Genomic DNA, 53522 nt, shown 5'->3' on the forward strand with positions numbered 1-53522 from the left:
GCTCGCTCGGAGTTGGATCGACCGCACTCGACAGCGAGTGCTGAAAGCCCTCGGCCCGCTCGCTCGGAGTTGGATCGACCGCACTCGACAGCGAGTGCTGAAAGCCCTCGGCCCGCTCGCTCGGAGTTGGATCGACCGCACTCGACAGCGAGTGCTGAAAGCCCTCGGCCCGCTCGCGGTCGCTGAGCGACATATCCGCGCTCTCCGCACCGCCCGCGCGGATAAGGGTCGCTCAGACGACTGAACTGCGCGCGAGCGCGCCTCGCCCTTTCAGTCCGCCAGGACCGCTACCGCGCCGCACCCGCCCCGGACAGCAACCGTAGACAGCCACGAGCCTCCCCAACCGATTCGCGACACGCGAGTCGCGAATCCCTCGCGCGACTGTTTCGAGCGGCCCGCCAGAGGGCGGGCACGCTCGACAGCGCACGCCAACCGCACCGCAACCGCTCACCGCAACCGCTCACCGCAACCGCTCACCGCAACCGCTCACCGCAACCGCTCACCGCAACCGCTCACCGCAACCGCTCACCGCAACCGCTCACCGCAACCGCTCACCGCAACCACTCGCCGCAACCGTCTCCCCTGCACGCCAGCGGTGACGCTGGTCGAGACTCCTTCGCTCGCCGGCTACTCGACCACGAGTTCCGTCTTCTCGGCCACCGCGTCGGCCTCTGCGAAGTCGCCGCCGCCGAGCAGGCCGCGGGCGGCCTTCTTGCCCCACTCGACCGCGGGCTGGGTGAACGTCTCGACGCCGTACAGTTCGCCGGCCAGCACGCAGGCGGCCTCCATGTCGAAGAGGAGGCGTCCGACGCTCGCGGCGTCCATCGCGTCGATCTCGACTCGCACCGAGGGGCGCTCGGCGGCGGCGAGGCTCGCCTCGGTCGCCTCGAACTCCGCGTCCAGCAGCGTGCCAAGGTCCTGCCCACCGAGGTACGCCAGGTCTTCTACGTCCGTCTCGGGGATCGGGCAGTCGGGTCGCTCGCGCGGGCGGACGACGGTGACGAGCTTGTCGCGTGGCCCCGCCCGGTAGAGCTGCAACTGGGAGTGCTGGTCGGTCGCGCCGAGCGCGCGGGCTGGGGTCTGGCCCCCACCCTCTTTCCCGAGACTCTCGGCCCACAGCTGGGCGAACCACTCCGCGAACGACTCCAGCCCCTCGACGTAGGGCATCATCGCGTTGACGCTCGCGCCGCGCTCGTCCAGCGCGTAGGCGACCGCGCCGTAGGCGTAGGCCGGGCACTCGAAGAGGGACTCCGCGAGCGCGTCGGCGCCCGCGCGGCCGCCGGCGAGCAGTCCCTCCAGGTCGACACCCATGATCGCGGCGGGCACCAGTCCGACCGTCGAGAGCGCGGAGAACCGGCCGGGGACGCCCTCGGGCACGTCCAGCGCGGGGAGGTCCTCGCGCTCGGCCAGCTCGCGGAGCGGGCCGGACTCGCCGGTCGTCACGACCGTCCGTTCGGTCCAGTCGACGCCCGCCGATTCCATCGCCTCGCGGACCACCAGGAAGTTCGCCAGTGTCTCGGCGGTGGTGCCCGACCGCGAGACCACGTGGACGACCGTCTCAGCGAGGGGCAGGTCGTCGAGGAGTCGGTCCACGTGGGCCGGGTCAACGTTGTCCAGCGCGTAGTGGTCGACCGGCGAGTCGCCGGCCAGCGCCTCGGTGATCGTGACTGCGCCCAGCGCCGACCCGCCGATGCCGACGGTGAGGACGGCCTCGGGGTCGAAGCCGTCGACGGCGGCCTCGATCTCGGCCGCGTCGGCGCGTTCGGGGAGGTTGAGGGCGGCGTAGCCGAACTCGTCGTCGGCCATCCCGCGGGCGATCCGGTCGTGGGCGTCGGCGACGCGCTCGTCGAGGTCGTCGAGGGCCGCCCGGTCGATCCCGGGGTCGGCCTCGCTCGCCAGCGCGTTCCCGATGTCGACTCGCATACGCGGGTGGTCGCCCGGAGATGGGATAGTCCTTTTCGGGTCGGGCCGGCCGTCACGACGCGAGCCCGGACCGCTCCCGGACGGCCCTGACCGTCGAACGGGTGGTTTATTCCCGGCCGAACCGAACGCCCCGTAGATGAGCGACGCCACGGACGAGGTCGGTGCGGACGGGGAGGTCGCGTCGGCGTCGAGCGACGAGGGCGCCGCGGAGACGTACAAGGGGATCCTCACGGCCTACCCCTACGCCATCCGTGCGAGCGACTCGCTGGCGTTCCGGATCTACGCAGGCACCAGCGCGCTGTTCGGCGCCGGGATCGTCCTGCTGTTCACGTTCGCGGTCGTGACGCTGCTGGGCGCGACCGCCGAGGCGCCCGGCGGATCCTTCACCTTCTCCCGGGCCTTCTTCCTGTTTCTCATGCTGCTGGTCGTCGCGCCGCTGGTGGCCCCGGTGCTGTTCGTCGCCCGCCGCCACCGCCGGACCGGGTCGGACACCCGCTACGACCGGGGGATGGCCGCGACGGGCTACGGGTTCCTCCTGGCGATGTACGTCGCCCTCGTGATCACGACGCCGGCAGACCTGCAGGAGGACCCCGGCGGCGCCCTCGGCGCGGTCGCCGAGTTCCTCTACGGGCTACCGAACGAGGCGGCGGTCGTCCCGCCGGTCGCCGCGGCGCTACTGATCTACCTCACACATCGACAGCTCGGGTGACCGGCGCGGCCCGAACGGACGAGGGGCCGTCGGCGCGAGTCGCCGTCGAAACGGGGAAAAGCCCGGACCGGCTACGCACGCCCATGAAGACCGGGACGTTCGTCGTCACGGAGGCCGACCCCGAGTCGGCGGTGTTGCGCGACGTGAGCGACGGGCAGATCCACACGCTCGGGAGCAATCCCGACCTGGAGGTCGGCGTCGCCGTCGAGGGGACGCTCGCGCCCGAGCCACCGATGGACGTGGTCTGGACCGTCGAGGAGATCGAGCGGCAGTTCACCGTCTCCGTCGAGGAACACGACGAACCGCCCACCCAGCGCGCCCGCGAGACCGCCGCCGACCAGCCCGTCGGCGAGGTGACCACCCACGAGCGCGCGGGGACGGGGGAAGTCCACGTCCTCACGGTCCCCGAGGAGTCGACCGAGGGCGCCGTCGCGGACGTGCGCGACGACGAGGCGACCGTCGAACGCGCCGCCCGCCTCGGCGTCGAACGCGTCGAGATCCGCTCGGAACCCGGCGTCGTGAGCGTCCGCTACCTGCCCTGAGTCCGGATTTCTACAGCGCTCCCTCTCACGGCCAGTCGCCGCTCGCGACAAACGAGCAAACATTCAAACGGCAGTCAGACAAACAGACAGACGTGCCGATCGACATCGAGCGGTTCGAGCGCGAGGGGGAGTTCGGGAGCGAGGAGACCCACGCGACTCGAATCCTGGGGTTTCTCGCCGCGAACGACGACAAGGCGTTCCGGCGTGGCGAGATCGCCGCCGAGACCGGCATCGACGCGGACACCGTGAGTTCCGTGCTGCATCGGCTGAAGTCGCGTGACCTCGTGCGACACAAGCGACCCTACTGGGCGGTCGGCGACCCGGAACGGCTCCGCGAGGCGAGCGCGACGAGCGACTCGCTGGCCGCACTCAACGACCGGCTCGGGACCGAGGACATGGACGAGTGGCGCGAGGCGGCCGAACGGAGCGACGACGGGGAATGACGCTCGAACGCGGCGACGTAGTCGCGGTCAGCGACCCGTTCGACGACAACGAGACACGCCCGTTCGTGGTGGTCAACACCGACGACCATCCCTTTCACGGCCAGCAGTACGTCGCGCTGATGCTCACTACCCGCACCTGGTTCGACGGGACGATCCCGCTCTCCGATGGTGATTTCGTCGAGGGCGGGGTTCCGGACGACAGTTCCGTCGTCCCGTGGGGAGTCGCGTCCCCCGGCGAGAGCGATGTCGGCGAGCGGTTCGGCCGACTCCGGTCGCCGACCGTCGACGACGCCGTCGAGGCGCTGACGACGTATCTCCGCTGAGGGCTACTCCGTCGGGCCGCTCGCGCTCTGGACGCGCCAGCCGCCCTCTACCTCGCAGGAATCACGGACTTCGTACTCGATGGTCGTCGAGTCGTCGACGGTATCGCCCCCCTCGACCGACTCGACTCGTAACGGCACGTCTAACGTGTCGCCGCAACAGCCGACGCCGGCGAACTGCTCGGTCGTCCCCCCTTCCTCGACGCGCCCGAGCGTCTTCCGCAGGTACGCGCGGAACGGCGACCCGTCGAGCTTGTCCCGGCCCCACGTACTGAGGTCCGAGGGGTAGGAGAGCACCACCTTCGTCGCTGCGTTTTCGGTCGGTTGCTGGTCCTGTCGACTCATCGATCCCAGTTGGGTCGTGACGCGGAAAGTGGTTCCGTCGGTCGCCGCGTTCGAGTCGAGACGGGGGCGTCGAGAGTCGGAGCGAACTGTTGCGGCGACGGCTGCGAACCTCAGATCAGGTCCTCGAACTCGTCCAGGAACTCGTCGTAGGTGTCGATGGCCGACTGGATCGGGTCGGAACTCGTCATGTCGACGCCGGCCGAGTCCAGCAGTTCGAGCGGGTACTCCCGTGAGCCGCTGGCGAGGAACTCCCGGTAGCGCTCGGCGGCCGGCTCGCCCTCCTCCAGGATGCCCTGTGCGAGCGCGACGGCGGCGGAGATGCCGGTCGCGTACTGGTAGACGTAGAACGCCCGGTAGAAGTGCGGGATCCGCATCCACTCGCGGGCGATGCGGTCGTCCACATCGGCGTCAGCGTAGTACTTCCCCTTGAGGTCGCCGTACAGTTCGTCCAGCCGGTCGGCGGTCAGCGCCTCGCCCTCCTCTTCGAGCCGGTGGGTCTCGTGTTCGAACTCCGCGAACATCGTCTGGCGGAACAGCGTCGATCTAAATCGTTCGAGGTACTGGTTGAGGACGTGCCGGCGCAGCCGCTCGTCGTCGACCACGTCGAGCAGGTGGTGCGTGAGGAGCGTCTCGTTGACCGTGCTCGCCACCTCGGCGACGAAGATCTCGTAGGAGCTGTAGACGTACGGCTGGTGTTCGCTGGTGTACTCGGAGTGCAGCGAGTGGCCGAGTTCGTGGGCGAGCGTGTACATCGAGGCCACGTCGTCCTGGTAGTTCATCAGGATGAACGGCTGGGAGTCGTAGGTCCCACCGGAGTAGGCGCCCGACTGCTTGTTCTCGGTCTCGTACACATCGACCCACCGGGAGTCGAGTCCCTCGGCGAGCCACTCCTGGTACTCCTCGCCGAGCGGTTCCACCGCCCCCGTCACCCACTCGCGGGCCTGGTCGTACTCCACGTCGGGGCTCTCGCCCTCGACCATCGGGACGTACAGGTCCCACATCTTGAGTTCGTCCGCACCGATGGAGCGGCGCTTGAGGTCGGCGTGGCGCTGCAACACGTCGAGGTTGTCGTCGACGGTGTCGACGAGCGTGTCGTACACCTCCACGGGGACGTTGGGGCCGTCGAGGGCGGCCTCGCGGGCGGTGTCGTAGTTGCGCGCCCGGGCCAGTTTCACGTCCGTCTTGACGCTGTTCCGGTAGGCGGCGGCGACGGAGTTGCGGTACTCCTCCCACTCGTCGTAAAACGTCTCGTACACGTCGCGGCGAAAGTCGCGGTCGGGGTTCTCCTGCAGCGTCGTGAAGTTGTTGAGGGTGATCCGCCGGGGCTCGCCGTCGGGGTCCTCGACGGTGGGGAACTCCACGTCGGCGTTGACGAGCATGTTGTACACCTCGCCGGTCGAGCCCAGCACCTCGCCCAGGTCCGCGAGCAGGTTCTCCACCTCGGCCGAGCGGGTGTGCGGTTTCATCCGTAGCACGTCGTCGAAGTAGTGCTCGTAGACCGCCAGGTCGGGATTCTTCTCGATGTACTGCTCGACAGTCTCGCGGTCCAGACTCTGGATCTCGGGTTCGAGGAAGCTGGCGGCCGAGGAGGCCTCCGAGGACAGCGACTGGGCCCGGGAGGACAGCGCCTGGTAGTGGCTGTCGGCGGTGTCCTCGTCGCTGCGCATCCGGGCGTAGGCGGAGACGTTCGCCACCTCGCGCATGATCGACTCGTAGGTCTCCAGGCAGTCCCCCAGGGTCTCGGGGTCGTCGGTCGCCCGCCCCTCGAAGGCGCGCAGGTCGTCGAGTCGCTCCTGGACGGACTCGAAGGCGGCCTCCCACTCCTCGTCGTCAGCGTAGAGGGATTCGAGCTCCCACTTGTACTCCTCGTCGATGTCGCCGCGCTCGGGCACGGAACTCATGGCACGGAGTTGGCGCCGTCGCGCCGTAAGCCGTTCGATGCCGGAAGGGCCGGCGAACGGTGGACGCCGAGAGCGGCGGACAGCCCACGCTTTTATCGCCGGCGACGCCAGGGACGGTATGGACGGATTCGACGCCGGCGGGTCGCTCGCCGGCGACGACCCGGCGGCCGCACCGCTGGGGCGCGCCTGGCTCGCCGACGACTCGTGGGAGCTGTTGACGCGGCTGACCGAGCTCGACGACCGGCTGGGCGGCCACCCCGGCGACCGCCGCGCGGCCGAACTCGTCGCCGACGCCTTCGAGTCGGCGGGCGTCCGCGCGGTCAGCGAACAGCCGTTCGACGTGAGCCGCTGGACCCGCGGGACGACCGACCTCGCCGTGAGCGTGCCCGACCGGGGCGTCGAGCGGTCGTTCGAGGCCGTCGCGCTCCCCTACTCGCCCGCCCACGAGTGCGAGGCCCCGCTCGTGGACGTGGGCTACGGCACGCCGGCGGAACTGGACGCCGCCGACGTGTCGGGCGCGGTCGCCGTCACGCGCACCGCGACGCCGCCGGACTTCGGCCGCCCCTACCACCGCGCCGAGAAGGTGGGCCACGCCGCCGCGGCGGGCGCCGAGGCGTTCGTCTTCACCAACCACGTCCCCGGCCAGCTCCCGCCGACCGGCTCCCTCCGGTTCGACGCCGAGGCCGCGATCCCGGGCCTCGGCGTGAGCAAGGAAACCGGCGAGTGGCTCCGCGACTACGCGAGCGAGGGCGCCCGGGCGCACCTGCGCGTCGACGCCGAGACCGAACCCGGCACGAGCCGCAACGTCGTCGGCCGGGTCGGACCGGGGACGGAACCGGAGGCGGACTCCGACGACCGCGGCGAGCGAGCGGCGGACGAGCGCGACCGCGAGGTGGTCGTCGTGGCGCACTTCGACGCCCACGACGTGGGCGAGGGGGCGCTGGACAACGGCTGCGGGATCGCGACCCTGGCCGCCGCGGCCCGGATCCTGACTGCGATGGATCTCGACCGGCCAGTCCGCCTCGCGGGCGTCAGCTGCGAGGAGCTCGGACTGGTGGGCAGCGACGCGCTCGCCGACCGCCTCGACCTCGACGGCGTCCACGCGGTGGTCAACGTCGACGGCGCCGGCCGGTACCGCGACCTGACGGCGCTGGTCCACGGTTCGGAGGCGATGGGCGACCTCGCCGGGGGCGTCGCCGACGCGGTCGGTCACCCCCTCGACGTGCAGGAGCGACCCCATCCTTACAGCGACCACTGGCCGTTCCTCCGCGCGGGCGTCCCGGCGCTGCAGTTGCACAGCAGCAACCCCGACTCGGCGGGGCCGTGGGACCGCGGCTGGACCCACACCCGCGCCGACACCCGCGACAAGGCCGACCGGCGGACGCTCCGCGAGCACGCGATGCTGGTCGCCCTGTTCGTCCGCGCGGTCGCCGCCAGCGACCTGCCGCGGCTCGACCCCGGGGCGGTCCGCGACGCCCTCGAAGAGTACGGCGCCGACGAGGGGATGCGCGCCGCCGACATCTGGCCCGACGAGTGGGCGTGAACGTCGGTCCGGTGGCCGCGGGGACCCCCGCTACCGACGAGCGCGGCTCAGTCGACGCGCCCGACCGGACGGGCGTTCTCGTCGAGGTCCGTCGCGAGGTCACTCGCAGTCTCGCGGAGGCGGTCGGCGATCCCCTGGTTCTCGTCGGCCACGTCGAACCGCTCCTCGACATCGGTGTGGAGGTGATAGAGCTCCTCGGAGTCGAGGTGGAGTTTCCAGCCGTCTGCGTCGCGGACCGCGCCGAAGTCGCCGCCGCCGGTCTGGTAGATGTAGCTGTCGCGCGGCGAGTCCGCCGACTCGGGGTCGGTCAGGAGGTCGGTCGCGTCCGCGCCGTCGATAACACGGTCGGCGGGCGGGTCGACGCCGGCCAGGTTCGCTAGCGTCGGCAGGAGGTCCATCGTCGTCACGAGTTCACTGCAGACGCTCCCGGCGGGGATCGTCCCCGGCCAGCGTGCGATGGCTGGGACGCGCGGGCCGCCCTCCTCGACGGAGAACTTGCCGCCCGAGAGGTGGCCGGGGCTCCCGCCGTCGACCCCCTCCTCCAGCCAGGGCCCGTTGTCCGAGGTGTAGATCACGAGCGTCTCGTCGTCGATGCCCAGCCGGTCGAGCGTCTCCAGGATCCGCCCGACGCTCCAGTCGATCTCCTCGATGGCGTCGCCGTAGTCGCCGCGTCTGGAGGCGCCGTCGAACCCCTCGGAGGCGTGCAGTGGGACGTGGGGCATGGTGTGGGCGAGATAGCAGAAGAAGGGGCCGTCGCGGTTGTCCTCGATGAACTCGACGGCCTCCTCGGTGTACCGGCGCGTGAGCGTCGACTGGTCGACGGGCGCCTCGACCACCTCCGTGTCCCGCATCAGCGGGAGTTCGCGGTACTTCCCCTCGGTGTGGGCGGCGCCCATGTCGTTGGAGTAGGGCACGCCGAAGTACTCGTCGAACCCGTGGTTCGTCGGCAGGAACGGCTCGCGGTCGCCGAGGTGCCACTTGCCGAGACAGGTCGACGTGTAGCCCGCCGCCGCGAGCACCTCGGGGATCGTCACCTCGTCGGGGTGGAGCCCCTCGTCGTCGCCGGGGAACAGCACCCACTCCTCCAGCCCCACCCGGGCGGGGTAGCACCCGGTCATCAGCGACGCCCGCGACGGCGTGCAGATGGGGGCGCCCGCGTAGAAGCTCGTGAACTTCGCGCCGTCGGCCGCCATGCCGTCGAGGTGCGGCGTCTCGATGTACGGCGAGCCGAAACAGCCGATGTCGCCGAACCCCTGGTCGTCCGCGAAGACGAGCACGACGTTCGGCGGGTCCGTAGTGTCCGGTGGCACGACTCGGCAGTTTCGCCCCCGGGTGAAAAAGCTACGCTCCGGGCGAGCGACGTACTCGCGGCTGGTCCTCGGTCACTCCGCCCGCGCCTCGAAGACCAGTGTGGACGGCAACTTCGCCAGCAACTCGGGCCTGCGCTCGCCCCACGGCCCCTCCTCGTAGTCGTCCGGGTCGGGAGAGCCGGGTTCGAGCATTCGCTCGACCCGAAACCCCGCCCCCACGAGCGCGTTGTGTACGTCGGCGACCCGGTGGCGGTAGGTCACCATGTCGGTCTCCAGGTCGTCCTGGGGCGTGACCTGCCGCCCCGTGTCGAAGTAGCTCGCCTCGATTTCGTGGCTCTCGGGGTCGGCCAACTCGTAGACGGGATGGGGCATCGAGAAGACGAACCGACCGCCCTCGCGGAGCACGCGGTGGGTCTCCCGGAAGCAGGCGGCGAGGTCGTCGACCCACTGGAACACGTAGGCGTTGAACGCCACGTCGAAGCCGTCGCCGGCGAACGGGAGGTCGGTCACGTCGCCCTGGAGGAACTCCACGTCGGCGTCGCGCTCGGCGGCCAGCTCGCGGGCGAACTCGAGCTGTTCCGCCGAGAGGTCGATGCCGGTCACGTTCGCGCCCCGTTCGGCCAGCGCGACCGAGCACTGTCCGCCCCCGCAGCCGAGTTCCAGCACGTCCTTGCCGGCCACGTCCAGCAGGAGCCGCAGGTCGTCGTCGACCCCCACGCCGGTCCAGTTGATCCCCACGTCGAGGTCGACATCGTCCTGAAACCAGCGAGCCGTCAGCTCCCACCACTCGCGCACTTCCTCCGTCATACCCCGTCTGTTTCGGCCGGTTCCGATAGGTCTTGTGTCGGCCTGCGGGATCGTCCCACGGCGTTTCGAGCCCGGGAGTTGGACGCCCGGCGCGCGCTGTCGCGAGTCTCGTCTCGCGACAGTAATCGCGCGAGGGATTCGCGACTCGCGTGTCGCGAATCGGCTGGGGAGGCTCGTGGCCGTCTGCGGTGCTGTTGCGGTCGCGGTGCGGTTGCGGTTCCTGGCGGACTGAAAGGGCGAGGCGGGCTCGCGCGCAGTTCAGTCGCCTGAGCGACCCCTATCCGCGCGGGCGGTGCCGAGAGCGCGGATATGTCGCTCAGCGACCGCGAGCGCGGCGAGGGCTTTCATCGCTTGCTGTCCTCTGCGGCCACCGAGACAGCTAGCGAGCGCGGCGAGGGCTTTCATCGCTTGCTGTCCACTGCGGCCACCGAGACAGCTAGCGAGCGCGGCGAGAGTGTTCACCGCTCACCGTCGAGTGCAGACGAGTCGGGCGCGGTTGCGGTCCGGCCGGTATCGCGGTCCGCCCAGCAGGGCTTTTGCTTCACCCGTCCCAACGACCGCTCATGCGAGTCGACGCCGACAGCGCGGCGGTCGTCGTGGTGGACATGCAGAACGGCTTCTGTCACCCCGACGGCAGCCTCTACGCACCGGGGAGCGAGGAGGCCATCGAGCCCGTGGGCGAGGCGGTGTCGAAGGCCCGCGAGGCCGGCGCCGAGGTCGTCTGGACCCGGGACGTGCACCCGCCCGAGCAGTTCGAGGACGCCCACTACTACGACGAGTTCGACCGCTGGGGCGAGCACGTCCTCGAGGGCTCCTGGGAGGCGGAGATCGTCGAGGAACTCGACCCCCGTGAGGAGGACCTGGTCGTGGTGAAACACACCTACGACGCCTTCTACGAGACGCAACTGGAAGGGTGGCTGGACGCCCACGACATCGACGACCTGGTGATCTGTGGGACGCTGGCGAACGTCTGCGTGCTCCACACCGCCTCCAGCGCCGGGCTCCGGGACTACCGGCCCGTCCTCCTGGAGGACGCGGTGGGCTGCATCGAGGAGGACCACCGCGAGTACGCCTTAGAACACGCCGACTTCCTGTTCGGCGAGGTGACACCGCTCGCGGACATCGAGTTCGTCTGAATGGCGGACCGCGACTCCGACGAGCGGCCGTCGGCCAGCGTCCGACGGTACGAACCGCGGGACCGGGAGGCAGTCCGTCGACTGCACCGCGTCGCGCTCGCCGACGCGGGGACAGACCCCGTGGACGTGCCCGACACCGACGACCTCGACGACGTGCGGTCGTCGTATCTCGACTCCGGTGGGGAGTTTCTGGTGGTCGAGATCGGTGGGGACGACACTGACGGCGACGACGCCGAGGTGGTCGCGATGGGCGGGCTCGCGGTCGAGGGCGACGAGATCCCCGAGGGTGCGGGCGAACTCCTGCGGGTCGCGGTCCACCCGGACCACCAGCGCGAGGGCCACGGCGACCGCGTAGTCGCCGGCCTCGAACAGGCGGCCCGCGAGCGGGGTCTCGACCGACTCTTCCTCTGGACTGCACAGCGACAGCGCGCCGCGGTGTGCTTCTACGTGACCCGCGGCTACGAGGGGACTGACCACCGAACCGAGGGCGAGTACGAACTTATCCGATACGAGAAGCAACTGGGTTCGCGCGACTGACTTTCACAGGTCCGACTCCCGGCCCCGATCCGTCCCGAAGGACAGTACGGGGTGAGGACCTGTTCGAAAACGTATTACTCGACCTGACCACACCTCGGACTGGACCGATGTCAGTGATATTCAGCGCCGTCGAGGAGGGGTTCACCTCCGCGCTGACCGCCCTGTTGTTCTCACTCCTCGCCGTGATCGGGTACCTGCTGGTGATTCCGATAGTCGACTGGGCTGAGAGAACGGTGTTCGACTCGCACGCTGTCGCTCCGTCACTGACACGCGAGCGGATCGCGTTCGCCATCTCTGCCGTGACTGTGGTCGGCTCTCTCGTCTTCGTGCTGTTCTTCTCGATCGACCTCCTGTATCACGCCACTCGATTCGTCGACGGATCGACATACTCGTCGGTACAGTTCCAGCTCCGGATCGCGCTGTTGACCGGCGCAGCCGTCGCGGTATCGCTTCGTTCCGTCGATACGGTCGCGACTGCACTATTCGGGGGGTCACACACCTCTCTGCGATACGTGATCGCGGTTGCGGGCGCGAACGCGGTCGTTCTCGCCACCCTGTTCGTCGGGATAGAGTATGCACTTGCACCAGGGAACTACGACGACCTGCGGGGCTTCCTCACTGCGACGGGGCTCGCGGGCAGGGAGAACCTCATACCGCGACCCGACACGGTTCTCGCTTTCTATGCGGGGACCCTCGCTGGCACGTCCGTGGAAATGCTCTCGTACGCCCTCTCGAAGCTCGAAGCCGAGCTGTGATACGTGGCTCGTGGTTGACTCCGGATCAGCGCACTGAAACCGCAACTTCTGTTCCGACTGGTAGGTCGATTGACTCGCCGACGAGCTTCACTCCAGCGCCGTCGCGACCGAGCGCGAGCGCGATGCCCGTGACCGGGTCGCCGTTGGCCAGCACGGTCGGGTCGGTCCAGTCGACGGTCCGCCCGTCCGCGCGGCCGACGCGCTCGCCGAGCAGATACACGTCGCGTCCGTCGTCGGCGGGTGCGTCGGTAGTCAGGAGGCCGCCGCCGTCGTAGTGCGGGAGGCCGCCGTCGAGCACGCCTATCTGGTCGCCCGCGGCGTCGGTCGCGGCGAGCCCGGCGAAGCGCTCGCCGGGCGCGGGATGTGTGGGGGTGTCGAGGACCGCGTAGGTGTCGCCCGCGGCGACGACGCGGCCGGTGCCGTCCCAGTCGAGCGCGGTCACGGCGAGGTCAGGGTCGACCGCGAGCGGTAGCGACCCCGCGGCGCGGTGATAGTCCGCGCCGTACTCGCGGAAGCCGAGGTGGAGGTGGTTGGCGACCCACGGCGCGAAGAAGCCGGCGCGGACGAGCCGACCGAGCGAGTCGCCGACCGCGACGCGGTCGCCGGGTCCGACGGCGGGCTCGACGTGCAGGAGTCGGGCGACGCACTCGCCGGTGTCGACGAGTATCAGGTGGTCCTCCTCGGCCGCGTAGGGCTGCGACGGCGCCCGCACGGTCCGCGTCTCGACCACCTCGCCGGCCACGGGCGAGGGCGCGTCGACGGCGGGGCCGTCCTCGGGGTTCGGCCGGAGCGTGTCGCCGTCGGCGTCGCCGGGGTAGAGGTCGACGGCGCAGCCGCGGTCGTGAGCGGCGAAGGGGGAGTTGTAGAGGGTGACCCGCCGGAAGGGCGCGAGCGACTCGGCGGACAGCGTGACGTTCATCGGTGGCGGTCGACAACGGTGTAGATTCGTTTCACCTGTTTCTCACAGTTCGTCGAGCGGGATGCGGTCGAGGCCGACCGTCTCGTAGTCGAGTTCCGTCGACAGCACGCGGTGGTCTTCGGCTGCCGCGAACCCCGCGTGGAGCGCGTCAAACGGCGTCAACTGATGTTCGTCGATGAACGCTGCGGCGGCCAGCACGGCATCCTCGTGCCCACGAGGTCGTATCGGAACGAGTTCCACCAGATCCGTTACCGCTCGCGGGAGGTCTATCCGATACTCGGCGGCGGCCCGGTCGTAGAACAACACCAGCAGTTCCGCGTATGACAGGATCGACGTGTGGAGGTCGTCGTACTCGTCGAGCGCCGCGACGGCAGGGTCGTGCAACCAGTCGTCCTCCTTCGCGAGCGCGACGAGAAAGTCGGTTTCGACGTACACGAGTCACTCGTCCTCTCGTTGGCGCCGGTTCGCCTCCTCCTCGACGGTCCGCTCGATACTCTCCCGGGCCTCGGATTTCAGCGTCCCCACGTCCTCACCCTCGAACGCATCGCCAACTGCGTCTTTGAGCCCGGACAGGGGATCGTCGTCGACTGGAAAGAGCGCGACGTGGGTCGGAAGCTCGACGATCCGGTATCGGTCACCGAACCGCTCGCGCACGTCTTTCGGGAGGTAGAGCCGCCCCCGCTCGTCGGTGGTCTTCGACATACACGTATTTCGTGCCCGCCTACAGAAAAATATTCCCACAATTCTGGGTATCTTCCCGTACAGGATAACGGGGCATCCGAGCGGGAGCGTTTTGCGGCTCCCGGCCCGAAAGGACAGTATGCGCGTCTACCGCGGCCGCGCGGACAGTATCGAGGCCGACCGCGCGGTCTCGGAGCGGCTGGCCGAACGGGTCGCCACCGACCGCGAACCCGCGGTCCGGGTCTGGCGGCCCCACCGACAGGTCGCGTTCGGTCGACGCGACGCCCGCGCGGAGGGGTACGACGAGGCCCGCGCGGTCGCCGCGGAACGGGGCTTCCCGGCGGTCGAGCGCGAGGTGGGCGGCCGCGCCGTCGCCTACACCGGGTCGACGGCCGCGTTCACGCGGGTGCGGCCGGTCGCGGACCCGCGCTCGGGGCTGACCGAGCGCTACGACGCGGCGACGGCCGACCTGCTCGACGCCCTGGACGCCCTGGGCCTCGACGCCCGCGAGGGCGAGCCCGCCGACTCCTTTTGCCCGGGCACACACTCGGTCCAGGCCGACTGCGGCGGTCGGGCGCGGAAACTCGCCGGCCTGGCCCAGCGGGTGCGCGCCGACGCGGCGGTCGTCGCGGGCGTGCTCGTCGTCCGCGACCACGAAGCCATCGCGTCGGTGCTCGATCCGGTCTACGCGGCGCTGGACGTTCCCTTCGACGCGGAGGCGGTCGGGAGCGTCGCGCGGGCGGGGGGCGAGGCCGACCCGGACGCGGTCGTCGGGGCGGTCGAGCGGGCGCTGGTCGGTGGCGATCCGCCCGCGGCGTCGATAGAACGGGTCGGCTGAGCCCGCTGCCCGTCGAATACGTGCCGGCGAGTTGGAGGAAACCGCGGGACTTAGGGTACCGGACGTTCGAGGTGGGGTATGCTGTTCCGGAACGCGACGCTCGCGGACGGCCGCCGGCGGGACGTCCGCGTGTCGGGCGAGACGGTCGCCGCGGTCGGGGAGGACCTGGGCGGCCGGGAGGGCGAGCGGACGGTCGACGCGACCGGCAAGCGCCTGCTCCCGGGGATGATCGACGCGCACGTCCACTTCCGCGAGCCCGGCGACTCGCACAAGGAGGACTGGACGACGGGCTCGCGCAGCGCCGCCGCCGGGGGCGTGACGACCGTCGTCGACCAGCCCAACACCTCGCCGCCGACCGTCGACGGCGCCGCCTTCGACGAGAAGGCCGACCGCGCGGCCGACTCGCTGGTCGACTACGGCCTCAACGGCGGCGTCACCGCCGACTGGGACCCCGACTCGCTGCTCGACCGCGATCTCTTCGCCCTCGGCGAGGTCTTCCTCGCCGACTCGACCGGCAACATGGGCATCGAGGAGCCCCTGTTCCTCGACGCGCTCGCCGAGGCCGACGCCCGCGACGTGACCGTCACCGTCCACGCCGAGGACGCGGGCCTGTTCAACGTCTCCGCGAAGGAACGCGACGACGCCGACGCCTGGAGCGCCTACCGCACCGCCCGCGCCGAGGGCGCCGCCGTCGAGCGGGCCTGCGAGGTCGCCGCCGAGCGCGACACCACCATCCACATCGCACACACCTCCACCCCCAAGGGCATCGACACCGCGAAGGAGACGGGCATGACCTGCGAGGTCACGCCCCACCACATGTACCTCTCCCGCGACGACCTGCGCGAACTGGGTACCCACGGGCGGATGAACCCGCCGCTGCGCCGCGAGAAGCGCCGCCAGCGCGTCTACGACCGCGTCGTCGACGGGACCGTCGATATGATAGCGACGGACCACGCCCCCCACACCGCCGCGGAGAAAGACGCCGACATCTGGGACGCTCCGTCGGGGGTGCCCGGCGTCGAGACTGCCCTCCCGCTCCTGCTGGCCGACGCCCGGACCGGCGACCTGACCTACGAGCGCGTCCGGGACCTGACCGCCGCCAACCCCGCCGACGTGTTCGACCTGCCGTCGAAGGGCCGGGTCGCGGAGGGGATGGACGCCGACCTCGTGCTGGTCGACCCCGGGAAGACCCACCCGGTCCGCGCCGACCGGCTGCACACGAAGTGCGACTGGACGCCCTTCGAGGGCCGCGAGGCGGTCTTCCCCGAGCTGACGCTCGTGCGGGGGTCGGTCGTCTACGAGCGCGACTCCGACGACCGCCCCGGCGGGTCGAGCGAGTCGTTCGGCGACGCCGTCGGGCGGAACGTCCGGAGCGCCGGCGAGGCCACTGACGACGACCGGGTCCCGGCCGCGCGCGGCGACGAGACCGAGTCTATCGCCGACCTGGCCGCCGAGGTCGTCGAGGAGCGCCCCGACGACGACGGACGCTGAACGAATCGAACGCCCCTCTCCCCGGTCTGCTGCTCAGAACGCCCGCTCACGCGCGGCGGCGAGCCGCGACTCCGGTACCGGTCGGACGACCCCGTAGACGAACCGGTAGGGGAGCAGGCCGGCGCCGATCCCGGTCATCGCGACCGCGATCGCGTCGACGACCGACAGCGCCGTCAGCGCGCCCACGGCGCCGACGACGGCGGTGAACCCGACGACGAGCGCGATCGCGAGTCCGCCGCGGTAGTAGGGGTCCCAGTCGGCCACGCGGTGCTCCTCGGCGTACATGAGCGCGACCGTCCCCGCGGCGGCCGGGACCGCGAGCCACCAGCCGCTCCGCAGCCCCGCGAACCCGGTCATGCCGAAGCCGTACCCGAGCCACAGCAGGCCCATCCCGAGTTCGAGGAGGACCACGCGTCGGGCGGCGTCCATGTCCGGCGGTCCGTTCGGGCGAGTGAAAAACGTTCAGTCGTCGTCGACGGCGTCGGCGGCCGTGGCCTCGAAGTGGTGGCCGCAGTCGGGACACTCTACCTCGTCGTGGCGCAGCGCCGCGGAGTGCTCCCGGACCTCGCGCATCACCTCGGAGATCTCGTCCTCGGCCTCCAGCTCCTCCTCGACGGTGAGTTCGACGCCCTCCACTTCCAGCAGGAACTTCGCGACCTCGGTGGCCTCGTACATCACGTCGTCCAGTTCCTCGGCGGTGAAGAAGTCGCACATCGCCCCGTAGAGGAAGGTCGCGCCGGCCTTGCGGACCTTCTCCTCGAAGGAGGCTCGGGCCTGATTGACCGCCTGGGGTGTGTAGGTGTCGGTCATGAACGGGACGAGTTCGGGGAGGTTCTCGCCGATCTTGGTCATCTCGACGCCGGTTTCGGTGCGGAAGTCCGCGCAGAGGCGGGCGATGGCCCACTCGCGGGCCGTGATGTAGGTGCGCTCGCGGAGGAAGTCGTTGGCGCGGTCGTAGGTGCCGCCGTCGATCTTCTTGAAGCGGTCGTACTTGGCCACGTCCGGCGGCAGATCCGGGTCGGGCGTGTCCGCCGGTCCGGCGTCGCCCGCGTCCGGCGTGTCGACGGGGTCGTCGGCGTCGCTCCCCCCGGAGGCGTTCACGTCGTCGGCTTCGGAGTCGTCGGTCGGCTGTGTGTCGGCCGCCCGGTCCGGCGATTCGGCGTCCCCCTCGGTCGACGCCGCGTCCACGTCGCCCCCGTCGCCCTCGCCCGCTTCGGGTCCGTCGGTCATGGTCCCTTCTGTGTCGCCGCCCCGAAAAAGCGTGTCGGCGTCGTCGTCACACCGAACGAGCGCCGTCCGCTCGGTCCCAGTACAAGAATAGTTATAAACCTCGGATGGAAAGTGGTGTGTAGACACGTACCATGGCCAACACGACCTATCTCGCGAGCATGGTGTTGATGGGGCTGCTCGGGGTCGGGGTCGTCCTGTTCGTCCTCCGGTCGCGGCGGTGGCGCCACTACGTCCCCCGGGTCGCCCGGGAAGTGGCGGGCGGCGAGCGACCGCCCTCGGGGCTAGCGGGCCTCGCCGGGCGCACGGGCACGTGGACGGTCGCCTACGTCGCGCTCGTGCTCGGGTTCATGTTCGGCGCGATGGCCTACGCCAGCGGTGCGATCACCGGACCGGCGGTCATCGGTGCGGTCGTCGCCCTGGTCGCCAGCTTCCTCGTCGCGGGCGTCTACTTCGCGATGCGGGAGAACGGCCGCCCGAGCGCACAGGCGGCCGCCGGCGGCGCCGTCGCGACGGGCATGCTCGCCGTCGTCGCGATCACGATCGTGCTCGTCACGACCGGCTAATGGCCCACTCGACCCGCCGAGTCGCACGCTCCTGGCCGACCGGCGCGGGAGTGCTGGCCGCGGCCGTCGCGCTCGAGGGCGTCCTCGTCGCCGGCTACTTCCTCGCCACGCCGGGGACCGTCACCGTCCCGCGGTACGTCCTCTACCCGTTCGTCTGGATCAACGCCGTCCTCGTCGCCGCCTCCCGCACCCCGATCCCCTCGGCCCCGCCGCGCCGGCATCTCATCGCCGGCGCGCTCGCGGCCGGCTACTTCCTCGTCCTCGCCAACTGGGCCGGCCTGATCGGGCTGACCGTCGGCGGCCACCACCCGATCCCCGAGGGGATCCTCGGGCTCAGCGTCGGTTCCGGCTCGCCGGGCTGGGCCCGCGTCCGCCTGATCACCCGGACGTTCTACGTCTCCGTCGTCCCCTACCGCGTGATCGGCTACCTCGGGCTCACGTACCTCGTCTACGCCGCCATCGTCGACGCCAGCGGCGTCGTCGCCTCGGGTACCCTGGGCTTCGTCTCCTGTCTCAGCTGTTCCGCCCCGATCTTCGCCTCGGCGGTCACGGGCGTCCTCGGCGGCTGGGTCACGCTCATGTCGACCGCCATCGCCTACTCCGTGGACATCTCGACGGTCGCCTTCCTCGCGTCGGTCGCGCTGCTGTACTGGCGACCCGGGTTCCCCTCGCCGGGGAGCGACGGCGACGACGCAAGAGCGGAGTGAAAGACGGGAACCCGCTCAGTTCCCGGAGACGGTCGGCGGCTCGCAGGTCGAGGAGCTGTTCTGCCCGTCGACGAGGATGGCCGTCCGGAACGAGCAGTCGTAGCCGACCGGCGACTCGCCCGGGAGGCGGAACTGGCCGCCGGTTGCGGGGTTCTCGAAGACGACCTGGAACTGCGCGGTGACGGCCGTCGCCTCCACACCCGGACCCCTGTCCGCGCGGACGTGGCTGGTGAACCAGTCGTCGACCTGTCCGTTGTCCATCGTCACGCGGTAGGTGACCTCGCGGGTCTCGCCCGGCGCGATGACGGCGTCGGGGCCGAGACTTTCCGCCGAGAGGTCGCCGCTCTCGGCCTCGAAGGTGCGCACGTCGTTCATGTCGACGCTGACGCCGAGGCCGTCGGGCGACGCGGGCACCGGCACGTCGCCGGGGTTGTGGACGAGCAGGTGGAACCGGACGGTCGTCTCCGACTCCGACACGTCGCCCCAGGTCGCCCAGCCCCGCTGGACCTCGTAGCCGACGGTGACGCTGTCACTCCCGCCCAGCGGATCGTCACCGAGCACGTCCTCGCCGACCTCGCTCGCGCTCACGGACTCGGTGTAGGTGCCGCTGGTCTCGTTGACCGATGCCGACAGCGCGTCGACGACCGGCGTCGACTCGTTGAGCATCGTCCGGTTGCGGTGCACGTCGTGGCTTGCGCTGAACAGTGTGTTCACCTGCAGCGTCGCGTTGGCGTCCACGTGGACCGTCTCGTTCGCGCGGACGAACGCGACCCACCAGTCGGCCAGGCGGTCGTTGATCACGTCCGTTCGCAGTTGTTCGGTGCTGTTGTCCTTCGGGACCTCGATGTCTGACTTCGACCCTTCGGCCAGCAACACGTCGTTGAGGACGATGTCGTACTCCGCGGTGACGGTGTTGCCCAGCGAGACGCCGATTGGGTTGGGGTTGTCGACCCAGACGGTCGTCACGACCTCGGTGCGCTCGTCGGTGACCTCCCCCCAGTCGCCGCGGTCTTCCAGGCCAGCCGCCGGCGCGCCGATGATCCCGACGAGGTACAGGACGACCAGCAGGCCGACCAGTCCCCCGAGGGCGACCCCGATCCGCCGCGGCCAGGTCGCGACCAGCGAGGCCAGCCGCGACCCGTCACCGTCCGGGGCGGTCCCCCCGCCGCGATCTGCCGAACCAGCCTCTGACATGACTGGACGGACAGACAGCGTCGAGCGGATAAACGCTGGCGATCGGGGCCGAACCAGTTCGGTCACCTCCTCGTCGCCCCGAAAACGGCCCGACTCCTACAGGATCGAGTAGGCCGCAGCGGTCGTCAGCGCGAGCGCGACGAACAGCCCGCCGAGGAACAGGTAGGTGACCGACCGGGGCTCCCAGCGGAGGTGCATGTAGTAGGTTGCGACGAACGTCGCCTTGACGAACGACAGAGCGAGGATGATCCCGAACGCCGTCCAGTAGGTCCCCGGCGCGTCGAAGTTCACCATCCCGGTCTGTTCGACGAGCGCCTGCGTCGTCGACAGCGCCATCAGTACCACGAATATCGCGGTGTAGAGTTTGAATCGTGCCATGGTTACAGGATGTAGAAGAGGGGGAACAGGAACAGCCAGACGATGTCCACGAAGTGCCAGTACAGCCCGAAGTACTCCAGGCTGGAGTCGTCGTCAAGGTACGCGCCCTTCCAGGCCCGAGGGATCATGTACATGAGCATGATCAGCCCGACGATGACGTGGGCGCCGTGGAGCCCGGTGGTCAGGTAGAACGTCGACGAGGCGACGTTCGTGCCCACGTTCCAGCCGTTGGGGAACGCCTCCGTCGAGATGTGGAACAGGTGCTGCCACTCCAGGCCCTTGTTGATCAGGAAGCCGACGCCGAGCAGCCACGTCACGGTGAGACTGGCGACGACGCCCCGCCTGGAGTTTTTGTGCGCGGCGACCAGCGAGAGGACGACCGCGAAGCTGCTCGCCAGCAGCAGGTACGTGTTGACCAGCCCGGGGAACGTGACGTGGGCCTCGGGGATGAACGCGTGGTGCCAGTGGATCCAGCCATTGGCGACCCGCAGGAACAGGTACGAGCCGACGAACCCGCCGAACAGGACCACGTCGGAGGCCAGGAACGTCCACATCCCCAGCTTCATGTTCTCGACGCCGCCGAACGGCCACTGCTCCGCGACGGTGGGCTCGGGGACGTAAAAGGACTCGTTGGCGAAGCCGACGAAGCCGACCGCGCTCAACAGGCCGCCGACCGCGGTCAACCAGAGGTACGGGCCGCCGCTACGGATCCCCGAGACCCCGAGGAAGGTGAGGAAGCCGGCGAAACAGACCACGAACGGCCAGAAGCTCGCGTGGTCGGGATGTCGATCGCCCCCGTGGGCGGTGCCGGTTCCGGCCGCCGCCGGCGTCGCACTCGTCGCGCCGCTCACGAGTCCCGTCCCGCCGGCGGTCGCACCCTCCGTGCGGACGTTCCCGCCGTCGGTCGACGCGGTGGGGTCGTCGGCCGAGGGGGACCCTGTGGGCTCGTCGTCGCCGCTCCCGTCGGCGGTCAGTTCGGGCTCGTCGCGGAAGGAGAGCTTCCCGCCGGCGTAGCTGGGTTTGCCGGGGAAGTTCTCCAGCGGCGGGGGCGAGGAGACCGCCCACTCCGCGGTGGTCGAGTACTCCCAGGGGTTGTCGCCGACCTCCTCGCCGGTCGCCATGCTCTTGAACAGGTTGTAGAACATGACGAGGAAGGAGGCCCCGAGGATGAACCCGCCGACCGAGGCGACCTGGTGCCAGCTCGTCAGGCCGGGCGCGTAGTTGAACACACGACGGGGCGTCTCCCAGGCGACGAACAGCGGGAAGTACAGGAGGTTGAACCCGACGAAGTACAGCGCGAAGTGGACCTTGCCGAGGTACTCGTCGTACATCCGGCCGGTCATCTTCGGGAACCAGTAGTAGACCCCGGCGAACAGCCCGGTTGCGCCGCCGACCATCACGTAGTGGAAGTGCGCGACGACCCAGTAGGTGCCCCGGAACTCGTAGTCGAGCACGACCGCGCCGAGGAACACCCCCGTGATCCCGCCGATGATGAACAGGATCAGCGCGCCGAGCGAGAAGAGGAAGGGGGTGGTAAAGCGGATGCGACCCTTGATCATCGTGTAGATCAGCGAGAAGACCATCAGGTCGAACGGCAGGGAGATGCCGATGGTCGTGATCATGAAGAGGGTCTTTATCTCCAGGTTGATCCCGGTGAGGAACATGTGGTGCATCCAGACGACGAAGCTCTGGAGCGCGACCAGCACCATCGCGAGGACGAACCACTTGCGGCCGACGATGCGCTGGCCGGTGAACGTCTGGAAGCACTCGGCCATGATGCCCAGCGCCGGGAAGAAGACGATGTACACCTCGGGGTGGCCGAAGAACCAGAACAGGTGGGTCCACAGCAGCGTCCCGCCCTCCGCCGAGAAGTAGGTCACGCCGAAGAGGTGTTCGGCGGCGAGGATCATCAGCGCCGCCAGCAGGGCGGCGAAGGCGAAGAGCATCATCCACACCGTCAGGAGGATCGACATCGAGAACATCGGGAGGTCGCGCATCCGCAGGCCCTCGGCGCGCATGCGGTACATGGTGGTCAGGAAGTTGACCGACCCCATCGTCACCGCCGCGATGAACATGATGAGCGCGAGGACGACGGTCGTCGACCCGATGTTGGGCATGTACGTCGGGAGGTTCAGGGGGGCGTACATCGTCCAGCCGCCGTCGAACGTGCCGCCCTGGAAGAACGACGCGATAAAGAGCAGGCCCGAGAAGAGGTACGCCCAGTAGCTCATCGCATTGAGCCGCGGGAAGGCGAGGTCGTCGGCGCCGATCTGCAGTGGGACGAGGTAGTTGGCGAACCCGAAGGCGAACGGTGAGATGAACCAGAAGACCATCAGCAGGCCGTGGGCGGAGACGGCCTGGTTGTACGCGCCGGCACTGAGGATGCCCGCGCCGGGCGACCACAGCTGGACGCGCATCAGCATCGCGAGTACGCCCCCGAGGACGAGGAAGAACAGGGCCGTGATCGTGTAGAGGATGCCGATGTCCTTGTGGTTGGTCGTGACGAACCACCGCTTGACCGAACTCATCGGCGGGAACTCGTGGCCGCCGGCCTCGCCGTGGCTCATGGCGCACCACCCGCGCGTGCGGGGGCGAGCGCACCGGGCGCGTCGGGACCGCTCACGGCCGCTTCGGTGCCGTTACTTGCGGTCCCGTTCGCGGCGCTGGCGTTCGCCGGCTCCGTGGTCGCGTACCACTCGTCGAACGCGGACTCGTTCATCACCTCGACCTGCGCGGTCATGCCGGAGTGGCCCTCGCCGCAGATCTCGTAGCAGTTGGCCTGGTAGCTCCCCGGCTCGTCGGCGACGAACCAGGCGTTGGTGGTCTGGCCGGGGATCGCGTCGGCCTTCGCGCGCAACTCCGGTATTCCGAAGTTGTGGAACACGTCCTGCGATGTCACCGAGAGGTTGATCACCGTGTCCGTCGGGACGCGGAGCGTGCTGGCCTGAGCGCCGTTGGGGTAGGTGAACTGCCAGCCGAACCGGAAGCCGTCGACCTCCACCGTCATCACGTCACCCCCGTTCTGCTGGACCTCGGTGGGCTTGCCCTCGACGTACAGCAGCGACGCGTACGTCCAGATCACCAGCGAGAGGACGATGAACGCGCTGATACCGAACGAGAGGAACAGCTTCTTGCCCTTGCCCCCGCCCTCGGGCAGCTCGCCGACCTCCGGCCGGTCCACGTCGGGGGCGGGGTCCTCGTCCTCGCGGTAGCGGTACTTGTAGGCGTTGTACAGCGTGTAGGAGATGACGACGACCCCGACCAGCGTCCCCAGCCCCAGGAAGGCGACGAAGATGCTGTTGAACACCTCCGCCGGCGCCCGGACCCCGCTGGTCCCCGCCAGGACGGTGTCGCCGACCACCGCGCCACCTGCTTCTACCATGTTCGATCACCAACGATGCACCCGCTCTTATTGTTTGGGGCGTGTTGCCATCCCACTTTATACGCTGAACAGGCGCAATACCACGGCCTTCAGGCCGTGGATACGCGCCGTCACTTGTGCTCACAGTCCACCGTTCAAACGCCGTCACCGAGTTTCCCATAGTGACGTTTAAGTGATAGGACGCCCTACTGAGGAGTATGAATCGGTCGGAACGGAGCGGATTCCGAACCGTCCTTCGGAGGTGGCCTGTCCACCCATCTAATGAGACAGTATCCGAAAGGGCAGTCGGTGAACACACATGCTAGAAGCGTGTGCCCGTGCCGACTGCTCAAAGCGAGTCAGACGATACCCCCAAGTCCGGTGACGCGTGCCGGCGTCCCCGTGGCAAAAACAACACCGGGACGCCGTACACGGTCGAGGAGAGGGGTAACGGCGGCTTGGCACCGCCAGCAGTCCACCAGTCCGATACCGTGGGACTACCCGTGCCCGAAAGGGCTTGGAGTCCGGTGATTGGGCTGCGAACCTGAAACTCCCACCGCTCGGGATTCCTCCGCGGTTACGCGGAGGAGGGTGTCAACAACGAGCCGAACCGATTCGTATCCCGCCCTATTTTTCGGGAGGTTTTTGTCCGTCGCAGTGGTACGTGATGACATGGCAGACACGCGCGAACTGGAGGAGAGTGCCGTGGAGGGGGAGGAGTTCGACGACCCGACGGTGGTCGACGACGAGTTCGACCGGCTGTTCGGCATCGTCGCGGACGGCGTCGTCGGCGCGGCCGGGGGGCTCGTCGGGACGGCGCTGATGACGGTCGTGTTGCTCATCGGTGAGAGCTTCGGCGTGTTCACGCGCGCGTCGTTCGCGACGGTCACCGAGATGGTCGGGCTCGAGGGGCTGTTCCCGCCGGTGACCGCCGGGTACGTCCTGTTCGTCCTCGCCGGGATGTTCCCCTGGCCGCTACTCTTTGCCTCGCTGAAGGACTACCTGCCGGGCGCCCGGGACCCCGTCCACGGCCTCTACTTCGGGACGGCGCTGTGGACCGGGTTCGTCTTCGCCTTCTACGACGGCTACGCCGGCCTCGCCCTCGCCGGCTACCTGTTCGTCACGCTCGTCGCCCACTGGGTCTACGGGATCGGCCTCGGCGCCGTCTTCGAGTACCTCTCGACCCGCCCCGACACGCTGGTGTAGGCACCTGACCGGGAAGGGGGCGGCGTCGAACCGGTCGGTCGGGCCGAGCGGACGCGTCGGCCGCGATACCGTCGTTTTTGTCCCCCCGGGCCGTATCGCATCCATGGACAGGGGCCAGATCCTCGAACTCGTCGCCCACTATCTCGTCATCGTCGTGATCGTCACGGTCGTCCTCGGCGTCGTCCGGGCCGCCGTCGGCGATATCGGCTTCTGGGTCGAGCTCGTCGTCGTCGTCGTCATCGTCGCGCTGTATCGCCCGGTCGTCAAGGCTGTCGACATGGAGCCGAGCGCCTGGAAGCGCGAGTAAGCGGCGTGTTCGGACGACCGTCCGACCGGTCCGCGGGACGGGCCCCGAACGCGCCCCGGAGCACGGCCGCGGGGCTTGAAGACGGCGGCGCCCGACGGGGCGACCATGGAACGACGGGAAGACGTCCGGGACCTCGCGCGGGGACTGGTCTCGGTCCCGAGTCACGAGTCGGAGGCGGCGGCGGGCGACCGCATCGAGGCCTGGCTGCGCGAGCACACCGATGCCGCGGTCCGCCGCGACGACGCCGGCGGCGACGAGCGGGGCGGCAACGTGATCGCCAGGGAGGGGTCGGGCGAGACCACACTGGCGCTGGTCGGCCACCACGACGTGGTCCCGCCGGACGAGTCACAGGTCGAAGACGGCGAGTACGTCGTCCGGGCGGAACCCGCGGACGGCGAAGGCGGCGACAGCGATGGCGGGGCCGACGGCGACGCCGATGGCGACCGCCGGCTGTACGGCCGGGGCAGCGCCGATATGAAGGGCGCCGTCGCCGCGGCCATGTGTGCCTTCCGCGACGCCGACCCGCCGGCGGGGGTCGAACTGGTCTTCGCGTCGTTCGTCGGCGAGGAGGTCGGGGGCGTCGGCGCCCGCGCGGCCATCGACGAGGGGTTCGCCCCGGACTACGCGGTCGTCGGCGAGGGGTCGACCGGCTACTCCGCGTCGGGGGTCACCGACGTGGCCGTCGCCCACAAGGGCCGGCGCGGGTCGACGCTCGTCGCCGAGGGGACGGCCGCCCACGCCAGCGAAGTCGCGTCCGGCGTCAACGCCGTCTACCGCGCGACCGACGCCGTCGACATCGTCCGGGACCTGTCGTTCCCGAGTAGCGAGGTACTCGGCCGCGAACTGTCGGGGAGCATCGCGGTCACGGGGATCGAGGGCGGGTCGGCCTGGAACGTGATCCCCGAGCGCTGCGAGGTGACCGTCGACGAGCGAACGGTGCCGGGCGAGCGCGCCGACCTGGAGCGCGCGGAGACGGTCGACGGCGTCAGCTGGACCGTCGACCAGGACCTCCCGCCGATGGCCTGCGACGACCCCGCCTTCGCCGACGCGGTGCTCGCGGCGGCCCGCGACGCACACGAAACGGGGGGCGAAGCGGCGCCGGACGGGGAGACGGCAGACGGAGACGCGACCGCGCCGGGCGACGGACGGCCCGAGCAGGTGGTCAAACCCCACGCGACCGACGCCGGCTGGCTCGCCGACGCCGGGACGACCTGCGTGGTCTGTGGCCCCGCGGAACCCGGCGAGGCCCACACCGCGGACGAGAGCGTCTCGCTGCCCGTCCTCGACCGCTGTTACCGGATCTACCGCGGCGTCGCCGAGTCCTGGGCGGGGTGACCGCGTGTTTTTCACTCGACAGCTCCAAGGGTGGATATGCGGCGCCGAGCGTTCCTCGCGGCGGCGGTCGCGGCCGGGACGGCCGGCTGTCTGAGCGACGGTCCCGCGACCGACGAGGGGACCGACGACGGCGGGGACGTGACGAGCACGTCGGCCGACGGGGCGATAGGGCCGACGGAGAGAGCGGACGGGGCGACACCGACGGGAACGCCCGCCGCGACGGCCACCGGGACGCCGACCGCGACTCCGCCCGGGACAGCCACCGCGACCGCCTCGCCGACCCCGCTCGAACCCGGGACCCGCGAGGCCGTGTTCCCCGGCTACGAGACGACCGACGTTCGAGTGACGACCCCGGACGGGGAACGGCTGGGCTCGGTGACGGCCGCGGTCGCCGATACCGGAGATCTGCGCTTTACGGGCCTGAGCGACACCGAGTCGCTGCCCGAGGACATGGGGATGCTGTTCGTCTACGACTCGGTGGGGAGCCACACGTACGTGATGCGCGAGATGGACTTCGGGCTCGACATCGTCTACGCCGACGGCGATGGCGCGATCACCGAGATCCACCACGCGCCCGAGCCGGGACCGAACGAGGACGGCGAGGACCAGACCTACCCCGGCCGCGGCCAGTACGTGCTGGAGGTGAACCGCGGGTGGACCACCGAGCGCGGCGTCGAGACCGGCGACGTGTTGCGGTTCGAACTGTGATCGGAGCCGCTGGCGCGCGGCGGCGGACGGTCGATCCGCCGGGCGTCGAGCCCCCGACGGGTTCGCCGCCGACGCCGCACTCTTTGCCGTCGCCCACGGAACGCGACCCATGCGAGCCGCAGCCTTTACCGACCTGATCGGCCCCGAAGGCGTGCGCGTCGTCGACCGACCCGACCCCGGACCCCAGCGGGGCGAGGCCGTCGTCGACGTGGCGGCCTGCTCGATCAACCGCCACGACCTGTGGATCCTGGAGGGCGACTCCGCGATGGTCGACGCCGACGACCTCCCGTTCGTCTCCGGGCTCGACGTGGCCGGCCGGGTCCGCGAAGTCGGCCCCGACGTGTCGGCCGTCGAACCGGGCGACCGGGTGGTCCTCTGCCCCAACGAGACCTGCGGAGCCTGCCGGTTCTGCCGCGAGGGGCCCGAGAACATGTGCGAGCACTTCTCGCTGTACCACGGCGGCCTGGCCGAACGGGCCCGGGTGACGGCCGACCGGCTCGTCGCCCTCCCCGACGGCGTCGAGGCGACCACGGCCGCGGCGCTCCCCACCGCGTACGTGACCGCCGACCGGATGTTGCGACGCGCCGACGTGGCGGCCGGCGACCGGGTGTTCGTCCCCGGCGCCACCGGCGGCGTCGGCGTCGCGACCGTCCAGCTCTGTGACGCCCTCGGGATCGAGACGGTCGGCACCTCGCGCTCGGCGAGCAAACTAAATCGGGTCCGCGAGGCCGGGCTGGACCGGGGGATCGAGTCCGCCGACACCGCCGAGATCGAGGCCGCCGTCGACGAGCCGGTCGACGCCGTCGTCAACCACCTCGGCGGCGAGTACTCGCGACTCGGCCAGTCCGTCCTCCGACGCGGCGGCACGATGGTCGTCTGCGGCCGCACCGCCGGCGGGACCTCCGAGTTCGACGTGGCCGACCTCTTCCTGGCCCACAAGCGGATCGTCGGCTCCACGATGGGCACCCAGCCCGACCTCGAACGGCTGGTCGACCTCGTCGCCGACGGCGCCTTCGACCCGGTGATCGACGAGACCTACCCGCTGGCCGAGACCGGCGCGGCCTTCGCGGCGATGCAGGACCGCGAGAGCGTCGGGAAACTGGTGGTGACGCCGTAGCGACGGACGGAACTGCCGCTCACGAACGAAGTGTCCGAAAATATAGTCCTGGGAGGATTCGAACCTCCGTCGTAGCCCCCAGAAGGCTACATGATTGGCCACTACACCACAGGACTTCACCCGAGTATACTGCGGTCCCGTATTTCAGTGTTGCGGACTCGAACGTGCCGTGTTACCGTGGTTCAGTCGTTTTCGCTCCGTCGCTCCCGTCGTCGGTCGGGGGTTCGAAGTGTTCGCGACGGTGGCAATTCGCGCAGAGAACGACACATCGGTCGACTTCCGAGCGGACTTCGCTCTCGTCGGCACCGTCGGAGATCAGTTGCCCGACGCCCGCGGACTTCTCGTCAGGGTCCGGGTGGTGGAACTGGAGACACGAGGGGTCGTCCTCGGCACAGCGACGACAGCCGCGGTCGCGGCGGTACTCGTAGGACCACGCTCGCAGGCGTTCGCGTTTCGACCGCGGTCCGCCGTCGCGGTCGACGACCGCCGGCCCCCGGTCGTGGCGCTTCCGGTGACAGTTCGCGCAGAGCACGTCGCACTTCTCGAACTCCTCGCGGAGCGCCTCCCGGCCGTGGCCGTGCGTTATCATGTCGGTGACGGCCATCGCTTTCGTCTCACCGTCCAGGTGGTGAAAGTCCAGGCAGGCCGGGTCGGACTCGCCGCAGTCGGCGCAGCCCCGCTCGCGCTTCCGTTCGTTGGCCCACGCGCGGAGTCGCGCCCGCCGGCGAAGCGTTCGTTCGGTGTTGTGCTCCGGGTTCCGGTAGTGCCATCGCTGGTCCTGCGAGAGGTCCTCCCACGTCTCACCGTCAGGAAGCTCGACCCCGTCGGGTTTCGGCGCGACCCGGGACCCGCGCGACGCGTTCGTCGATAGTCCCGCCCGTTCCTTCGCCTCGTTCCACCCGCCGACGACCCGAAGGATCGTCGACGCCGCGGGCGTCAACCCCAGTTCCTCGTACTGCGCCTTCGACGGCGACTCCCCCAACTGCTCCGCGGCCTCCCGCAGCGACTCGATACACTCCTGTTCCGTCCTCTCCATGTACGTCCGCTTGCCCTCGTTTCTCCCCAAGTATCTACGGGACGGTGAGTGTCGGATTACAACTCCCGCTCGTAGAAGCGCATCTCCCCGACCGGCGTCGACTCCCGACGCGTCTCGGCGTAGCCGAACGACTCGTAGAGGGCGACCGCGCTCTCCTGGTCCGGCGTCGTGTCCAGCACCAGCCGGTCGAAACCCGATTCCCGCGCACGAGATTCGAGTTCCCGGAGGATCCGACTCCCGAAACCCCGTCGCTGGTGGGCGGGATCGACGCGCATTCGCCGGACGACCGCCGCGTCGGGGTCCGTCTCGTGGTGGTCGACCTCGGTCGAGAGCTGGGGCGCGCCCATGGCGACGATTTCGCTCCTGGAGCCGTCGGTCCCACCGATCTCCCCCACGAGGAACTCCCCGCCGGCGTCGAGGTACGCGGATTCGACCGCCCGGAGGTCGGCGTCGCGGTGGGCGTACTCCTCGTCGTAGGCGCCGATGTCGCGGAGCGCCCGCTCGTGGAGGTCCCAGACCGCTTCGGCGTCGTCGGGTTCGTACCGGCGGACCGTGAGTTCGGACACGGTCTATCGGTGGGTCGCTCCTGTGAAAGTGTCACTGGGGACGGCAACGACTGCCGCTCGCTCGGCGTGTTTCGACCGCCGGCAACGGCGATCGCTGAAACCCCTCGGCTCGCCCGCTCTGAACTGACTCGACAGCACTCGACGGTGAGCACTGAAAGCCCTCGGCCCGCTCGCGGTCGCTGAGCGGGATATCCGCGCTCTCCGCACCGCCCGCGCGGATAGTGCCCACTCAGGCGACTGCACGAGCGCGAGCGCGCCTCGCCCTTTCAGTCCGCCAGGACAGCAACGCGGCTGCACAGCACCGCAGACGGCCACACACCTCCCCAGCCGATTCCCTCGCTCGCGTTGCTCGCTCAGTCATCCCTCGCGCGATTCCATCGCGCGCATGAAAGCGCGCTCCAGCGCGCGCCGCGTAGAAAGCCTCCCTCAGATCTCGTCGGCGGTGGGGTAGTCGGTGCCGAACACGTCCTCGACGACGGGGTCGCCGCCGTCGTCCGCCGGTTCGCCGCTCTCGGTCGTCCCGTCGGTCTCCTCGTCCGCCTCGTCGGCGGGGCTGACGCTGCCCGTGCGGTAGCCGTCGAGGTCGAGCGTGACGTGGTCGAAGCCGAGTTCGCCGATGTACTGGCGGGCGGCGCGGACGAACTCGGGGTCCAGCGCCTCGTCCAGTTCGTCCTCCCCGACCTCGATGCGGGCGATGCCGTCGTGGTCGCGCACGCGGAACTGCTCGAACCCCCAGGTCCGCAGGACGGTCTCGGCCTGTTCGATGCGCGAGAGGCGCTCCTCGGTCACTTCGAGGCCCGTGGGGATCCGCGAGGAGAGGCAGGCCATCGAGGGCTTGTCCGCGACGGAGAGGCCGTAGTCGTCGGCGATCTCACGGACCTCGGACTTGCCGATGCCGTGCTCCAGCAGGGGGGAGTAGGCGTCCAGTTCCTCGACCGCCTGCAGGCCGGGGCGGTGGCCCTCACCGGGGTCGGAGGCGTTGGTCCCGTCGCAGACCACGTCGATGCCCAGTTCCTCGGCGTGGTCGAACATCGCGCCGAGCCGCATGGTGCGACAGTGGTAACAGCGGTCGTCGCCGTTCTCGACGAACGCCTGGCTGTCGAGCTCGGAGAACTCGACGATCTCGTGGCGGATGCCGATCTCCTCGGCGACGCGGCGGGCGTCGTCGAGTTCGGCGTCGGGGAGCGTCTCGCTTTTGGCCGTGCAGGCGACGGCGTCGTCGCCGAGCGCGTCGTGGGCGATGGCGGCGACGGCGCTGGAGTCCACACCGCCCGAGAAGGCGACGAGGACGCCGTCGCGGTCGGCCAGGTCGGCGCGCGCGGCGGCGAGCTTGTCGGCGACCGGAGTGCTCATCGCCGACGGTTCGGTGTGAACGGGCAAAAGCCCGTTGTTCGACCGCGCGGGGCGGGCGAACGGGTTCGGGCACGCCGGTCGCTGACCACGGGTGCTCCGCGTCGGCGGCTCCCGGCCGCGGATCCGCGGGTGTTCGTCCCCGCCGACCCCGGCAAGTGCCTGCCCCGCGCATTTGAGACCGGCGGCCGTCCGCCCGGTATGCGCGTCTCTTCTCGCGGACGGACCCGGAGTCGGTGGCTCGCTCCGGACGTGACCGGTGCATCGCCGACGGGGTCGCAGCGGGCGGTCGACCGAACTCGCGGGGTCGCGCGCCAGCATGGGTGACGGCGACGACGCCGACGGCGAGGGGGGCGGGGACGGCGACGGGAGCGGGAACGGGCCCCGTCACTGGCTGTTCCTCGACGGGAACCGCTGGCTGATCGCGGCGGCCGTCTGCCTCACCGTCTTCGCGGTCGTCCGGGTCGCCGTCGCCGCGGGCGTCCTCGCGGTCGGCCCGAGCGGCAACGTGCCGACGGTGTTCGGGAGCGGCATCACCGCCGGCGTGTTCACGCTCGTGACGCTGACGCTGACGGTCAACCAGCTCGTCTCCTCGCAGGCGTTCGGCAAGCCGCCCTCGCTGCGCGAGCGCTACGAGAAGGGCGCCGACCTCCGGGAGGCCGTCGTGGAGGCGGGCGACCGGGCGACAGTGCCGGTCGACGCCGCCGAGTTCGTCGCTGCGATCGGCGAGGCGATCAACGATCGGGCCGACTCGCTGCGCGCGGCGCGGCGGGCGACCGCCGCCGGAGCCGACGCAGGGGAGGACGACCTCGTCGCGCTCGCCGGCGACCTCTCGGGCTACGCCGAGTCGATCGAACGCGTCTCCGGCGAAATGGAGCCGGTCAGAGTCATCTCGCTGACCGCGGGGTCGGACTACGCGCGGTTCCACCGCCGACTCCGGGCGGTCACCGCTGGCGCGGACCTCCCCCACCCCGTCGCCGACGACGTCGACGCGGTCGACAGGCTGCTCGGGCACCTCTCGGTGGCCCGGCAGTACTACAAGACGCTCGCGCTCCACCAGGAGCTGGCGAAGCTCTCCCGGGAGATCATCTACGTGAGCCTCCCGGCGCTGCTCGTCGCCCTGTCCGTCCCGCTGCTGTACCGCTCGAACGAGGCGACGCTCCCGGAGTGGGCACTCCCCTGGGTGATCAGCGCCGCGGTCGCGGTCGTGCTCGCCCCGCTCGTCCTGCTCGTCGTGCGACTGCTGCGCGTGTCGACGGTGATGCGCTACACAGTCTCGGCCGGCCCGTTCGCGCCGCCGGAGGACTGGCCCTGGAACGAGTGAGAACTCGGCGGGTCGCCGGACGGCCGCGGGATTTTTCTCCGCCGGTGGTAATGTGGCGGGTAGATGGACATCGAGACGATCCCCGGGGTCGGCGAGAAGACGGCCGAGGCGCTGTCCGAACTCGACGACCCCGAGCGGGCGCTGCGCGACGGGGACGTGGCCACGCTGGCCCGCGCACCGGGCATCAGCGACGGCCGGGCCGCGCGTATCGCCCGCGCCGCCATCCGCCGGGAGCACGGCGACCCCGGCGGGTTCGCCGCCACCTCGCGCGCCCAGGAGATCTACCGCGACGCCCTCGATCTCGTCGCCGACCACGCCGTCACCCGCTACGCCGAGCGCCGCCTGGAGACGTTCTACCCCTCGCCATCCCGCTCCCGGGTCGAGGAGGCCCGCGAGTTCGCCGCCCGGGCGATGGACCGGGAGCCCGACGACGAGGTCCGCGGCGCGCTCGCCGGCGTCGAACCGCTGGAGTCGCCGCCGAGCGTCCGCGTGCGGGACCGCTGTCTCGCCACGACCGACGCCGAGACCTACGCCCGCGCCCAGGAGGCGCTGCCCGAGGTCAGCGTCGAGATCGTCGACGACGCCCGCGGCCTCGCCGATCTGGCCCGGGGGTACGCCACCGTCGTCGCGCTCGACGACGCGTTCACCGGCGTCGAGGTCGAGGGCGACGTGCGCGTCGAACCCGACGCGCTCGACGACCCCGCGACCGTGGTCCCCGAGCGCACCCTCGCGTTCTTCGCACACAACCGCAACCGTCTCCGGGCGGCCATCGAGGTCCACCGCGTCGCCGACCTGGACCCGCCCTGCGACCTGGACGAACTGGCCGACGCGCTCGCCCGCATCGACGACGAGGGCAACGTCGCCGACGACGACCGCCTCCGGCAGCTCCAGACCGCGGTCGACGATCTGGACGCCGCCGTCTCGACCGCCGAGAGCGTCGCCAACGACCGGCTCCGCGAGGCCATCGAGGAGCGCGACGTGACCATCGAGGGCGCGGACCTGCTCTCGCTGGTCGAGCAGGGCGCCGGCGTCGACTCGCTGCTCCAGCGCGAACTCGCCGACGAGTACGCCGCGGCGGTCGACGACGCCCGCGACCACCTCGTCGACGCCCTCGAACTCGACGACTACGCCGACATGGCCCGCCGGGCGTTCCCCGACCAGCCCACCTTCCCCGTCGAGCGCGACGAGGAAGTGGTCTCCCGGCTCCGCGAGGAACTCACCACCGCCCGCGACCGCCGGGCGACCCGTCTCAAACGCGAGGTGGCGACCGACCTCGCCGACGCCCGCGAGGACGCCGAGCGGCTGGCCGAGGCGGCGCTCGAACTCGACGTGGAGCTCGCCATCGCCCGCTTCGCCGAGGCGTACGACGCCACGCTGCCCGAGATCGGCGGCGAGGGGGTCGCCATCGAGGGGGGTCGCTCGCCGCTGCTGGACGTGCCCTACGAGGCGGTCGACCCCGTCGACTACCGGGTCGAGGGCGTCGCGCTCCTGACGGGCGTCAACAGCGGCGGGAAGACCTCCGTGCTCGACCTGGTCGCGCTGACCGTCACGCTCGCGCACATGGGCCTGCCGGTCCCGGCCGACCGCGCCCGCGTCGAGCACGTCGAGGAGCTGCACTACCACGCCAAGACCCAGGGGACGCTGGACGCGGGCGCCTTCGAGTCCACGCTTCGGGAGTTCGGCACGCTCGTCGAGGCGGTCCGGTCGGGCGAGGGCGGCGACGTGGTCGTCCTCGTCGACGAACTGGAGAGCATCACCGAACCCGGTGCGAGCGCGAAGATCATGGCCGGTATCCTCGAAGCCTTCGACGCCTCGGACGCCACCGCCGTCTTCGTGACCCACCTCGCCCGGGAGATCCAGGACGCCGCCCGCACCGACCTGGCCGTCGACGGCATCGAGGCCGAGGGGCTGGTCGACGGCGAACTCGTCGTCGACCGCTCGCCGGTAAAGGACGTGCTCGCCCGCTCGACGCCGGAGCTCATCGTCGAGAAGCTCGCCGACGAGCGCGACGGCTTCTACGTCGAACTGCTGGAGAAGTTCGACTGAGCGGGCGGCGGAACCGCCCGACAGACGGCGAACGCGCGAACGGTTGACGGCAGGGCGAGCGCGCACGGAACGGCCGGCACTGGCACACGGGCTTAAGGGTGCGGCGGCACTACCCTCGGGTATGCGACGATTCCGGCTGGGGAGCGCGTTCGGCATCCCGATCGACGTCGACCTGACGTTTCTGCTCGTCCTGCCGCTGTTCGCCTGGGCGATCGGGTCGCAGATCGGCCGGTACGTCGAGATCGTCAACGACCTGTTCGGGTCGTCGATCCCGGTCGACACCCTGACGACCTCGACCGAACTCTCGCTGGCGCTGGGACTGGTCGCGGCGCTGGGGCTGTTCGTCGGCGTCGTCCTCCACGAACTGGGCCACTCGCTGGTGGCGATGCGCTACGGCTTCCCCATCTCGTCGATCACCCTGTGGATCTTCGGCGGCATCGCCCAGCTCGACGAGATGCCCGAGGACTGGCGCCAGGAGCTGTTCATCGCCATCGCCGGCCCGGTCGTCAGCGTCGCGCTCGGCGCCGTCTCCTACGCCGCCTTCCTCGCCGTACCGGCGGGCGAGTCGCTGGGCCTGGCGGCCGCGGCGTTCGTCCTCGGCTACCTGGCGCTGATGAACGTCGTGCTCGCGGCGTTCAACCTGCTGCCCGGCTTCCCGATGGACGGCGGCCGGGTCCTCCGGGCGCTGCTCAACCGCACCCGGCCCTACGCCCGCGCCACCGAGATCGCCGCCGAGGTCGGGAAGGTGTTCGCGATCCTCCTCGGCCTCTTCGGCCTGTTCGGCGGCGGCGGGCTCTTCCTGGTCGCCATCGCCTTCTTCATCTACATCGGCGCGGCCAGCGAGGCCCAGCAGACGGTGATGCGGGCGGCCTTCGAGGGCGTCACCGTCGCGGACGTGATGACCCCCGCCGACCGAGTGACCGCCGTCGAGGACGACCTGTCGGTCGCCGAGCTGATCGAGACGATGTTCCGCGAGCGCCACACCGGCTACCCCGTCGAGCGCGACGGGGAGATCGTCGGCCTCGTCACGCTGGAGGACGCCCGCGCGGTGCGGGAGGTCGAACGGGACGCCTACCGGGTCGAGGAAGTCATGTCGACGGACCTGTACACCGTCGCGCCCGACGACGACGTGATGACCGCCCTGGAGGAACTCGACTCCCACGCCGTCGGCCGGCTGCTCGTCATGGAGGACGACGAGTTCGTCGGGCTGATCACCCGGACGGACATCATGAGCGCGCTGTCGATCATCAAGTCCAGTGGCCGCTACCAGTCGGAACCGGCCGACTCGACGGAGCCCGACGTGTTCCGGCCCGAGGAGTCGCGCCAGTCCTGATCCGGTGCCGACGGCGGTTCCCGCACGCTCACACGTCCTCGACGAGTTCGCCGATCCGGTCGATCGGGAGCCCCTGCATGGTCCTCGTGTCGAGCCCGTGGCGCTCGATGACCTGCGTCACCTGGAACGCCTGCTCCTGGTCGTCGACAGCGTAGACGATCAGGAAGTCGTAGTCGCCGAGCACGGCGTGGGAGTCGACGACCTCCCCGCCGAGGTCCCGGATGTCCTCGCGGATCGCTCCCCAGATCGAGACGAGTTCCTGGGGGTTCTGGTACTCCGCCTCGTTCACGTCGACCTCCGTGATGTAGGTGGGCATCTGTCCACCCGGACAACGGACGGGACGCCATTCAGCCTGGTGGCCGCGGAGACCGATGCCGCGGAGACTGCACCCGCGGTGGCTGCGGAGGCTGATGGCCGCGGAGCGGTGGCGTGGAACGGGAGAAGCGAAGGTCGCGGTCGGCTACGTCGTCGCTTGCGTCTGTCCTACCAGTTCCCGCTCAGGGCTCGCCGTCGGGCAGCTGGTCGAAGGCGGCGGGGTCCTGCCACAGCTCGTGGAGGGTGCCCGCGGCGAGGAATCGGGTGGGGGCGGCGACCCACTCGGTGGTCACGGGGTCGGACAGCTCCGGCGCGTCGGTCTCGAACCACCAGGCGACGTAGCGGCCGTCGGCCAGCCGCGCGGTCGGGTACATCTGCCCGTCGACCTCCACGTCGACGCGGGTCTCGTCGTCGACCGGCGGCCGCTCGTCGCCGTCGGTCGCGACGCTGATCTCGATGGGGATCGACCGCTCACCGCTCGCCTCGCCGACACCGCTCTCGTCGCCGCGTTCCGTGGTCGGGATCATCCTCGTCTCGATTCGACTGGAGGGGTCCCTCCCCAATAAACCCCAGTCGGCCAGGCGTCAGACGCCGCGTCGTCGTCGGGTTCGTCGCCGCCGGTCGCGGCCAACCAGTCGCTTTCGCGGCCAACCGGTCGCTTTCGCGGCCAACCAGTCGTGGCTGCGGCGGACCGGCCGCCGTCGTATCCGCCGGTTACCGGCTCGAAAGCTCGCCTGAACCAACCCCGCTTCCCCGACGAAACCGGCTCTAGCAGCGCTCACAGGCCCGAGATGGCGGCCAGGGGTGAACGGACGCGCCCGTTTTTCACGCCGAGCGCGAACGGGACGGCATGGAAGGGGACCTCCTCGTCTACGGAGCGTACGGCTACACCGGGTCGCTGATCACCGAGCGGGCCGTCGCGGACGGTCTCGACCCGATCCTCGCCGGACGATCGGCCGAACGGGTCGAGGCAGCGGCGACCGAACGCGGCTGCGACCACCGGGTGTTCAGCCTGGAACACCCGACGGTCGTCGAGCGGATGGTCGCCGGCGTCGACGCCGTACTCAACTGCGCCGGCCCGTTCGAGGACACCGCCGAGCCGCTGGTCGACGCCTGTCTCCGCGCCGGCACCGACTACCTCGACCTCGCGGGTAACGTGGACGTGCTCGAAGCGACCGCCGCCCGCGACGCCGAGGCGACCGAGGAGGGCGTCGCCCTCGTGCCCGGCGTCGGCTTCGACGTGGTGCCGACCGACTGCCTGGCCGCCATCCTCCACGGCCTGCTCCCCGACGCCGATGAGCTCACGATCGCCATCGACGGACTGGGGACCTTCTCCCCGGGGACGGTGAAGTCGATGCTCCGCGGGCTCGACCGCCCGGGCGCCGTCCGCCGGGACGGTCGCGTCGAGACGGTCCCGCTGGCCTACAAACGCCGGACCTTCGAGTTCCCGACCGGGGAGCGGACCGCCGTCACCGTCCCCTGGGGCGACGTGTCCTCGGCGTACTACTCGACGGGCATCCCGAACATCGAGGTGTACGCGGGGGTCTCCGACCGCGTCGCCGACGCTCTGGAGCGGACCCGGCGGCTCGTCCCCGTCCTCGCCGCAGGGCCGGTCCGCCGGGCGGCGGAGGCCGTCGCCGGCCGGGTCGTCTCGGGGCCGACGGCCGACGAGCGGGCGGGGAGCGAGACGCACATCTGGGGCGAAGTGGTCGAGGCGGACGGCACCGCCGCCCGCGCGCGGATGCGGACGCCGGACACCTACGACCTGACGACCGCGACGGCCGTCGAGGCCGCGCGGCGCGTCCTCGCGGGCGAGGCGAGCGACGGTTTCCAGACGCCCGCCTCGGCGTTCGGCCCGGAGTTCGCCGAGGCCTTCGAGGGCGTCGAGCGGGAGATCCTGACCGAGCCCGAACCCGAACGGGTCACGCAGTAGGCCGACGGGCACCTGGCGGACCGGTCGACCGGCGAGGGGCCCGTAAGGCGCCGTTACCGCGGGTTCCCGCCCGTTACTTTTCCCCGGCGGTTCCCGAGGGTCGGCCATGGCGAAAGAGCTGGAAGAACTGGATATGACCCGCGACGAGGCCGCCGACAAGCTGGAGTCGATCGCCGCGGACCTGCGCGGCGACGGGACCTTCGACGTGAACGTGAACAACCGTACCGTCCACCTCACGCCGCCCGAGGAGATCGGCATGGAGATCGGCGTCCGCGAGACGTCGTCGCTGCTGCGGGGCAGCCGCGAGGCGTTCACCGTCAAACTCGACTGGAAACCGGAGTAGCTGCTCGCGACCCGCCGCCGCGTTCCCGGGCTCGAACCGGGCGGCGGACGGCGACGCTGTCGTCAGCCGCCCCCACGATCCGGCCGCGCTCTCCGCCGACGCCGCCTTTTTGCCCGGCCGGCGCGGGACTCCGCCAATGACGGTCGACATCGCCTTCGTCGGCGCCGGCGGCATCGCCCAGTGGCAGCACTTCGACAACCTCGAAGCCATCGACGACGCCCGGATCGTCGGGGTCTGCGACGTGGACGCCGAGACCCGCGAGTCCGCCGCGGAGCGGTTCGACGCGCCCGCCTTCTCGGACCACCACGACTGCTACGTGGAGACCGACCCCGACGCCGTCTTCGTCTGTCTCCCGCCGTTCGCCCACGACGACCAGGAGATCGCAGCCGCCGAGCACGGCTACGACCTGTTCGTCGAGAAGCCGCTCGCCCTCTCCGCGGAGAAGGCCCGCGAGATCGAGGCCGCGGTCGAGGCCAACGACGTGCTCGCGCAGGTCGGCTACGACTGGCGCTACTCGGCGGGCGTCGAACGCGCCCGGGAGATCCTGGCCGGCCGCGACGTGGGCTACGTCGACGGCTACTGGTGGGGCGGCGTCGCCGGCGGCGAGGACCACTGGTGGCGCCACGCCGACAAATCCGGCGGCCAGGTCGTCGAACAGGCGACCCACGTCTACGACACCGTCCGCCACCTCGTCGGCGACGTTGAGCGCGTCTCGGCGGCCGGCAGTCACCGGATCGAGGACGCCGTCGACTTCTCCGACGCCACCTCGGCGACGATGACCCACGAGAACGGGGCGATCTCGCACGTTTCGACCACCTGTGCGGCCGAGGACGACAAGCACGGCCTCGAAGTGGTCGCCGACGGCGCCACCCTCGAAGTGACCGAGCAGTCCGTCTCCGGCGTCGTCGACGGCGAGGAACTCGACGAGGAGTTCGACCGCAACCCCTACGCCGCCGAGGTCGAGGCGTTCGTCGACGCCGTCGCGTCGGGCGACGGCGCCGGCCTGCGCTCGCCCTACGCGGACGCCCGCCGGACGTTCGAGCTGACGCTGGCCGTCAACGAGTCCATCGCGGACGGCGAACCCGTGGAGCTGTAGAACGAGCGACGAGTGGGCTACTCCAGCAGGCTCTCGCCGGTCATCGCCGACGGCTTCTCGACGCCCATCAGCTCCAGCAGCGTCGGCGCGAGGTCCTCCAGCGCGCCGCCCTCGCGCACGCGGCGGCCCCCGTCAGTCCCGTCGGGCGCGAGGTAGATCAGCGGCACAGGGTTGGTCGTGTGAGCGGTGTAGGGCTCGTCCTCGGTCCCCATGTCGTCGGCGTTGCCGTGGTCGGCGGTGACGAGGACGTGGCCCCCGGCTCCCTGGATCGCCTCGACCAGGCGTCCGAGTTGCTCGTCGACGGCCTCGACCGCCGCGACGGCGGCGTCGAAGTCGCCGGTGTGGCCGACCATGTCCGGGTTCGCGTAGTTGAGCACCAGCAGGTCGGGGTCGCGATCCTCGATCTCGGCGACGGCGGTGTCGGTCACCTCGGCGGCGCTCATCTCCGGCTGCTGGTCGTAGGTGGGTACGTCGGGGCTCGGGACGATCTCGCGGATCTCGCCGTCGAACTCCACCTCGCGGCCGCCGTTGAGGAAGTAGGTGACGTGGGCGTATTTCTCGGTCTCGGCGAGGCGGAGCTGGGTGTGGCCCGTCTTCGAGACGACCTCGCCGAGCGTGTCCGCGGGGCGGATCGGCGGGAACGCGGTCGGCAGATCGAAGGTCTCGTCGTACTGGGTCATCGTGACGACGCGGGTCTCGGGCGGGTCCGTGTGCCCGCCCCACGCCTCCGGGCGGATGTCCGCGAGCATCCGCGTCAGCTGGCGCGCGCGGTCCGAGCGGAAGTTGAAGAAGACGACCGCGTCGCCGTCATCGAGGGCCGGCTGCCCGTCGATCAGCGTCGGCTCGACGAACTCGTCGGTGTCGCCGCGGTCGTAGGACTCCCGCACTGCGTCGACCGCCGACTCGGCCGTGTGGCCCGCCCGGCGGTTCACGATGGCGTCGTAGGCCCGCTCCGTGCGGTCCCAGTTCTCGTCGCGGTCCATCGCGTAGTAGCGGCCCGACACCGTGGCGACGTGGCCCGTGCCCTGCTCGTCGGCGTGGGCTTCGAGCTCCGCGAGGTACTCCTCGCCGCCCGTGGGTGAAGTGTCGCGACCGTCGGTGAACGCGTGGGTGACCGCCTCGACGCCCTCGTCGGCGGCGAGTTCGATCAGTGCGTGGAGATGGGACTGGTAGGAGTGGACGCCGCCGTCCGAGACCAGCCCCATGAAGTGGACGCGGCCGTCGTGGTCGTCGGCGTAGTCGAACGCCGACTGGATGGCCTCGTTGTCGTCGATGGCGCCGTCGCCCTCCGGGTCGGGGCGCTCCTCGCCCCGCCAGCGGGCGATGGCGTCGGTGACGCGGGCGGACTCCTGCTTGACGACGCGGCCGGCGCCGATGTTGAGGTGGCCGACCTCGGAGTTGCCCATCTGGCCCTCCGGCAGGCCGACGCGGCGGCCGGAGGTGACGAGCGTCCCGTCGGCGCCCGCCGACCGGAACCGGTCGAAGTTCGGCGTCTCGGCGGCGGCGACGGCGTCGCGGACTCCCTCGTCGGGGTTGATCGCCCAGCCGTCCAGGATGACGAGCGCGGCTTTCATACCTCCCGGTCCGCCCGGCCGACCCAAGTCGGTGTCGGTCGCCCCCGCCGCTGTTGTCGCTCGCCCGCCGCCATCGTTCCCGTGCGGTCGTCCCCTCCGCTACCCCTTTGGTGGTGGCGCCCGTCCGCCGACGCATGGACGCGCAACTGCTGTCGGACGACCTCGCCGACCAGATCGTGACGACGGCCCGGACCGCCACCGGCGACAGCCTCCGGTCGGTGACCTTCTTCACACGGTCGGACTTCGAACAGCTATACCTGCGGGAGGACCTGGAGCGGGACGCCGACCTGGACACCTTCGTCGGCCACGAGTGGCGCGGCTTCCGCGACACGCGCAACGCCTACCAGTCCTCGGAGCTGGGCGAGTACCGCTACACGATCCGCGCGTTCACCAACGGCTACCTCCTCCGGGTGACCGGCGAGCGCCGCGGCGTGCTCATCACCACTGACGGCCTCCAGATGCAGTCCTACGAGGAGATCGCCGACGCCATCGAGAAGATGCTCGCCGAGGACCCCACCGCGGAATGACGCTGGACCCGGTCCACGTCGACGGCATCGCCCGCCTCGCCGGCCGCGTCAGCGAGGGCGTCGACGAGGACGACCACCAGGACGCCGCCGAGACGGTGTGGACCGACTTTCTCGACCCCCTCTACCGGGACGGCGAGGCTGTCGTCGAACCGATCGGCGAACGGCGCCGCGAGAAGGTCCCGATCGACGATATCGCGCTCCGGGAGTCGCCGTTCCCCACTCAGCACGGCCTCGACTCGGGGACGATCAACCCCACCACGTTCAAGAACGGGCTCGTGCTCGACGTGTCCCAGGCGGCGATGGCTGCCGTGCCTTCGGACCTGGAACTGCACCGCGCGCGGACCATCGTGATGACCGCCCACTCCAACGACGACACCTACCGCATCGGCCAGGAGGACTGGACGATGCACGACGAGGGCTACGTCCGCGAGCGGGCGCTGCACGCCCCCCGTGTCGACCGCTACGAGCAGAACGTCGTCCACGCGCTGGCGCTGTACCTCGCCGAGAGCGAGCACGCCCGCCAGCAGGCCGAGATCGTCGACGACCTCCTCGTGCTCGACGGTCCGCTGTACCCGACGGGCCTGCTGAAGTGGGCCGAACGCGACACCGAACTCGCGGATCTCCTCGTCGAGGACGAGCGCCCCCGCGACGTGGTCGAGAACTACGTCCGCCTCGTCGAGACGTTCGTCGAGCGGGAGGTCCCGCTGGTCGGGTTCATCAAGAACAGCACCGCCAAGGCGATCACTCGCGTGGTCCGCGAGAAGACCAACGCCCCCTGGGCCAACGACAACGCCTTCTTCGGGCGGGTGCTCGCCCGCCGCGACGACCGGGGGGAGCTGAAGACCGACGCGATCACGGCGACGGGCTGGTTCCGCTCGCGGGTCGGCACCGACCGCGTGATGGCCGCCGCCGGCGACGCGCTCGGTATCGACCGCGAACTCGACCCCGAGGCTTACGAGGTCACCTTCTTCGTGCTGTACGACCCGCGGGACGACCTCTGTTACCGGGTCGAGGCGCCCTACGCGTTCACCGAGGACGCGGAGACTCGCCGGGCGCTTCGGATGCAGGTACTCCACGACGTGGCCGGCGAGCAGGGGCCGCCGCTGGCGGTCGCCAAGGCCGACGAACTCGCCCACATCGACCGCCAGGCCAACGAGCAGCTGCGCCGGCGCATCGAGCGCGAACTCGGCAGCGACCGCCACCGCGAGTACGACGACAAGCGCTGGGGCGTCGACGTCGAGGAGATGGTGTAACGCGTCCGGGCCGGCGCCGTCCCCGATCGGACCGGTACTCTCACGCACGATCGGACCACCAGCCGTATAGCCCGGCCGCCCGAACCACGCTCCGATGAGCGGGAGCGACTGGCTCGGGCGCCACCAGGTCGCCGTCTACGCCGCGGGCGTCGCCCTCGCGGTCGGGTTCGGCGTCGGGCTCCCGTCGGCCGCGCCGCTGTTCGAGCGGGCGATCACTCCCGTGCTGGCGGTGCTGTTGTACGTCACTTTCCTCGAAATCCCCTTCACCAGGTTCCGAGCGGCGTTCACCGACGCTCGGTTCGTGGGGACCGCGCTCGCGATGAACTTCCTCGTCGTCCCGGTCGTCGTCTACGCGCTCACCCGGTGGCTCCCGCAGGACCCGGTCGTCCGCGTCGGGGCCTTCATGGTGTTGCTGACCCCCTGCGTCGACTACGTCATCGCGTTCACCGACCTGGCGGGGGGCGACGCCGAGCAGGTCACCGCGACGACGCCGGCGCTGTTGCTCGTCCAGTTTCTCCTGTTGCCGGCGTACCTGTGGCTGTTCACGGGCGGCCGGGCGGCCGACGCCATCAGCGCGGGGCCGTTCGTCGACGCGTTCCTGGCGCTCATCGCGGCCCCGCTGGCGCTGGCGTGGCTGACCGAACTGTGGGCGGACCGCTCGACCGCGGGCCGGCAGTGGCAGGACACGATGGGGCTGCTCCCCGTGCCGGCGATGGGCGCGACGCTCGTGGTGGTCATCGCCTCCCAGATCCCGCGGGTCGAGGACTCCATCGGGGAGATCGCCGCGGTCGTCCCCGTCTACGTCGCCTTTCTCGTCGTGATGCCGCTCCTGGCGCGGGTCGCCGCCGGGCTCGTCCGGATGGACGCCGGCGCGGCCCGCGCGCTCGTGTTCACCTCGGTGACGCGCAACTCGCTGGTCGTGCTCCCGCTGGCGCTCGCGCTGCCGCCGCGGTACGCCCTCGTGCCGGCGGTCGTCGTCACGCAGACGCTGGTCGAACTCGCCGGGATGGTCGCGCTCACGCGGCTCGTGCCCGAGCGGCTCGTCCCCGGGGCACCCGAGCCCATCGCAGTCCCGGGGTTCGCGGGGCGGGGATAACCGTGTCCGCGCGGGGTGGCCGATACTCGACACGCTGCCGGATGCACCCAAATCGCTTTGATCGTGGCGTATCATCCGCCGGTCATGACCGACGACCGCGCCGCGCTGGCCGAGCAGTACGCCGACGGCGCGAACCTCGAAGCGCGCATCGCCCTCCACGAGAACTACGAGGTGGCCGACCGCGACTGGTGGCCCTGGGTGTTCGACCGCTACGACCGCCCGGCCGACGCCGACGTGCTGGAGGTCGGCTGCGGCACCGGCGACCTCTGGGCGGAGACCGCCGACCGGGTCCCCGACGGCTGGGACCTGCTGCTCACCGACTTCTCGCCCGGGATGGTCGCGGACGCCCGCGAGACGCTCGCCGCGGCCGGCGTGGCCGCCGATTTCGGGGCCGCGGCCGCCGAGTCGGTCCCGTTGCCCGACGACAGCGTCGACGCCGTGGTCGCCAACCACATGCTCTATCACGTCGACCGCGACGCCGCGCTGCCGGAGATCCGGCGCGTCCTGCGGCCGGGCGGGCGGCTGTACGCGACCGCCAACGGTGAGTCGAACGCGGCGGCGCTGCGCGAACTGCGCGCGGCGACGACGGCGTGGGAACCGTCCGACATCGGCCAGTTCACCCTGGAGAACGGGGCCGAACAGCTCGCCGAGCACTTCGACGAGGTGCGCCGCCACGAGCGCGAGACGTATCTCCGCGTGCCCGACCTGGAACCGCTCGTGGCGCACACGGCGTCGCTGGAGAGCGTGGGAGCCGAAGGGGTCGACGCGTTCGCCGAGGCGGCGGCCGAACGGCTCGCGGACGGGCCGATGGAGATCGAGAAGTCGATGGGCCTGTTCGTCGCCGAGGCAGAACCCGCGGAGTGACCGACGGAGCCGGCCGTCTGTCCGTCCGGCACTCCGAACCGCGGCGACCGGGCGGCGTCAGTACAGCCCTTCGGTCAGGCTGACGGTGCCGTTGCCGACCTCGACGCGGATCGTGTGGTCGGGGGCGGAGCTGACGCGGCACTCGGCGGCCACCGCGCGGCGGTTGTCGAGTTCGACGACGACATCGTACTCGCCGGGCGCCAGGACGTTCTCGACGGCGATCACCTCGCCGGGCTGGCAGTAGTACCGGGACTCGAAGACCGGCTCGTCGCCGCCCCCGCGGACGGTCACGTCGAGGTCGTACCCCCACTCGCGGTCGTAGTTTCGCAGGTGGATGTCCTCGCTGCGGGGGGTCTCGCGGGTCGCGGGGCGGGCGGGACTGCGGTCGGCGAACAGCGGGTCGCCGTCGGAGGGCAGGTTCGCTCGCATATCTCCGCCTTCGGACCGACGTATCAAAGGTCCGCTGAAGGGTTAAACGGCGATTTTACTCGTTCCGTGTGCGGTCGGTCGACCGCCGAACTGCGGACGGATCCCGTCCCGATCGGCGGTCCCGCCGCCGGGCGGATCGACCGGCGCTCCGGTCGCCGACCGGACCGACCGCCCCGACGACCGAGCGGTTAACAGGCTCGGCGCCCTCCCGGATTCCATGGGACTGATCGCTGAGTTTCGACTGACCGGCGACGCGCTCCCGCTGGTGGACGTGGCGGCCGGGGTGCCCGAGGCGACCGTCGAGTTCGAGTCGGTGGCGGCGGCGCCGTCGGGGCCGCCGGAGTTCGTGGTGCGGACGGTCGGCGCCGACCGCGAGGCCGTCGAGGCCGCCTTCGCCGACGCCGACTCCGTCACGGACCACTCGCTGGTCGTCGCCGACGGCGACACCCGGCGCTACCAGTGTCGACCCACCGGCGGGCCGCCGGAGGGGCTGGAGACGCTCGCGGACAACAGGTCCATCCCCGACCAGGTGACCGTCACGCCCGACGGCTGGACCGAGCGCCGGTGGTTCGCCGACCGCGAGGAGTTCGACGCCTTCCGCGACTTCTGCCGCGCCAACGACTACACCTTCCGCCTCGACCGCCTCGTCGCGGTCGACGGCGAGGAGGCCGACGAACCCGGTCCCTTCGGCGCGGTCGACGGCGACTCGGCGCGGCCGCCGGGGATGACCGAACCCCAGCGCGAGGCGCTGGTGACCGCCCACGAGATGGGCTACTTCGACGTGCCGCGGACGGCCTCGACCGCCGACGTGGCCGACGAACTCGGGGTCGCCCCGGCCTCCTGCTCCGAACGGCTGCGCCGCGCTCAGGGCCACCTCGTCGCGCAGTTCCGCCGCGCCGACGCCAATATAAAACCCCGAATGGATTAGGGCCAGGGCTACGGGCGCGTGGCCGTTACGGACGCCCGTGAGCGAACGGAACCCGCGACCGGACGGTGGGACCGCCGGGGACGGCGGCGGTGGGAACGCCATCGAAGCGAGCGGCGTGGAACTGACCTACGCCGACGGGACAGAGGCCGTCAAGGGGATCGACCTCACAGTACCGAAAGGCGAGTTCTTCGGCTTCCTCGGGCCCAACGGCGCCGGGAAGACGACGACGATCAAGACCTTCGCGACCCTCCTCTCGCCGACGGCTGGCTCGATCACCGTCAACGGCTACGACGTGCGCAGCGAGGCCCGCCGCGTCCGCGAGACCATCGGCTACATGGCCCAGGAGACCAGCGTCGACGAGGAGCTCACGGCCCGCGAGAACATCCGCTTCGCCGCGCGGGCCTACGGCGTGCCAAAGAGCGAGCGGGCCGACCGCATCGACGAACTGCTCGATCTGGTGGACCTGGCGGACGTGGGCGACAAGCGCGCCGGCGAGTTCTCCGGCGGGATGAAGAAGCGACTGGACGCCGCGACGGCGCTCGTCCACAGCCCGCCGCTCGTGTTCCTCGACGAGCCGACGACGGGGCTGGACCCCAAGGCTCGGAACCGCCTCTGGGAGTACTTCGAGCGCATCAACGAGCGCGGGACGACCCTCTTCCTGACCACGCAGTACCTCGAGGAGGCCGACCAGCTCTGCGACCGTCTCTCGGTCATCCTCGACGGGGAGATCGTCGCGACGGGGTCGCCCACGGAGCTGAAACGGCGCGTCGGCGGGGAGATCCTCGACGTGGAGGTCGAGGGCGAGGCGGTCGACGCGACCGGGGACGGGCGCGCCGCCGACGCCCGCGAGCGCGCCGCCGAGATCGCTCGCACCGGCGACGTGTTCGACGACGACGCGGACGTGGCGGTCACAGACGAGGGGATCAGCGTCACGGCCGAGCGGGCCCGCCAGCACGGGACCGACCTGCTGGTCGCGCTGCGGGACGCCGGGATCACGGTGACGGGCTTCAACATCCGCGCGCCGACGCTGGACGACGTGTTCCTCGCGATCACCGGCGAGGAACTCGACTCCGAGGACCGGGCGGCCGACGCCGCCGACGTGACCGGCCCGGAGGTGACCGCCGAATGAGCGACAATACTACGGGTCACGACGACAGCGTACGAGCCGACGGAGGGACCGCCCGGCCGTCGGGCGAGCGGCTGTCGGGCAACTCCTTCCTGGGCGACTTCTGGGTGAACTTCGTCCGCTGGAACATCAAGGCGGTCCGCAACCCCTTCGTCGTCGTCGGGTCGCTCGTCCAGCCGATCATCTTCCTCGTCCTCTTCACCCAGGTGTTCGGCCAGGTCGCCACGGGCGCGCTCAGCGGCGGCTCGACCGGCGGGATCACCTACGAGACGTTCCTGCTGCCGGCCATCGCGATGCAGGTGTCGCTGGCGGCCGCCGCCGGGTCGGGCATCGGTCTCGTCAACGACATGGAGGAGGGCCTCTTCGAGAAGACGCTCGTGATGCCGATGAGCCGCTCGGCGATGTTCCTCGGCAAGACCGCCGCCGAGATCCTCCGCATCGTCGTCCAGATCGCCATCATCCTCGCGCTCGGGACCGTCCTCGGCGCCAACGTCGCCACCGGGTTCGTCGGCGCCGTCGGGATAATCCTGATCGGGATCCTCTTTTCGCTGTGGTTCATCGCGCTCTCGAACATCTTCGCGGTCGTCACGAAGGACCAGGAGTCGACCATCATCGGCGCGAACCTCCTGCAGTTCCCCCTCCTGTTCGTCTCGACGGCCTTCCTCCCACTGTCGGCGATGCCCGGCTGGATCCAGACCGTCGCGACGTTCAACCCGATCACCTACGGCGTCGACGCCGCCCGCGCGCTGATGCTCGACCGGGACGTGATGACCGTGGTCGAGGTCACCCGCTTCGGCGGGATCTGGGACACGCTCGTCCCCGCGGTGGCCGTCCTGCTCGCGCTCGACATCGCCCTCGGCGGGATCGCCGTCTACCTGCTCAACCGCGCCTCCTCCTCGGACGTGCAGTAGCGCGACGGACGCCCTCGTTCCGGGCTACCGGCCGCTACGGGTCCGGTTGCTCCCGGTCGGGGTTCTCGACGACCTCGATCTCCACGTCCTCGCCGCGGAGCCCGAGCCGGGCGAACTGCGTGCGGACGTGCTCTTTCGCTGCCGCCAGCGCCGCCTCGCGCGTCTCGAACCCGCGGGTCGTCGGCGCCTCGAAGGCGACACGCCGCTCCGTGCCGTCGATCCGCTGGACCTGTCCGCCCGACTCCACCTCGTAGAACTCGTCGCAGATCCAGACGTAGGGGGCGCCCTCGTCGGGCGCGCCCTCGAAGGTCGGCGGCCGCTCGCCGCGCTCGTAGAGCGTCCCCGTCAGCGCCGTCCCGCCCGCGTGGCCGCGTACCAGTAGCATATCCGCGACACTACGGGGTCGAGCGGCAAAAGCGCGCCGTCGACTCGCGCCCCCGTCCGGGCGGCGCCCCGCTCACAGCGCCAGGTCGACGACGACCGGCAGGTGGTCGGAGGGATACCAGCCGTCGCCGACCACGTCGGCGGCGACGCCGAACCCGTCGACCGCCGCGCCGGCGACGAAGACGTGGTCGATCGCCCGGTCGGGCAGCAGCGTCTCGAAGTCGGTCCGCGTGGTGTCGGGGCCGTGGGGCGGATGCGGGCTCGCCTCGCGGGCGTCGACCAGCGCCGGCTCGTTCGCCCCGTCCTCGCGGCCCTCGCCGCTGTCCCCGCCGTTGCCATCGGCGAGTACCCGGTACGGGTCGTCGCCGGCCACGCAGTTGAAGTCGCCCCCGACGACGGCCGGCTCGTCGCCCGCGCGCAACTCGCCGACGCGCTCGCGGAGCACCCGCGCGCCCTCCGCGCGGGCGCGCTCGCCCTCGTGGTCGAGGTGCGTGTTGCAGTACAGCAGCGTGTCGCCGCGGTCGCGGTCGCGCAGGCGAGCCCACGTCGCGATCCGCGGGTAGGCTGCGTCCCAGCCGACGCTGCCCGGCTCGTCGGGCGTCGGCGAGAGCCAGAACGTCCCCGCGTCGAGCCGTTCGAAGCGCTCGGGGCGGTAGCCGACGGGGCAGAACTCCCCTTCGCCCTCGCCGGCCTCCCGGGAGTCGCCGACCCACTCGAAGCCGGGCAGGGCCTCCCGGAGGTCCGAGTACTGGTGACCGAGCGGTTCCTGGAGCCCGACGGCGTCGGGGCGGTGGAAGCGGACCGTGCCCGCGACGGCGTCGCGTCGGCCCGCCCAGTCGAACTGCCCGTCGTCCGCCACGTCGCGGCGGACGTTGTACGTGAGCACCCGGACCGCGTCGCCGTGCATACCCGCCTCTCGGGCGCCGGGGGTCTTGAGGGTACCGCGGTCGGCAGGAGCGGACGGGACGGTGCTCGTGCGAGGTGCGTAGGTGTATCCGGTGGGGTCTGTGGCAGAAGAGACGGGAACGACAGCGACCGCACTCGACGGTGGACGCTGAACGCCCGCGGCCCGCTCGCTCTGAAGTGGCTCGGCCGCGATCGACACCAAGTGGTGAAAGCCCTCGCCGCGCTCGCTAGCTGACGTGTCTATCGTACTCGACAGTAAGCGTTGAAAGCCCTCGCCGCGCTCGCGGTCGCTGAGCGGGATATCCTCGCGGCCTGCGGCCGCTTCGGATAGTGGCCCGCTCAGACGACTGAACAAGCGCGAGCGCGCCTCGCCCGTTCAGTCCACCGGGAGAGCACGCTCTCCCGAGCCCGCGCTCACACGTTCGCGCGGACACCAGGGACAGCAACGGCACAACACCGCACCGCGACCGCACCGCACAGCACCGCAGACAGCCACGAGCCTCCCCAGCCGATTGCGCTTCTCGGCCTACGGCCTGCGATAGCTCATCCACTGTCAGAGCAAGCTCTGACAAGCCTACGTTCACACGTTCACGAAGACCTCGCGCGATTACTGTCGCGAGACGAGACTCGCGACAGCGCGCGCCAACCGCACCGCGAGCGCGACAGCTACCGCCTAGCACACCGGCTTCGGGTCGACGCCCATCGCTTCGAGCGCGGTCGCGTACGCCTCGTAGGCCGCCGCGACCACGTCCTCGGCAGCCCGCTGGGCGCGCTCCCAGTCGGCGTCGGTCTCGCAGACGGCGTCGAGCAGGTCGACGCCCTCGTCGAGTCGGGCCTGTGTCTCGCTTCGCAGGTCCCGGGCCAGGTCCGCCCGCTGCTCGTCGGCCTCGTTGACGAAGAAGCTGACCACCTGCAGCAGCGTCCGGTCGGCGACCAGCGGGCGGCCGACGAACGCGGCGGCCAGTCGCTCGACGGTCCCGTCGACCTCGGCGAGCGCGTCCTCCAGCGGGGCGTCAGTCCCGTCGATGGTCGCCGCGGCGTCGGCGTCGTCGTCGGGCAGGGCCGCCAGCGAGTCGACGACGCGGTCGAACCGGTCGCACTCGGCCTCTGCGGCCGTCTCGAAGGCCGACGCCGCGTCGCCCGTCGCCTCGTCGGCCCACCGCGAGAAGGTGTCCCGGCCGCTGGCGGCCGACTCGGCGACCGACCGCAGGACCGGCGCCCCCTCCAGGTCGGCGCCGGTCGCGGCGATCAGGTACTTGTCAGACCCCAGCCGGTCGAGCTCCGTCGCCTTCGCCTCGCGGACCGCGTCGACGAGTGCCTGGCCGTTCATATCCCGCCCGTTGGGGCGGGGGACGGGTATATTTACGGTCGGCGTGGCGACGGCCGCCCGGCGGGACCGCCCGTCGAATTTTAAGTGTGCGCCGCGTGTTTCGCCGACAAAGGTGCCCGGACCGGTCGAGACGCTGGTCGAGGCGCTGGCGGCCCAGCGGCTGCTGGTGCAGGCGCTGGTCGGCGGGCTGGTCATCGCCGGGCTCAACCTCCTGGGTGCGTCGCTCGTCTTCGTCTGGCGCGACCCCTCCGAGCGGGCGCTGGACGGCGCGCTGGGGTTCGCCGCCGGCGTCATGCTCGCGGCGAGTTTCACCAGCCTGATCCTCCCCGGGATCGAGGCGACGCCCGGCGGGAGTCCGCTACCAGTGCTCGGCGGCGTCCTCCTGGGCGCGCTGGCGCTGGACCGGGCGGACGTGCTCGTCCCCCACGCCCACTACCTGCTGACGGGGAAACGGCGCGACGACGCGGCCGACTCGGGCGAGAGCATCGCCGTCGACGAGGAACGGTTCGCCCCCGTCGTCCTGTTCATCCTCGCGATCACGCTACACAACATGCCGGAGGGGCTCGCCGTCGGGGTCGGGTTCGGCTCGGCGGCGGCGGGCGACGCGTCGGTCGGGAGCGCCGTCGCGCTCATGCTCGCTATCGGGATCCAGAACATCCCGGAGGGGCTGGCCGTCTCGGTCGCCGCGGTCAACGCCGGCCTCGACCGCCGCTTCTACGCGGTGCTCACCGGGGTCCGGTCCGGGCTCGTCGAGATCCCGCTCGTGCTGTTCGGGGCCCTGGCGGTCACGCTGGCCGCGCCGATCCTGCCCTACGCCATGGGGTTCGCCGCCGGCGCGATGCTGTTCGTCATCAGCGACGAGATCGTTCCCGAGACCCACCTCCGCGGCAACGAGCGCGTCGCGACGCTCGGGACGATGGTCGGCGTCGTCGTCATGCTGTATCTCGACGTGTCGCTGGGGTAGCTCACCCGGCCGGGCGACGCGTCCGCGACTCAGCTGTATTCGAGCGCGACGACGCGGCCGTCGCCGTAGCGGACCAGCAGTTCGTCGCCGGGCGCGGCGGTGAGGTTCGCTGGCGTCACCCCGGTCCAGACGGGTACGTCCCGCTCGTAGACCGCGCGCTCGGCGCCTGTCGCCGGGTCGAGGACCGCGACGGTCCCGCCGTTGGTCACGGCGACGAGTTCCCGCGAGCCGTCGCCGTCGTGGCGGCTCACCGGGTCGCGACCCGCCGGTACGGCGACGGCGGGGCGGCCCGCCGCGGTCACGCCCCGTTCGTCCTCGTCATGGTCGGGTACACGGTGCTGTCGCTGTGGATCGTCTCCCGGCCGCTGGCGGGATAGCCGTCCGGAAGCGACCGACTTAGGTGCGCGCGGCGACTATCGGAGGTGTGACACCGCTGCGCCCGGTCGCCCACGCCGCGTCGTCGCCGGACCCGCTCGTGATCGGGGTCCACCTGCTCGCCGGCGTCGGCTCCGGGCTCCTGCTCGCGCTGGCGGTCGCCGCGCTCGGCCAGCGGGGCTCGCGGTCGTACCTGCTGGTCGTGCTCGCGCTGGCCGCCCTGCTCGCCCGCACGCTCGTCTCCGCGCTCGCGATGTTCGGGCCGCTGGACGCCGGAATGCACCACTTCGCCGAGCACGCCCTCGACGCGACGGTCGCGACCTTCCTGCTCGGCGCCATCTACTACGCGCGCTCGGCCGCCCCGGACGCGCCGGAGGACCCCTCGTGACCGACAGCGATACCCGCTCCCGCGTGGCCGCCCACGTCGCCGACAACCCGGGCGTGTACTTCAGCGAACTCGTCCGCCAGCTCGACCTCGCGCCGGGGCAGGTCCAGTACCACCTGCGGAAGCTCGACGACCGCGTCGTGGCCGCGGACCTGTACGGCCGCACCCACTACTACCCGCCCGACTGCGGCGCCTTCGAGCGGCGCGCGCTGGCGGTCCTCCGCCGCGAGACCGCCGCCGACATCGTGGTCTTCCTCCTCCGGAACGGCCCGACGCCCGCCGCCGAGACGGCCGAGGGCGTCGGGGTCGCCCGGAGCACGCTGGAGTGGCACCTCGACCGGCTGACCGACCTCGACCTCGTCGCCAAGCGCCGCGACGAGCGCGGCCGCGTGACGCTCGTGCTCGAGAAACCAGAGGAGACCGCCGAACTGCTCCGGACGGTCGAGCCGTCGCTGCCCGAGCGGCTCGTCGACCGGTTCACGCGGCTGGTCGACCGGTTGCTCGCCGAGTAGGTCGCCGGCGCGGTCGCCGCGCCGGTCGGACCCGGGAACGTCGGCCCCGACCGCTTTCGACTGGCCGACCAGAACCCCCTTGTCGGACCAGTCGCTAGGAGTCGCCGATGCCACAGAGTCGCCAGCGCGGGGTCTCGCGCCGGGAGTTCGTCAAGGCCGCCGTCGCCATCGGCGGGGCCGCGGCGCTGTCGGCCTGCCTGGGCCGGGAGAGCCCCGACCTCCCGCAGGGGCCCGACGACCTCTCGGGGCTGCCCCGCCGCCAGCACGCCTGGAACGACGCCCTCCGCACCGACGAGCACGGCAACCACGT

The 53522-nt window shown here is 70.8% G+C and carries 61 protein-coding genes and 1 tRNA gene (1 of these 62 running past the window's edge); 35 read left to right on the forward strand and 27 right to left on the reverse strand.

Translation table 11 applies throughout. The features are described from left to right. On the reverse strand, positions 1-193 hold a 193-nt coding region (locus ACMGFG_RS08505), incomplete at its 3' end, for a hypothetical protein (protein WP_436929911.1). Between the two features lie 434 nt (positions 194-627). Beyond that, on the reverse strand, positions 628-1923 hold the full coding sequence (locus tag ACMGFG_RS08510; RefSeq protein ID WP_436929912.1) for a phosphoglucose isomerase-related protein: 1296 nt from the start codon (positions 1921-1923) through the stop codon (positions 628-630). A gap of 136 nt (positions 1924-2059) precedes the next feature. Between ACMGFG_RS08510 and ACMGFG_RS08515 the strand changes: the two genes are divergently transcribed. The 4 genes from ACMGFG_RS08515 to ACMGFG_RS08530 all read left to right on the forward strand — a co-directional run bounded on the left by ACMGFG_RS08515 (position 2060) and on the right by ACMGFG_RS08530 (position 3940). Continuing rightward, positions 2060-2632 (forward strand): DUF8056 family protein, encoded by a 573-nt coding sequence (locus tag ACMGFG_RS08515; protein ID WP_436929913.1) that lies wholly within the window; start codon positions 2060-2062, stop codon positions 2630-2632. Positions 2633-2715: 83 nt separating this feature from the next. Then, positions 2716-3174 carry a DUF5812 family protein gene (locus ACMGFG_RS08520; protein ID WP_436929914.1) on the forward strand — a complete coding sequence of 153 codons (459 nt, stop codon included), beginning with the start codon at positions 2716-2718 and terminating at the stop codon, positions 3172-3174. Positions 3175-3266: 92 nt separating this feature from the next. Next, on the forward strand, positions 3267-3617 hold the full coding sequence (locus ACMGFG_RS08525) for a MarR family transcriptional regulator (protein ID WP_436929915.1): 351 nt from the start codon (positions 3267-3269) through the stop codon (positions 3615-3617). Further along, positions 3614-3940, forward strand: coding sequence for a type II toxin-antitoxin system PemK/MazF family toxin (locus ACMGFG_RS08530; protein WP_436929916.1), 327 nt, complete (start codon positions 3614-3616; stop codon positions 3938-3940). The genes ACMGFG_RS08525 and ACMGFG_RS08530 overlap by 4 nt, the downstream gene beginning before the upstream one ends. Positions 3941-3943: 3 nt before the next feature. Here the strand turns inward: ACMGFG_RS08530 and ACMGFG_RS08535 are convergent, their stop codons facing one another. Both ACMGFG_RS08535 and pepF read right to left on the reverse strand, forming a co-directional pair. Then, a complete protein-coding gene (locus tag ACMGFG_RS08535) occupies positions 3944-4282 on the reverse strand; it encodes a DUF7968 family protein (RefSeq protein ID WP_436929917.1) in 339 nt (112 codons plus the stop codon). A 110-nt stretch (positions 4283-4392) separates the two neighbouring features. Further along, positions 4393-6183, reverse strand: a complete 1791-nt coding sequence (gene pepF, locus ACMGFG_RS08540) for an oligoendopeptidase F (protein WP_436929918.1) — start codon at positions 6181-6183, stop codon at positions 4393-4395. A 118-nt stretch (positions 6184-6301) separates the two neighbouring features. Between pepF and ACMGFG_RS08545 the strand changes: the two genes are divergently transcribed. Next, on the forward strand, positions 6302-7726 hold the full coding sequence (locus ACMGFG_RS08545) for a M28 family peptidase (RefSeq protein WP_436929919.1): 1425 nt from the start codon (positions 6302-6304) through the stop codon (positions 7724-7726). 47 nt (positions 7727-7773) lie between these two features. Here ACMGFG_RS08545 and ACMGFG_RS08550 read toward each other — a convergent pair whose 3' ends face one another. Both ACMGFG_RS08550 and ACMGFG_RS08555 read right to left on the reverse strand, forming a co-directional pair. Then, positions 7774-9036, reverse strand: a complete 1263-nt coding sequence (locus ACMGFG_RS08550; protein ID WP_436929920.1) for a sulfatase family protein — start codon at positions 9034-9036, stop codon at positions 7774-7776. Positions 9037-9108: 72 nt separating this feature from the next. Beyond that, positions 9109-9843 carry a class I SAM-dependent methyltransferase gene (locus ACMGFG_RS08555; RefSeq protein ID WP_436929921.1) on the reverse strand — a complete coding sequence of 245 codons (735 nt, stop codon included), beginning with the start codon at positions 9841-9843 and terminating at the stop codon, positions 9109-9111. A gap of 563 nt (positions 9844-10406) precedes the next feature. On the opposite strand from ACMGFG_RS08555, the gene ACMGFG_RS08560 reads away from it, so the two are divergent. The 3 genes from ACMGFG_RS08560 to ACMGFG_RS08570 all read left to right on the forward strand — a co-directional run bounded on the left by ACMGFG_RS08560 (position 10407) and on the right by ACMGFG_RS08570 (position 12271). Next, entirely contained in the window at positions 10407-10979 is a 573-nt protein-coding gene (locus tag ACMGFG_RS08560; RefSeq protein WP_436929922.1) for a cysteine hydrolase family protein, read from the forward strand. After that, a complete protein-coding gene (locus tag ACMGFG_RS08565; RefSeq protein ID WP_436929923.1) occupies positions 10980-11516 on the forward strand; it encodes a GNAT family N-acetyltransferase in 537 nt (178 codons plus the stop codon). It begins immediately after the preceding gene. A gap of 107 nt (positions 11517-11623) precedes the next feature. Beyond that, positions 11624-12271: a hypothetical protein gene (locus ACMGFG_RS08570; RefSeq protein WP_436929924.1), complete on the forward strand. Its 648-nt coding sequence runs from the start codon at positions 11624-11626 to the stop codon at positions 12269-12271. Between the two features lie 25 nt (positions 12272-12296). On the opposite strand, the gene ACMGFG_RS08575 is transcribed toward ACMGFG_RS08570, so the two are convergent. The 3 genes from ACMGFG_RS08575 to ACMGFG_RS08585 are packed head-to-tail and all read right to left on the reverse strand — an operon-like array spanning position 12297 to position 13892. After that, on the reverse strand, positions 12297-13190 hold the full coding sequence (locus tag ACMGFG_RS08575; RefSeq protein ID WP_436929925.1) for a DUF8155 domain-containing protein: 894 nt from the start codon (positions 13188-13190) through the stop codon (positions 12297-12299). Between the two features lie 42 nt (positions 13191-13232). Continuing rightward, positions 13233-13625, reverse strand: a complete 393-nt coding sequence (locus tag ACMGFG_RS08580; protein WP_436929926.1) for a PIN domain-containing protein — start codon at positions 13623-13625, stop codon at positions 13233-13235. A 3-nt stretch (positions 13626-13628) separates the two neighbouring features. Continuing rightward, positions 13629-13892, reverse strand: coding sequence for an AbrB/MazE/SpoVT family DNA-binding domain-containing protein (locus tag ACMGFG_RS08585; RefSeq protein WP_436929927.1), 264 nt, complete (start codon positions 13890-13892; stop codon positions 13629-13631). A gap of 118 nt (positions 13893-14010) precedes the next feature. Here ACMGFG_RS08585 and ACMGFG_RS08590 point away from each other — a divergent pair, with 118 nt between their 5' ends. Together ACMGFG_RS08590 and ACMGFG_RS08595 are read left to right on the forward strand one after the other, a co-directional pair. Next, positions 14011-14709: a lipoyl protein ligase domain-containing protein gene (locus ACMGFG_RS08590; RefSeq protein ID WP_436929928.1), complete on the forward strand. Its 699-nt coding sequence runs from the start codon at positions 14011-14013 to the stop codon at positions 14707-14709. A 78-nt stretch (positions 14710-14787) separates the two neighbouring features. Further along, on the forward strand, positions 14788-16200 hold the full coding sequence (locus tag ACMGFG_RS08595; protein WP_436929929.1) for a dihydroorotase: 1413 nt from the start codon (positions 14788-14790) through the stop codon (positions 16198-16200). A 33-nt stretch (positions 16201-16233) separates the two neighbouring features. Here ACMGFG_RS08595 and ACMGFG_RS08600 read toward each other — a convergent pair whose 3' ends face one another. Together ACMGFG_RS08600 and ACMGFG_RS08605 are read right to left on the reverse strand one after the other, a co-directional pair. Then, positions 16234-16629 (reverse strand): hypothetical protein, encoded by a 396-nt coding sequence (locus ACMGFG_RS08600; RefSeq protein WP_436929930.1) that lies wholly within the window; start codon positions 16627-16629, stop codon positions 16234-16236. A 33-nt stretch (positions 16630-16662) separates the two neighbouring features. After that, on the reverse strand, positions 16663-17430 hold the full coding sequence (locus ACMGFG_RS08605; RefSeq protein WP_436929931.1) for a DUF5806 family protein: 768 nt from the start codon (positions 17428-17430) through the stop codon (positions 16663-16665). A gap of 131 nt (positions 17431-17561) precedes the next feature. On the opposite strand from ACMGFG_RS08605, the gene ACMGFG_RS08610 reads away from it, so the two are divergent. Then, positions 17562-17993 carry a hypothetical protein gene (locus ACMGFG_RS08610; protein WP_436929932.1) on the forward strand — a complete coding sequence of 144 codons (432 nt, stop codon included), beginning with the start codon at positions 17562-17564 and terminating at the stop codon, positions 17991-17993. Beyond that, positions 17993-18700 carry a DUF7546 family protein gene (locus ACMGFG_RS08615; protein ID WP_436929933.1) on the forward strand — a complete coding sequence of 236 codons (708 nt, stop codon included), beginning with the start codon at positions 17993-17995 and terminating at the stop codon, positions 18698-18700. The genes ACMGFG_RS08610 and ACMGFG_RS08615 overlap by 1 nt, the downstream gene beginning before the upstream one ends. A 15-nt stretch (positions 18701-18715) precedes the next feature. On the opposite strand, the gene ACMGFG_RS08620 is transcribed toward ACMGFG_RS08615, so the two are convergent. The 4 genes from ACMGFG_RS08620 to coxB all read right to left on the reverse strand — a co-directional run bounded on the left by ACMGFG_RS08620 (position 18716) and on the right by coxB (position 23654). After that, positions 18716-19894, reverse strand: a complete 1179-nt coding sequence (locus ACMGFG_RS08620) for an LEA type 2 family protein (protein WP_436929934.1) — start codon at positions 19892-19894, stop codon at positions 18716-18718. Positions 19895-19990: 96 nt separating this feature from the next. Then, positions 19991-20272 (reverse strand): cytochrome C oxidase subunit IV family protein, encoded by a 282-nt coding sequence (locus tag ACMGFG_RS08625; protein ID WP_436929935.1) that lies wholly within the window; start codon positions 20270-20272, stop codon positions 19991-19993. A 2-nt stretch (positions 20273-20274) separates the two neighbouring features. Then, positions 20275-22839 carry a cbb3-type cytochrome c oxidase subunit I gene (locus ACMGFG_RS08630; RefSeq protein WP_436929936.1) on the reverse strand — a complete coding sequence of 855 codons (2565 nt, stop codon included), beginning with the start codon at positions 22837-22839 and terminating at the stop codon, positions 20275-20277. Then, positions 22836-23654 carry a cytochrome c oxidase subunit II gene (gene coxB / locus ACMGFG_RS08635; RefSeq protein WP_436929937.1) on the reverse strand — a complete coding sequence of 273 codons (819 nt, stop codon included), beginning with the start codon at positions 23652-23654 and terminating at the stop codon, positions 22836-22838. The genes ACMGFG_RS08630 and coxB overlap by 4 nt, the downstream gene beginning before the upstream one ends. Before the next feature lie 651 nt (positions 23655-24305). Between coxB and ACMGFG_RS08640 the strand changes: the two genes are divergently transcribed. The 5 genes from ACMGFG_RS08640 (at position 24306) to ACMGFG_RS08660 (ending at position 28306) form a co-directional block, all read left to right on the forward strand. Next, positions 24306-24839 carry a DUF6789 family protein gene (locus ACMGFG_RS08640; RefSeq protein WP_436929938.1) on the forward strand — a complete coding sequence of 178 codons (534 nt, stop codon included), beginning with the start codon at positions 24306-24308 and terminating at the stop codon, positions 24837-24839. A 103-nt stretch (positions 24840-24942) separates the two neighbouring features. Then, positions 24943-25146, forward strand: a complete 204-nt coding sequence (locus ACMGFG_RS08645; protein ID WP_436929939.1) for a hypothetical protein — start codon at positions 24943-24945, stop codon at positions 25144-25146. Between the two features lie 105 nt (positions 25147-25251). Then, positions 25252-26481 (forward strand): M20 family metallopeptidase, encoded by a 1230-nt coding sequence (locus ACMGFG_RS08650; protein ID WP_436929940.1) that lies wholly within the window; start codon positions 25252-25254, stop codon positions 26479-26481. Between the two features lie 36 nt (positions 26482-26517). Then, complete coding sequence (locus ACMGFG_RS08655) at positions 26518-27189, forward strand: DUF192 domain-containing protein (RefSeq protein ID WP_436929941.1); 672 nt, start codon at positions 26518-26520, stop codon at positions 27187-27189. A gap of 109 nt (positions 27190-27298) precedes the next feature. Then, positions 27299-28306 (forward strand): alcohol dehydrogenase catalytic domain-containing protein, encoded by a 1008-nt coding sequence (locus tag ACMGFG_RS08660; protein WP_436929942.1) that lies wholly within the window; start codon positions 27299-27301, stop codon positions 28304-28306. Between the two features lie 43 nt (positions 28307-28349). On the opposite strand, the gene ACMGFG_RS08665 is transcribed toward ACMGFG_RS08660, so the two are convergent. The 4 genes from ACMGFG_RS08665 to larE form a co-directional block, all read right to left on the reverse strand. Next, a tRNA-Gln gene (locus ACMGFG_RS08665) sits at positions 28350-28422 on the reverse strand. Positions 28423-28478: 56 nt separating this feature from the next. Next, positions 28479-29342, reverse strand: a complete 864-nt coding sequence (locus ACMGFG_RS08670; protein ID WP_436929943.1) for a homing endonuclease associated repeat-containing protein — start codon at positions 29340-29342, stop codon at positions 28479-28481. Positions 29343-29398: 56 nt separating this feature from the next. Beyond that, positions 29399-29908, reverse strand: a complete 510-nt coding sequence (locus ACMGFG_RS08675; RefSeq protein WP_436929944.1) for a GNAT family N-acetyltransferase — start codon at positions 29906-29908, stop codon at positions 29399-29401. A 426-nt stretch (positions 29909-30334) separates the two neighbouring features. Continuing rightward, positions 30335-31261: an ATP-dependent sacrificial sulfur transferase LarE gene (larE, locus tag ACMGFG_RS08680; RefSeq protein ID WP_436929945.1), complete on the reverse strand. Its 927-nt coding sequence runs from the start codon at positions 31259-31261 to the stop codon at positions 30335-30337. Between the two features lie 316 nt (positions 31262-31577). Between larE and ACMGFG_RS08685 the strand changes: the two genes are divergently transcribed. The 3 genes from ACMGFG_RS08685 (at position 31578) to ACMGFG_RS08695 (ending at position 35961) form a co-directional block, all read left to right on the forward strand. Further along, positions 31578-32582: a DUF7972 family membrane protein gene (locus ACMGFG_RS08685; protein ID WP_436929946.1), complete on the forward strand. Its 1005-nt coding sequence runs from the start codon at positions 31578-31580 to the stop codon at positions 32580-32582. Positions 32583-32645: 63 nt separating this feature from the next. Then, positions 32646-34628 (forward strand): MutS-related protein, encoded by a 1983-nt coding sequence (locus tag ACMGFG_RS08690; protein ID WP_436929947.1) that lies wholly within the window; start codon positions 32646-32648, stop codon positions 34626-34628. A gap of 121 nt (positions 34629-34749) precedes the next feature. Next, entirely contained in the window at positions 34750-35961 is a 1212-nt protein-coding gene (locus ACMGFG_RS08695) for a site-2 protease family protein (protein ID WP_436929948.1), read from the forward strand. 28 nt (positions 35962-35989) lie between these two features. Here ACMGFG_RS08695 and ACMGFG_RS08700 read toward each other — a convergent pair whose 3' ends face one another. Beyond that, on the reverse strand, positions 35990-36277 hold the full coding sequence (locus ACMGFG_RS08700) for a GYD domain-containing protein (RefSeq protein ID WP_436929949.1): 288 nt from the start codon (positions 36275-36277) through the stop codon (positions 35990-35992). 181 nt (positions 36278-36458) lie between these two features. Beyond that, complete coding sequence (locus ACMGFG_RS08705) at positions 36459-36803, reverse strand: hypothetical protein (RefSeq protein ID WP_436929950.1); 345 nt, start codon at positions 36801-36803, stop codon at positions 36459-36461. A 323-nt stretch (positions 36804-37126) separates the two neighbouring features. On the opposite strand from ACMGFG_RS08705, the gene ACMGFG_RS08710 reads away from it, so the two are divergent. The 3 genes from ACMGFG_RS08710 to ACMGFG_RS08720 all read left to right on the forward strand — a co-directional run bounded on the left by ACMGFG_RS08710 (position 37127) and on the right by ACMGFG_RS08720 (position 39648). Next, the gene (locus ACMGFG_RS08710; protein ID WP_436929951.1) at positions 37127-38209 is read left to right on the forward strand and encodes a saccharopine dehydrogenase family protein; all 1083 of its coding nucleotides are present in this window, start codon (positions 37127-37129) and stop codon (positions 38207-38209) included. A 106-nt stretch (positions 38210-38315) separates the two neighbouring features. After that, positions 38316-38552 (forward strand): amphi-Trp domain-containing protein, encoded by a 237-nt coding sequence (locus tag ACMGFG_RS08715; RefSeq protein ID WP_436929952.1) that lies wholly within the window; start codon positions 38316-38318, stop codon positions 38550-38552. Positions 38553-38688: 136 nt separating this feature from the next. Beyond that, positions 38689-39648, forward strand: a complete 960-nt coding sequence (locus ACMGFG_RS08720; RefSeq protein WP_436929953.1) for a Gfo/Idh/MocA family protein — start codon at positions 38689-38691, stop codon at positions 39646-39648. 17 nt (positions 39649-39665) lie between these two features. Here ACMGFG_RS08720 and gpmI read toward each other — a convergent pair whose 3' ends face one another. Continuing rightward, complete coding sequence (gpmI, locus tag ACMGFG_RS08725; protein WP_436929954.1) at positions 39666-41222, reverse strand: 2,3-bisphosphoglycerate-independent phosphoglycerate mutase; 1557 nt, start codon at positions 41220-41222, stop codon at positions 39666-39668. 134 nt (positions 41223-41356) lie between these two features. On the opposite strand from gpmI, the gene ACMGFG_RS08730 reads away from it, so the two are divergent. The 4 genes from ACMGFG_RS08730 (at position 41357) to ACMGFG_RS08745 (ending at position 44962) form a co-directional block, all read left to right on the forward strand. Continuing rightward, complete coding sequence (locus ACMGFG_RS08730) at positions 41357-41749, forward strand: DUF7522 family protein (RefSeq protein WP_436929955.1); 393 nt, start codon at positions 41357-41359, stop codon at positions 41747-41749. Then, positions 41746-43002 (forward strand): DNA double-strand break repair nuclease NurA, encoded by a 1257-nt coding sequence (locus tag ACMGFG_RS08735; protein WP_436929956.1) that lies wholly within the window; start codon positions 41746-41748, stop codon positions 43000-43002. Before ACMGFG_RS08730 ends, ACMGFG_RS08735 begins: the two co-directional genes overlap by 4 nt. A gap of 94 nt (positions 43003-43096) precedes the next feature. Beyond that, positions 43097-44098 (forward strand): arsenic resistance protein, encoded by a 1002-nt coding sequence (locus ACMGFG_RS08740; RefSeq protein WP_436929957.1) that lies wholly within the window; start codon positions 43097-43099, stop codon positions 44096-44098. Between the two features lie 84 nt (positions 44099-44182). Continuing rightward, the gene (locus ACMGFG_RS08745; protein WP_436929958.1) at positions 44183-44962 is read left to right on the forward strand and encodes a class I SAM-dependent methyltransferase; all 780 of its coding nucleotides are present in this window, start codon (positions 44183-44185) and stop codon (positions 44960-44962) included. Positions 44963-45019: 57 nt separating this feature from the next. Here ACMGFG_RS08745 and ACMGFG_RS08750 read toward each other — a convergent pair whose 3' ends face one another. Further along, entirely contained in the window at positions 45020-45391 is a 372-nt protein-coding gene (locus ACMGFG_RS08750) for an Ig-like domain-containing protein (protein ID WP_436929959.1), read from the reverse strand. A gap of 217 nt (positions 45392-45608) precedes the next feature. On the opposite strand from ACMGFG_RS08750, the gene ACMGFG_RS08755 reads away from it, so the two are divergent. From ACMGFG_RS08755 to ACMGFG_RS08765, 3 genes are read left to right on the forward strand one after another with little or no spacing between them, the layout of a single operon-like run. Then, on the forward strand, positions 45609-46319 hold the full coding sequence (locus tag ACMGFG_RS08755; protein WP_436929960.1) for a helix-turn-helix domain-containing protein: 711 nt from the start codon (positions 45609-45611) through the stop codon (positions 46317-46319). 37 nt (positions 46320-46356) lie between these two features. Then, positions 46357-47448 (forward strand): ABC transporter ATP-binding protein, encoded by a 1092-nt coding sequence (locus ACMGFG_RS08760; RefSeq protein WP_436929961.1) that lies wholly within the window; start codon positions 46357-46359, stop codon positions 47446-47448. Further along, a complete protein-coding gene (locus ACMGFG_RS08765; RefSeq protein WP_436929962.1) occupies positions 47445-48356 on the forward strand; it encodes an ABC transporter permease in 912 nt (303 codons plus the stop codon). The genes ACMGFG_RS08760 and ACMGFG_RS08765 overlap by 4 nt, the downstream gene beginning before the upstream one ends. Positions 48357-48390: 34 nt before the next feature. On the opposite strand, the gene ACMGFG_RS08770 is transcribed toward ACMGFG_RS08765, so the two are convergent. The 3 genes from ACMGFG_RS08770 to ACMGFG_RS08780 all read right to left on the reverse strand — a co-directional run bounded on the left by ACMGFG_RS08770 (position 48391) and on the right by ACMGFG_RS08780 (position 50976). Next, on the reverse strand, positions 48391-48741 hold the full coding sequence (locus ACMGFG_RS08770; RefSeq protein ID WP_436929963.1) for a DUF7113 family protein: 351 nt from the start codon (positions 48739-48741) through the stop codon (positions 48391-48393). A gap of 72 nt (positions 48742-48813) precedes the next feature. After that, entirely contained in the window at positions 48814-49647 is an 834-nt protein-coding gene (locus ACMGFG_RS08775) for an endonuclease/exonuclease/phosphatase family protein (protein WP_436929964.1), read from the reverse strand. A gap of 672 nt (positions 49648-50319) precedes the next feature. After that, on the reverse strand, positions 50320-50976 hold the full coding sequence (locus tag ACMGFG_RS08780) for a rubrerythrin family protein (protein ID WP_436929965.1): 657 nt from the start codon (positions 50974-50976) through the stop codon (positions 50320-50322). A 112-nt stretch (positions 50977-51088) separates the two neighbouring features. On the opposite strand from ACMGFG_RS08780, the gene ACMGFG_RS08785 reads away from it, so the two are divergent. Next, positions 51089-51940, forward strand: coding sequence for a ZIP family metal transporter (locus ACMGFG_RS08785; RefSeq protein WP_436929966.1), 852 nt, complete (start codon positions 51089-51091; stop codon positions 51938-51940). Positions 51941-51969: 29 nt separating this feature from the next. Here the strand turns inward: ACMGFG_RS08785 and ACMGFG_RS08790 are convergent, their stop codons facing one another. Further along, a complete protein-coding gene (locus ACMGFG_RS08790) occupies positions 51970-52191 on the reverse strand; it encodes a hypothetical protein (RefSeq protein WP_436929967.1) in 222 nt (73 codons plus the stop codon). Here ACMGFG_RS08790 and ACMGFG_RS08795 point away from each other — a divergent pair. The 4 genes from ACMGFG_RS08795 to ACMGFG_RS08810 form a co-directional block, all read left to right on the forward strand. After that, the gene (locus ACMGFG_RS08795; RefSeq protein WP_436929968.1) at positions 52180-52317 is read left to right on the forward strand and encodes a hypothetical protein; all 138 of its coding nucleotides are present in this window, start codon (positions 52180-52182) and stop codon (positions 52315-52317) included. The genes ACMGFG_RS08790 and ACMGFG_RS08795 overlap by 12 nt on opposite strands. A gap of 47 nt (positions 52318-52364) precedes the next feature. Next, the gene (locus tag ACMGFG_RS08800; RefSeq protein ID WP_436929969.1) at positions 52365-52703 is read left to right on the forward strand and encodes a DUF7471 family protein; all 339 of its coding nucleotides are present in this window, start codon (positions 52365-52367) and stop codon (positions 52701-52703) included. Then, positions 52700-53212 carry a winged helix-turn-helix transcriptional regulator gene (locus ACMGFG_RS08805; protein WP_436929970.1) on the forward strand — a complete coding sequence of 171 codons (513 nt, stop codon included), beginning with the start codon at positions 52700-52702 and terminating at the stop codon, positions 53210-53212. Before ACMGFG_RS08800 ends, ACMGFG_RS08805 begins: the two co-directional genes overlap by 4 nt. A 107-nt stretch (positions 53213-53319) precedes the next feature. Further along, on the forward strand, positions 53320-53522 hold the start of the coding sequence (locus ACMGFG_RS08810; protein WP_436929971.1) for a DUF7405 family protein. It continues 1108 nt past the right edge of the window; the window shows 203 of its 1311 coding nt (coding positions 1-203); it begins with the start codon at positions 53320-53322; the stop codon falls past the right edge of the window.

It is taken from the genome of Halosimplex halobium, assembly GCF_051414055.1.
Classification (GTDB): Archaea; Halobacteriota; Halobacteria; order Halobacteriales; family Haloarculaceae; genus Halosimplex; species Halosimplex halobium.

Bases quoted from the DNA above. Each gene is read 5' to 3' on its own strand.
- ACMGFG_RS08515 (WP_436929913.1), top strand. From the start codon at position 2,060: ATGAGCGACGCCACGGACGAGGTCGGTGCGGACGGGGAGGTCGCGTCG.
- larE (WP_436929945.1), bottom strand. From the start codon at position 31,261: ATGAGCACTCCGGTCGCCGACAAGCTCGCCGCCGCGCGCGCCGACCTG.
- ACMGFG_RS08705 (WP_436929950.1), bottom strand. From the start codon at position 36,803: ATGATCCCGACCACGGAACGCGGCGACGAGAGCGGTGTCGGCGAGGCG.
- ACMGFG_RS08775 (WP_436929964.1), bottom strand. From the start codon at position 49,647: ATGCACGGCGACGCGGTCCGGGTGCTCACGTACAACGTCCGCCGCGAC.
- ACMGFG_RS08640 (WP_436929938.1), top strand. From the start codon at position 24,306: ATGGCAGACACGCGCGAACTGGAGGAGAGTGCCGTGGAGGGGGAGGAG.
- ACMGFG_RS08645 (WP_436929939.1), top strand. From the start codon at position 24,943: ATGGACAGGGGCCAGATCCTCGAACTCGTCGCCCACTATCTCGTCATC.
- ACMGFG_RS08690 (WP_436929947.1), top strand. From the start codon at position 32,646: ATGGACATCGAGACGATCCCCGGGGTCGGCGAGAAGACGGCCGAGGCG.
- ACMGFG_RS08745 (WP_436929958.1), top strand. From the start codon at position 44,183: ATGACCGACGACCGCGCCGCGCTGGCCGAGCAGTACGCCGACGGCGCG.
- ACMGFG_RS08750 (WP_436929959.1), bottom strand. From the start codon at position 45,391: ATGCGAGCGAACCTGCCCTCCGACGGCGACCCGCTGTTCGCCGACCGC.
- ACMGFG_RS08570 (WP_436929924.1), top strand. From the start codon at position 11,624: ATGTCAGTGATATTCAGCGCCGTCGAGGAGGGGTTCACCTCCGCGCTG.
- ACMGFG_RS08710 (WP_436929951.1), top strand. From the start codon at position 37,127: ATGGAAGGGGACCTCCTCGTCTACGGAGCGTACGGCTACACCGGGTCG.
- ACMGFG_RS08755 (WP_436929960.1), top strand. From the start codon at position 45,609: ATGGGACTGATCGCTGAGTTTCGACTGACCGGCGACGCGCTCCCGCTG.
- ACMGFG_RS08715 (WP_436929952.1), top strand. From the start codon at position 38,316: ATGGCGAAAGAGCTGGAAGAACTGGATATGACCCGCGACGAGGCCGCC.
- ACMGFG_RS08510 (WP_436929912.1), bottom strand. From the start codon at position 1,923: ATGCGAGTCGACATCGGGAACGCGCTGGCGAGCGAGGCCGACCCCGGG.
- pepF (WP_436929918.1), bottom strand. From the start codon at position 6,183: ATGAGTTCCGTGCCCGAGCGCGGCGACATCGACGAGGAGTACAAGTGG.
- ACMGFG_RS08535 (WP_436929917.1), bottom strand. From the start codon at position 4,282: ATGAGTCGACAGGACCAGCAACCGACCGAAAACGCAGCGACGAAGGTG.
- ACMGFG_RS08565 (WP_436929923.1), top strand. From the start codon at position 10,980: ATGGCGGACCGCGACTCCGACGAGCGGCCGTCGGCCAGCGTCCGACGG.
- ACMGFG_RS08730 (WP_436929955.1), top strand. From the start codon at position 41,357: ATGGACGCGCAACTGCTGTCGGACGACCTCGCCGACCAGATCGTGACG.
- ACMGFG_RS08780 (WP_436929965.1), bottom strand. From the start codon at position 50,976: ATGAACGGCCAGGCACTCGTCGACGCGGTCCGCGAGGCGAAGGCGACG.
- ACMGFG_RS08605 (WP_436929931.1), bottom strand. From the start codon at position 17,430: ATGACCGACGGACCCGAAGCGGGCGAGGGCGACGGGGGCGACGTGGAC.
- ACMGFG_RS08700 (WP_436929949.1), bottom strand. From the start codon at position 36,277: ATGCCCACCTACATCACGGAGGTCGACGTGAACGAGGCGGAGTACCAG.
- ACMGFG_RS08590 (WP_436929928.1), top strand. From the start codon at position 14,011: ATGCGCGTCTACCGCGGCCGCGCGGACAGTATCGAGGCCGACCGCGCG.
- ACMGFG_RS08655 (WP_436929941.1), top strand. From the start codon at position 26,518: ATGCGGCGCCGAGCGTTCCTCGCGGCGGCGGTCGCGGCCGGGACGGCC.
- ACMGFG_RS08770 (WP_436929963.1), bottom strand. From the start codon at position 48,741: ATGCTACTGGTACGCGGCCACGCGGGCGGGACGGCGCTGACGGGGACG.
- ACMGFG_RS08610 (WP_436929932.1), top strand. From the start codon at position 17,562: ATGGCCAACACGACCTATCTCGCGAGCATGGTGTTGATGGGGCTGCTC.
- ACMGFG_RS08555 (WP_436929921.1), bottom strand. From the start codon at position 9,843: ATGACGGAGGAAGTGCGCGAGTGGTGGGAGCTGACGGCTCGCTGGTTT.
- ACMGFG_RS08545 (WP_436929919.1), top strand. From the start codon at position 6,302: ATGGACGGATTCGACGCCGGCGGGTCGCTCGCCGGCGACGACCCGGCG.
- ACMGFG_RS08695 (WP_436929948.1), top strand. From the start codon at position 34,750: ATGCGACGATTCCGGCTGGGGAGCGCGTTCGGCATCCCGATCGACGTC.
- ACMGFG_RS08530 (WP_436929916.1), top strand. From the start codon at position 3,614: ATGACGCTCGAACGCGGCGACGTAGTCGCGGTCAGCGACCCGTTCGAC.
- ACMGFG_RS08670 (WP_436929943.1), bottom strand. From the start codon at position 29,342: ATGGAGAGGACGGAACAGGAGTGTATCGAGTCGCTGCGGGAGGCCGCG.
- ACMGFG_RS08660 (WP_436929942.1), top strand. From the start codon at position 27,299: ATGCGAGCCGCAGCCTTTACCGACCTGATCGGCCCCGAAGGCGTGCGC.
- gpmI (WP_436929954.1), bottom strand. From the start codon at position 41,222: ATGAAAGCCGCGCTCGTCATCCTGGACGGCTGGGCGATCAACCCCGAC.
- coxB (WP_436929937.1), bottom strand. From the start codon at position 23,654: ATGGTAGAAGCAGGTGGCGCGGTGGTCGGCGACACCGTCCTGGCGGGG.
- ACMGFG_RS08720 (WP_436929953.1), top strand. From the start codon at position 38,689: ATGACGGTCGACATCGCCTTCGTCGGCGCCGGCGGCATCGCCCAGTGG.
- ACMGFG_RS08600 (WP_436929930.1), bottom strand. From the start codon at position 16,629: ATGGACGCCGCCCGACGCGTGGTCCTCCTCGAACTCGGGATGGGCCTG.
- ACMGFG_RS08625 (WP_436929935.1), bottom strand. From the start codon at position 20,272: ATGGCACGATTCAAACTCTACACCGCGATATTCGTGGTACTGATGGCG.
- ACMGFG_RS08735 (WP_436929956.1), top strand. From the start codon at position 41,746: ATGACGCTGGACCCGGTCCACGTCGACGGCATCGCCCGCCTCGCCGGC.
- ACMGFG_RS08630 (WP_436929936.1), bottom strand. From the start codon at position 22,839: ATGAGCCACGGCGAGGCCGGCGGCCACGAGTTCCCGCCGATGAGTTCG.
- ACMGFG_RS08740 (WP_436929957.1), top strand. From the start codon at position 43,097: ATGAGCGGGAGCGACTGGCTCGGGCGCCACCAGGTCGCCGTCTACGCC.
- ACMGFG_RS08585 (WP_436929927.1), bottom strand. From the start codon at position 13,892: ATGTCGAAGACCACCGACGAGCGGGGGCGGCTCTACCTCCCGAAAGAC.
- ACMGFG_RS08685 (WP_436929946.1), top strand. From the start codon at position 31,578: ATGGGTGACGGCGACGACGCCGACGGCGAGGGGGGCGGGGACGGCGAC.
- ACMGFG_RS08560 (WP_436929922.1), top strand. From the start codon at position 10,407: ATGCGAGTCGACGCCGACAGCGCGGCGGTCGTCGTGGTGGACATGCAG.
- ACMGFG_RS08650 (WP_436929940.1), top strand. From the start codon at position 25,252: ATGGAACGACGGGAAGACGTCCGGGACCTCGCGCGGGGACTGGTCTCG.
- ACMGFG_RS08765 (WP_436929962.1), top strand. From the start codon at position 47,445: ATGAGCGACAATACTACGGGTCACGACGACAGCGTACGAGCCGACGGA.
- ACMGFG_RS08520 (WP_436929914.1), top strand. From the start codon at position 2,716: ATGAAGACCGGGACGTTCGTCGTCACGGAGGCCGACCCCGAGTCGGCG.
- ACMGFG_RS08595 (WP_436929929.1), top strand. From the start codon at position 14,788: ATGCTGTTCCGGAACGCGACGCTCGCGGACGGCCGCCGGCGGGACGTC.
- ACMGFG_RS08575 (WP_436929925.1), bottom strand. From the start codon at position 13,190: ATGAACGTCACGCTGTCCGCCGAGTCGCTCGCGCCCTTCCGGCGGGTC.
- ACMGFG_RS08615 (WP_436929933.1), top strand. From the start codon at position 17,993: ATGGCCCACTCGACCCGCCGAGTCGCACGCTCCTGGCCGACCGGCGCG.
- ACMGFG_RS08620 (WP_436929934.1), bottom strand. From the start codon at position 19,894: ATGTCAGAGGCTGGTTCGGCAGATCGCGGCGGGGGGACCGCCCCGGAC.